50 protein-coding genes and 2 tRNA genes are annotated in these 56,740 nt (G+C 61.9%); 24 read left to right on the plus strand and 28 right to left on the minus strand.

Translation table 11 applies throughout. The annotated features are described in order from the left end of the window. Window positions 1–138: 138 nt before the first annotated feature. The 3 genes from PVZ80_RS28015 to uvrB all read right to left on the minus strand — a co-directional run bounded on the left by PVZ80_RS28015 (window position 139) and on the right by uvrB (window position 4,189). A tRNA-Ala gene (locus PVZ80_RS28015) sits at window positions 139–214 on the minus strand. A 237-nt stretch (window positions 215–451) separates the two neighbouring features. Next, window positions 452–1,933 (minus strand): glutamate--tRNA ligase, encoded by a 1,482-nt coding sequence (gltX, locus tag PVZ80_RS28020; RefSeq protein ID WP_007922014.1) that lies wholly within the window; start codon window positions 1,931–1,933, stop codon window positions 452–454. Between the two features lie 240 nt (window positions 1,934–2,173). Next, window positions 2,174–4,189 carry an excinuclease ABC subunit UvrB gene (uvrB, locus tag PVZ80_RS28025; protein WP_007923725.1) on the minus strand — a complete coding sequence of 672 codons (2,016 nt, stop codon included), beginning with the start codon at window positions 4,187–4,189 and terminating at the stop codon, window positions 2,174–2,176. Window positions 4,190–4,526: 337 nt separating this feature from the next. Here uvrB and PVZ80_RS28030 point away from each other — a divergent pair, with 337 nt between their 5' ends. Together PVZ80_RS28030 and PVZ80_RS28035 are read left to right on the plus strand one after the other, a co-directional pair. Continuing rightward, window positions 4,527–5,723, plus strand: coding sequence for an amino acid aminotransferase (locus PVZ80_RS28030; protein WP_038631265.1), 1,197 nt, complete (start codon window positions 4,527–4,529; stop codon window positions 5,721–5,723). Window positions 5,724–5,857: 134 nt separating this feature from the next. Then, window positions 5,858–6,052, plus strand: coding sequence for a hypothetical protein (locus tag PVZ80_RS28035; protein WP_023968605.1), 195 nt, complete (start codon window positions 5,858–5,860; stop codon window positions 6,050–6,052). Window positions 6,053–6,058: 6 nt separating this feature from the next. Here the strand turns inward: PVZ80_RS28035 and PVZ80_RS28040 are convergent, their stop codons facing one another. Then, entirely contained in the window at window positions 6,059–6,292 is a 234-nt protein-coding gene (locus PVZ80_RS28040) for a hypothetical protein (protein ID WP_053268595.1), read from the minus strand. 270 nt (window positions 6,293–6,562) lie between these two features. Here PVZ80_RS28040 and PVZ80_RS28045 point away from each other — a divergent pair. Both PVZ80_RS28045 and PVZ80_RS28050 read left to right on the plus strand, forming a co-directional pair. Further along, window positions 6,563–6,638 (plus strand) — tRNA-Asn (locus tag PVZ80_RS28045). Between the two features lie 562 nt (window positions 6,639–7,200). Continuing rightward, entirely contained in the window at window positions 7,201–8,358 is a 1,158-nt protein-coding gene (locus tag PVZ80_RS28050; RefSeq protein WP_198919990.1) for an MFS transporter, read from the plus strand. A gap of 54 nt (window positions 8,359–8,412) precedes the next feature. On the opposite strand, the gene PVZ80_RS28055 is transcribed toward PVZ80_RS28050, so the two are convergent. Continuing rightward, entirely contained in the window at window positions 8,413–9,951 is a 1,539-nt protein-coding gene (locus tag PVZ80_RS28055; protein ID WP_257374369.1) for a nucleobase:cation symporter-2 family protein, read from the minus strand. Window positions 9,952–10,190: 239 nt separating this feature from the next. Between PVZ80_RS28055 and PVZ80_RS28060 the strand changes: the two genes are divergently transcribed. Then, window positions 10,191–10,610 carry a hypothetical protein gene (locus tag PVZ80_RS28060; protein ID WP_041988511.1) on the plus strand — a complete coding sequence of 140 codons (420 nt, stop codon included), beginning with the start codon at window positions 10,191–10,193 and terminating at the stop codon, window positions 10,608–10,610. A gap of 61 nt (window positions 10,611–10,671) precedes the next feature. Then, window positions 10,672–11,088: a DUF4952 domain-containing protein gene (locus PVZ80_RS28065; RefSeq protein ID WP_273864858.1), complete on the plus strand. Its 417-nt coding sequence runs from the start codon at window positions 10,672–10,674 to the stop codon at window positions 11,086–11,088. A 12-nt stretch (window positions 11,089–11,100) separates the two neighbouring features. Here PVZ80_RS28065 and PVZ80_RS28070 read toward each other — a convergent pair whose 3' ends face one another. Continuing rightward, on the minus strand, window positions 11,101–11,937 hold the full coding sequence (locus tag PVZ80_RS28070) for an arylamine N-acetyltransferase family protein (RefSeq protein WP_124339846.1): 837 nt from the start codon (window positions 11,935–11,937) through the stop codon (window positions 11,101–11,103). A 187-nt stretch (window positions 11,938–12,124) separates the two neighbouring features. Between PVZ80_RS28070 and PVZ80_RS28075 the strand changes: the two genes are divergently transcribed. Then, a complete protein-coding gene (locus PVZ80_RS28075; RefSeq protein ID WP_016704926.1) occupies window positions 12,125–12,715 on the plus strand; it encodes a GNAT family N-acetyltransferase in 591 nt (196 codons plus the stop codon). A gap of 3 nt (window positions 12,716–12,718) precedes the next feature. Here the strand turns inward: PVZ80_RS28075 and PVZ80_RS28080 are convergent, their stop codons facing one another. Continuing rightward, window positions 12,719–14,281, minus strand: a complete 1,563-nt coding sequence (locus PVZ80_RS28080) for a sensor domain-containing diguanylate cyclase (RefSeq protein WP_009048079.1) — start codon at window positions 14,279–14,281, stop codon at window positions 12,719–12,721. Window positions 14,282–14,538: 257 nt separating this feature from the next. Here PVZ80_RS28080 and PVZ80_RS28085 point away from each other — a divergent pair, with 257 nt between their 5' ends. After that, a complete protein-coding gene (locus tag PVZ80_RS28085) occupies window positions 14,539–15,027 on the plus strand; it encodes a hypothetical protein (protein ID WP_038631255.1) in 489 nt (162 codons plus the stop codon). Between the two features lie 52 nt (window positions 15,028–15,079). On the opposite strand, the gene PVZ80_RS28090 is transcribed toward PVZ80_RS28085, so the two are convergent. Then, on the minus strand, window positions 15,080–15,934 hold the full coding sequence (locus tag PVZ80_RS28090) for a LysR substrate-binding domain-containing protein (RefSeq protein ID WP_273864859.1): 855 nt from the start codon (window positions 15,932–15,934) through the stop codon (window positions 15,080–15,082). Between the two features lie 94 nt (window positions 15,935–16,028). On the opposite strand from PVZ80_RS28090, the gene PVZ80_RS28095 reads away from it, so the two are divergent. The 3 genes from PVZ80_RS28095 to tal all read left to right on the plus strand — a co-directional run bounded on the left by PVZ80_RS28095 (window position 16,029) and on the right by tal (window position 19,010). Next, a complete protein-coding gene (locus tag PVZ80_RS28095; protein ID WP_028682984.1) occupies window positions 16,029–16,667 on the plus strand; it encodes an FMN-dependent NADH-azoreductase in 639 nt (212 codons plus the stop codon). 225 nt (window positions 16,668–16,892) lie between these two features. Next, window positions 16,893–17,894, plus strand: a complete 1,002-nt coding sequence (dusA, locus tag PVZ80_RS28100) for a tRNA dihydrouridine(20/20a) synthase DusA (protein WP_273864860.1) — start codon at window positions 16,893–16,895, stop codon at window positions 17,892–17,894. 189 nt (window positions 17,895–18,083) lie between these two features. After that, entirely contained in the window at window positions 18,084–19,010 is a 927-nt protein-coding gene (gene tal / locus PVZ80_RS28105) for a transaldolase (RefSeq protein ID WP_009043002.1), read from the plus strand. A gap of 74 nt (window positions 19,011–19,084) precedes the next feature. Here tal and rssC read toward each other — a convergent pair whose 3' ends face one another. Together rssC and rssB are read right to left on the minus strand one after the other, a co-directional pair. After that, window positions 19,085–19,567, minus strand: a complete 483-nt coding sequence (gene rssC, locus PVZ80_RS28110) for an anti-sigma factor antagonist RssC (RefSeq protein WP_007926970.1) — start codon at window positions 19,565–19,567, stop codon at window positions 19,085–19,087. Next, window positions 19,567–20,748, minus strand: a complete 1,182-nt coding sequence (gene rssB, locus PVZ80_RS28115) for a two-component system response regulator RssB (RefSeq protein ID WP_007926968.1) — start codon at window positions 20,746–20,748, stop codon at window positions 19,567–19,569. The genes rssC and rssB overlap by 1 nt, the downstream gene beginning before the upstream one ends. 277 nt (window positions 20,749–21,025) lie before the next feature. On the opposite strand from rssB, the gene PVZ80_RS28120 reads away from it, so the two are divergent. Continuing rightward, window positions 21,026–21,325 (plus strand): PilZ domain-containing protein, encoded by a 300-nt coding sequence (locus tag PVZ80_RS28120; protein ID WP_009047985.1) that lies wholly within the window; start codon window positions 21,026–21,028, stop codon window positions 21,323–21,325. 60 nt (window positions 21,326–21,385) lie between these two features. Here the strand turns inward: PVZ80_RS28120 and PVZ80_RS28125 are convergent, their stop codons facing one another. Then, window positions 21,386–22,069, minus strand: coding sequence for an MlaA family lipoprotein (locus PVZ80_RS28125; RefSeq protein WP_009047984.1), 684 nt, complete (start codon window positions 22,067–22,069; stop codon window positions 21,386–21,388). A gap of 202 nt (window positions 22,070–22,271) precedes the next feature. Between PVZ80_RS28125 and PVZ80_RS28130 the strand changes: the two genes are divergently transcribed. Together PVZ80_RS28130 and PVZ80_RS28135 are read left to right on the plus strand one after the other, a co-directional pair. After that, window positions 22,272–22,892, plus strand: coding sequence for a hypothetical protein (locus PVZ80_RS28130; RefSeq protein ID WP_009047983.1), 621 nt, complete (start codon window positions 22,272–22,274; stop codon window positions 22,890–22,892). A 113-nt stretch (window positions 22,893–23,005) separates the two neighbouring features. Beyond that, a complete protein-coding gene (locus PVZ80_RS28135; protein ID WP_007926964.1) occupies window positions 23,006–23,269 on the plus strand; it encodes a DUF4404 family protein in 264 nt (87 codons plus the stop codon). A 48-nt stretch (window positions 23,270–23,317) separates the two neighbouring features. Here PVZ80_RS28135 and queF read toward each other — a convergent pair whose 3' ends face one another. Both queF and copI read right to left on the minus strand, forming a co-directional pair. Next, window positions 23,318–24,148 carry an NADPH-dependent 7-cyano-7-deazaguanine reductase QueF gene (gene queF / locus PVZ80_RS28140; RefSeq protein WP_016704931.1) on the minus strand — a complete coding sequence of 277 codons (831 nt, stop codon included), beginning with the start codon at window positions 24,146–24,148 and terminating at the stop codon, window positions 23,318–23,320. 68 nt (window positions 24,149–24,216) lie between these two features. Continuing rightward, window positions 24,217–24,771: a copper-resistant cuproprotein CopI gene (gene copI, locus PVZ80_RS28145; protein WP_009047981.1), complete on the minus strand. Its 555-nt coding sequence runs from the start codon at window positions 24,769–24,771 to the stop codon at window positions 24,217–24,219. A gap of 155 nt (window positions 24,772–24,926) precedes the next feature. On the opposite strand from copI, the gene PVZ80_RS28150 reads away from it, so the two are divergent. Continuing rightward, window positions 24,927–25,607 carry a heavy metal response regulator transcription factor gene (locus tag PVZ80_RS28150; RefSeq protein WP_007926961.1) on the plus strand — a complete coding sequence of 227 codons (681 nt, stop codon included), beginning with the start codon at window positions 24,927–24,929 and terminating at the stop codon, window positions 25,605–25,607. Continuing rightward, complete coding sequence (locus PVZ80_RS28155) at window positions 25,607–26,968, plus strand: heavy metal sensor histidine kinase (RefSeq protein WP_135006370.1); 1,362 nt, start codon at window positions 25,607–25,609, stop codon at window positions 26,966–26,968. The genes PVZ80_RS28150 and PVZ80_RS28155 overlap by 1 nt, the downstream gene beginning before the upstream one ends. Before the next feature lie 62 nt (window positions 26,969–27,030). Here PVZ80_RS28155 and PVZ80_RS28160 read toward each other — a convergent pair whose 3' ends face one another. The 3 genes from PVZ80_RS28160 to PVZ80_RS28170 form a co-directional block, all read right to left on the minus strand. After that, complete coding sequence (locus PVZ80_RS28160; protein ID WP_009047979.1) at window positions 27,031–28,275, minus strand: lipoprotein-releasing ABC transporter permease subunit; 1,245 nt, start codon at window positions 28,273–28,275, stop codon at window positions 27,031–27,033. A 64-nt stretch (window positions 28,276–28,339) separates the two neighbouring features. Continuing rightward, a complete protein-coding gene (gene lolD, locus PVZ80_RS28165; RefSeq protein ID WP_164485193.1) occupies window positions 28,340–29,023 on the minus strand; it encodes a lipoprotein-releasing ABC transporter ATP-binding protein LolD in 684 nt (227 codons plus the stop codon). A 7-nt stretch (window positions 29,024–29,030) separates the two neighbouring features. Continuing rightward, window positions 29,031–30,281: a lipoprotein-releasing ABC transporter permease subunit gene (locus PVZ80_RS28170; RefSeq protein ID WP_016704934.1), complete on the minus strand. Its 1,251-nt coding sequence runs from the start codon at window positions 30,279–30,281 to the stop codon at window positions 29,031–29,033. 94 nt (window positions 30,282–30,375) lie between these two features. Here PVZ80_RS28170 and PVZ80_RS28175 point away from each other — a divergent pair, with 94 nt between their 5' ends. Further along, complete coding sequence (locus tag PVZ80_RS28175) at window positions 30,376–30,963, plus strand: PilZ domain-containing protein (protein ID WP_009047976.1); 588 nt, start codon at window positions 30,376–30,378, stop codon at window positions 30,961–30,963. 61 nt (window positions 30,964–31,024) lie between these two features. Further along, the gene (locus tag PVZ80_RS28180) at window positions 31,025–31,747 is read left to right on the plus strand and encodes a glycerophosphodiester phosphodiesterase (protein WP_016704935.1); all 723 of its coding nucleotides are present in this window, start codon (window positions 31,025–31,027) and stop codon (window positions 31,745–31,747) included. A 42-nt stretch (window positions 31,748–31,789) separates the two neighbouring features. On the opposite strand, the gene sthA is transcribed toward PVZ80_RS28180, so the two are convergent. Together sthA and PVZ80_RS28190 are read right to left on the minus strand one after the other, a co-directional pair. Then, window positions 31,790–33,184 carry a Si-specific NAD(P)(+) transhydrogenase gene (gene sthA, locus PVZ80_RS28185; protein ID WP_007926939.1) on the minus strand — a complete coding sequence of 465 codons (1,395 nt, stop codon included), beginning with the start codon at window positions 33,182–33,184 and terminating at the stop codon, window positions 31,790–31,792. Window positions 33,185–33,385: 201 nt separating this feature from the next. Then, a complete protein-coding gene (locus PVZ80_RS28190) occupies window positions 33,386–34,363 on the minus strand; it encodes an FAD:protein FMN transferase (RefSeq protein ID WP_103330845.1) in 978 nt (325 codons plus the stop codon). A gap of 373 nt (window positions 34,364–34,736) precedes the next feature. On the opposite strand from PVZ80_RS28190, the gene PVZ80_RS28195 reads away from it, so the two are divergent. Next, window positions 34,737–36,035 (plus strand): MFS transporter, encoded by a 1,299-nt coding sequence (locus PVZ80_RS28195; RefSeq protein WP_009047973.1) that lies wholly within the window; start codon window positions 34,737–34,739, stop codon window positions 36,033–36,035. A gap of 147 nt (window positions 36,036–36,182) precedes the next feature. Here the strand turns inward: PVZ80_RS28195 and PVZ80_RS28200 are convergent, their stop codons facing one another. Further along, window positions 36,183–37,646, minus strand: a complete 1,464-nt coding sequence (locus tag PVZ80_RS28200) for a glyceraldehyde-3-phosphate dehydrogenase (protein WP_016704937.1) — start codon at window positions 37,644–37,646, stop codon at window positions 36,183–36,185. Between the two features lie 350 nt (window positions 37,647–37,996). On the opposite strand from PVZ80_RS28200, the gene mfd reads away from it, so the two are divergent. From mfd to PVZ80_RS28215, 3 genes are read left to right on the plus strand one after another with little or no spacing between them, the layout of a single operon-like run. After that, the gene (gene mfd, locus PVZ80_RS28205) at window positions 37,997–41,446 is read left to right on the plus strand and encodes a transcription-repair coupling factor (protein WP_273864861.1); all 3,450 of its coding nucleotides are present in this window, start codon (window positions 37,997–37,999) and stop codon (window positions 41,444–41,446) included. Between the two features lie 10 nt (window positions 41,447–41,456). Continuing rightward, window positions 41,457–42,020, plus strand: coding sequence for a CsiV family protein (locus PVZ80_RS28210; RefSeq protein WP_273864862.1), 564 nt, complete (start codon window positions 41,457–41,459; stop codon window positions 42,018–42,020). Window positions 42,021–42,031: 11 nt separating this feature from the next. Continuing rightward, entirely contained in the window at window positions 42,032–44,725 is a 2,694-nt protein-coding gene (locus PVZ80_RS28215; RefSeq protein WP_016704940.1) for a DEAD/DEAH box helicase, read from the plus strand. Window positions 44,726–44,829: 104 nt separating this feature from the next. Here PVZ80_RS28215 and PVZ80_RS28220 read toward each other — a convergent pair whose 3' ends face one another. From PVZ80_RS28220 to PVZ80_RS28230, 3 genes are all read right to left on the minus strand, one after another. Continuing rightward, window positions 44,830–45,573 (minus strand): S-methyl-5'-thioinosine phosphorylase, encoded by a 744-nt coding sequence (locus PVZ80_RS28220; RefSeq protein WP_273864863.1) that lies wholly within the window; start codon window positions 45,571–45,573, stop codon window positions 44,830–44,832. 10 nt (window positions 45,574–45,583) lie between these two features. Beyond that, window positions 45,584–46,582, minus strand: coding sequence for a beta-N-acetylhexosaminidase (gene nagZ, locus PVZ80_RS28225; RefSeq protein ID WP_172834902.1), 999 nt, complete (start codon window positions 46,580–46,582; stop codon window positions 45,584–45,586). 204 nt (window positions 46,583–46,786) lie between these two features. Further along, on the minus strand, window positions 46,787–47,494 hold the full coding sequence (locus PVZ80_RS28230) for a TetR/AcrR family transcriptional regulator (protein WP_009042982.1): 708 nt from the start codon (window positions 47,492–47,494) through the stop codon (window positions 46,787–46,789). Window positions 47,495–47,746: 252 nt separating this feature from the next. On the opposite strand from PVZ80_RS28230, the gene lexA reads away from it, so the two are divergent. Together lexA and sulA are read left to right on the plus strand one after the other, a co-directional pair. Continuing rightward, window positions 47,747–48,355: a transcriptional repressor LexA gene (gene lexA, locus PVZ80_RS28235; RefSeq protein WP_007921301.1), complete on the plus strand. Its 609-nt coding sequence runs from the start codon at window positions 47,747–47,749 to the stop codon at window positions 48,353–48,355. Between the two features lie 10 nt (window positions 48,356–48,365). Beyond that, window positions 48,366–48,839 (plus strand): SOS-induced cell division inhibitor SulA, encoded by a 474-nt coding sequence (gene sulA / locus PVZ80_RS28240; RefSeq protein WP_273864864.1) that lies wholly within the window; start codon window positions 48,366–48,368, stop codon window positions 48,837–48,839. A gap of 104 nt (window positions 48,840–48,943) precedes the next feature. Here the strand turns inward: sulA and PVZ80_RS28245 are convergent, their stop codons facing one another. The 6 genes from PVZ80_RS28245 to fadB all read right to left on the minus strand — a co-directional run bounded on the left by PVZ80_RS28245 (window position 48,944) and on the right by fadB (window position 56,522). Continuing rightward, the gene (locus PVZ80_RS28245; protein ID WP_009042980.1) at window positions 48,944–49,177 is read right to left on the minus strand and encodes a hypothetical protein; all 234 of its coding nucleotides are present in this window, start codon (window positions 49,175–49,177) and stop codon (window positions 48,944–48,946) included. 273 nt (window positions 49,178–49,450) lie between these two features. After that, complete coding sequence (locus PVZ80_RS28250; RefSeq protein ID WP_198919982.1) at window positions 49,451–49,975, minus strand: DUF6586 family protein; 525 nt, start codon at window positions 49,973–49,975, stop codon at window positions 49,451–49,453. Between the two features lie 141 nt (window positions 49,976–50,116). Next, window positions 50,117–52,729, minus strand: coding sequence for a type I DNA topoisomerase (gene topA / locus PVZ80_RS28255; RefSeq protein WP_009047964.1), 2,613 nt, complete (start codon window positions 52,727–52,729; stop codon window positions 50,117–50,119). Window positions 52,730–52,843: 114 nt separating this feature from the next. Beyond that, window positions 52,844–53,080: a DUF1653 domain-containing protein gene (locus tag PVZ80_RS28260; RefSeq protein ID WP_023968538.1), complete on the minus strand. Its 237-nt coding sequence runs from the start codon at window positions 53,078–53,080 to the stop codon at window positions 52,844–52,846. A gap of 89 nt (window positions 53,081–53,169) precedes the next feature. Beyond that, window positions 53,170–54,345: an acetyl-CoA C-acyltransferase FadA gene (gene fadA / locus PVZ80_RS28265; protein WP_009047962.1), complete on the minus strand. Its 1,176-nt coding sequence runs from the start codon at window positions 54,343–54,345 to the stop codon at window positions 53,170–53,172. A gap of 29 nt (window positions 54,346–54,374) precedes the next feature. Next, window positions 54,375–56,522, minus strand: a complete 2,148-nt coding sequence (fadB, locus tag PVZ80_RS28270; RefSeq protein ID WP_009047961.1) for a fatty acid oxidation complex subunit alpha FadB — start codon at window positions 56,520–56,522, stop codon at window positions 54,375–54,377. Window positions 56,523–56,740: the final 218 nt, after the last annotated feature.

Below are 56,740 nucleotides of genomic sequence, written 5' to 3' on the forward strand. Positions count from 1 at the left end.
ACTCGAACCCCTGTTACCGCCGTGAAAGGGCGGTGTCCTAGGCCACTAGACGAAGGGGACGCAAACCCTTCTAACAACTGATCAGTGCTGAGAACTGATCGATTCAAGGCCGGTGTGGCCAAACCTTGAACTGTAAATTGGTGGAGCTAGACGGGATCGAACCGTCGACCTCTTGCATGCCATGCAAGCGCTCTCCCAGCTGAGCTATAGCCCCTCATCGTTGATGTCATCGCTGAGGACGGGGCGAATCTTAAGGGCGTATCGGAAGGCTGTCAAATTTTTTTTCAGCTTTTTTTAAAAAAATTTGCCGGCATAACAATCACTTACCGCCCTCCCCCGTAAATCCGGGGCTTTTGCGGACCGTTGTGCCCTCCACCAACGACCGCAATTTCACTTCTTGCACAGTTTCGCGGGAGCCAGCGTGCCGGCTCCCGCGAATCAGAGTGCTGAATCAGGCGATCGCGCCCAGCAGTTTTTCCCACTCTTTGTTTTCTTTCTTCGACACGCCACCCAGCAGGTCGATGGCCTGGCGCAGGCGGAAACGGGTCAGGTCCGGCCCCAGGATTTCCATGGCATCGAGCACCGAGACCGAGCTGGCCTGACCGGTGATCGCGGCGAACATCAGCGGCATGGCATCACGCAGCTTCAGCTCCAGGGATTCGACCACGGCCTGGATGGTCGCGGTGATGCTGTCCTTTTCCCACTGACGCAGGCTTTCCAGCTTCCACAGGATCAGTTGCATCAGCTGCCGTACCTGGTCGCCCGACAGTTTCTTCGACTCGAACAGCTTGGCATCCGGGGTCACGCCACCGGCGAAGAAGAACCCGGCCAGCGGTGCGATCTGGCTGAAGGTTTCCACCCGGCCTTGCACGTGCGGCGCGATCTTCATCAGGTATTCAGGGTTCAGCGCCCAGGTCTGCACGCGGCTGGCGAACTCTTCCACCGGCAGGTCGCGCAGCCACTGGCCATTGAGCCACGACAGCTTCTCGATATCGAAGATCGGCCCGCCCAGGGAGACGCGCGACAGGTCGAAGTTGTCGACCATTTCCTGCAGCGAGAACTTCTCGCGCTCGTCCGGCATCGACCAGCCCATGCGGCCCAGGTAGTTGAGCATGGCTTCCGGCATGAAGCCCATGCGCTCGTAGAAGGTCACCGAGGTCGGGTTCTTGCGCTTGGACAGCTTGCTCTTGTCCGGGTTGCGCAGCAGCGGCATGTAGCACAGCTGCGGCTGTTCCCAGCCGAAATACTCGTAGAGCAGAATCAGCTTCGGCGCCGAAGGCAGCCATTCTTCGCCACGCAACACGTGGGTGATGCCCATCAGGTGGTCGTCGACCACGTTGGCCAGGAAGTAGGTTGGCAGGCCATCGGTCTTCATCAGCACCTGCATGTCCATGCGATCCCACGGGATCTCGACATCGCCACGCAGCATGTCCGGCACCACGCAGACGCCTTCGCTCGGCACCTTCATGCGGATCACGTGCGGTTCGCCGGCGGCCAGGCGGCGGGCGACCTCTTCCTTGGACAGCAGCAGCGCGCGGCCGTCGTAGCGTGGCGTCTCGCCACGGGCCATCTGCTCGGCGCGCATCTGGTCCAGCTCTTCGGCGGTGCAGAAGCACGGGAAGGCATGGCCCATGTCGACCAGCTGCTGGGTGTACTTCTGGTAGATCTCGCTACGCTCGCTCTGCCGGTAAGGGCCGTGCGGGCCGCCCACGTCCGGGCCTTCGCTCCAGTTGATGCCCAACCAGCGCAAGGCGTCGAAAATCTGCTGCTCGGACTCGCGGGTCGAACGCAGTTGATCGGTGTCTTCGATGCGCAGGATGAACTCACCGCCGTGCTGCTTGGCGAAGCAGTAGTTGAACAAGGCGATGTAAGCGGTACCTACGTGGGGATCCCCGGTAGGCGATGGCGCGATGCGCGTGCGGACGGTGGTCATGGCATGTCTCGGAAAGAATATGAAAAGCGAAGATCAAACAAGAGGCGAATGGTAACAGGCGATGCCGGCCCCGCTCCAGTGAGCAGGGCATTTAAGCCAGGGTCGGGGCTAATCGAAACGAATCTGTAGCCGCTGCCGCAGGCTGCGATAGGTCCGCAGGACCTCCAGCGATTTCAAGAACGCCACGGCCGTAAGGGCCGATCGCAGCCTGCGGCAGCGGCTACAGGCAGCAATTGCAGATCAGACCGTCAGCAAACGCTCGCGCAGCTTGCCGATTTCGTCGCGCATCTGCGCCGCGGCTTCGAATTCCAGGTCGCGGGCCAGTTGGTACATCTTCTCTTCGAGCTGGCGAATGCGCTTGGTGATCTCGCTGGGCGAACGCAGTTCGTTTTCGTAGCGGGCATTTTCCTCGGCGGCCTTGGCCATGCCCTTGCGCTTCTTGCTGCGCGAACCGGGCACGGTGGCGCCTTCCATGATGTCGGCGACGTCCTTGAACACGCCTTTGGGGGTGATGCCATTGGCCAGGTTGAAGGCGATCTGCTTGTCGCGACGGCGCTCGGTCTCGCCGATCGCCCGCTCCATGGAGCCGGTGATGCGGTCGGCGTAGAGAATCGCCCGGCCGTTGAGGTTACGCGCGGCACGACCGATGGTCTGGATCAACGAGCGCTCGGAACGCAGGAAACCTTCCTTGTCCGCATCGAGAATCGCCACCAGCGACACTTCCGGCATGTCCAGGCCTTCGCGCAGCAGGTTGATCCCCACCAGCACATCGAAGGTGCCCAGGCGCAGGTCGCGAATGATCTCGACCCGCTCCACGGTGTCGATGTCCGAGTGCAGATAACGCACACGCACGCCGTGATCGGCGAGGTAATCGGTCAGGTCCTCGGCCATGCGCTTGGTCAGGGTGGTCACCAGGACCCGCTCTTCCACGGCCACGCGCTTGGTGATTTCCGACAGCAGGTCATCGACCTGGGTCAGCGCCGGACGCACTTCCACCTGCGGGTCGACCAGGCCGGTGGGGCGAACCACCTGCTCGACCACCCGGCCGGCATGTTCGGCTTCATAGTTGCCCGGCGTGGCCGAGACGAAAATGGTCTGCGGGCTGACCCCTTCCCATTCGTCGAAGCGCATCGGCCGGTTGTCCAGCGCCGAGGGCAGGCGGAAGCCGTACTCCACCAGGGTTTCCTTGCGCGAACGGTCGCCTTTGTACATGGCGCCGACCTGCGGCACGCTGACGTGGGACTCGTCGATCACCAGCAAGGCGTCCGCCGGCAGGTAGTCGTACAGGGTCGGTGGCGCCGCCCCGGCCGGCCGTCCGGACAGGTAGCGCGAGTAGTTTTCGATACCGTTGCAGTAACCCAGCTCGAGGATCATCTCCAGGTCGAAACGGGTGCGCTGCTCCAGGCGCTGGGCTTCCACCAGCTTGTTGTTGCTGCGCAGGTATTCCAGGCGCTCCTGCAACTCGACCTTGATCCCCTCGATGGCATCCAGCAGGGTTTCCCGCGGCGTCACGTAGTGGCTCTTGGGATAGAAGGTGAAACGCGGCAGCTTGCGGATCACCTCGCCGGTCAGCGGGTCGAAGGCGGAGATGCTTTCCACCTCGTCATCGAACAGCTCGATGCGGATCGCTTCCAGGTCGGATTCCGCCGGGTAGATATCGATCACATCACCACGCACGCGGAAGGTGGCGCGGGCAAAATCCATGTCGTTGCGGGTGTATTGCAGGTCGGCCAGGCGGCGCAGCAAGGCGCGCTGGTCGAGCTTGTCGCCGCGATCGACGTGCAACACCATCTTCAGATAGGTTTCCGGGCTGCCCAGGCCATAGATGCAGGACACCGTGGTGACGATGATCGCGTCCTTGCGCTCCAGCAGCGCCTTGGTCGCCGACAGACGCATCTGCTCGATATGGTCGTTGATCGAGGCGTCCTTCTCGATAAAGGTGTCGGAGGACGGCACATAGGCTTCCGGCTGGTAGTAGTCGTAGTAGGAAACGAAGTACTCCACCGCGTTGTTCGGGAAGAATGCCTTGAACTCGCCGTACAGCTGCGCGGCCAGGGTCTTGTTCGGCGCCAGCACCAGGGTCGGGCGCTGCACCTGGGCGATCACGTTGGCGATGCTGAAGGTCTTGCCCGAGCCGGTCACACCGAGCAGCGTCTGGTGCGCCAACCCGGCCTCGATGCCCTCGACCATCAGGCGGATGGCTTCCGGCTGATCGCCGGCGGGCTGGAAGCGGGTGACTAGCTGGAATTCAGACATAACGTACCTCTGGGTTCACTCCAGCACGACGCCGCCGCACAGGAACGAGAAAAAGACCGCAAACGACGAGTGTCGCAGGGAAAATACTGGATTGTGCTGGATGTGGAGGCAAATTCCACAGCTTTCAAGGTAAAGCTCCCAAGCCCCTCTACGACTTTGACGTTGCAATAAGACTAACGGTCGAAAAATAAACCGAAAAACTTGCCGGAAAAGCCCTTTCAGCTGTCGCCGCGCACAGTGATGGCCTCTATACTAGCTCCCCGTTTGTGCACCGCTCTAGTGCATTCGGCTGGAGCGCGACACGTCCCTCCACACTCCATTCAGAGCCGCCGTAATAATGAGCCTGTTCTCCGCTGTCGAAATGGCACCACGCGATCCTATCCTGGGCCTCAACGAAGCATTCAACGCCGATACCCGTACCAACAAGGTCAACCTGGGGGTCGGTGTTTACTGCAACGAGGAGGGGCGAATTCCACTCCTGCGCGCCGTTGTCGAAGCCGAGACGATCCGCGCCGCTCAACATGCTTCCCGTGGCTACCTGCCGATCGACGGTATCGCCGCCTACGACCAGGCCGTGCAGAAACTGCTGTTCGGCAACGATTCGCCACTGCTGGCCGCCGGTCGCGTGGTTACCACCCAGGCCGTCGGCGGTACCGGCGCACTGAAGATCGGTGCCGACTTCCTCAAGCAGCTGCTGCCTGACGCAGTCGTGGCCATCAGCGATCCAAGCTGGGAAAACCACCGCGCGCTGTTCGAAACCGCCGGCTTCCCGGTGCAGAACTACCGCTACTACGACGCCGCCACCCACGACGTGAACCGCGTCGGCCTGCTGGAAGACCTGAATGCCCTGCCAGCCCAGTCGATCGTGGTCCTGCACGCCTGCTGCCACAACCCGACCGGCGTCGACCTGAGCCCGGAAGACTGGAAAAACGTGCTGCAGGTGATCAAGACGAAAAACCTCGTGCCGTTCCTCGACATGGCCTACCAGGGCTTCGGTGACGGCATCGCCGAAGACGCCGCCGCCGTGCGCCTGTTCGCCGAATCGGGCCTGACCTTCTTCGTCTCCAGCTCGTTCTCCAAGTCGTTCTCGCTGTACGGCGAGCGCGTTGGCGCCCTGTCGATCGTCAGCGAGTCGAAAGAAGAAAGCGCGCGCGTGCTGTCGCAAGTCAAGCGCGTAATCCGCACCAACTACTCCAACCCGCCGACCCACGGTGCAAGCATCGTCGCCGCGGTGCTCAACAGCCCGGAACTGCGCGCCCAGTGGGAAGCCGAACTGGCCGAAATGCGCCTGCGCATCCGCGGCATGCGCCTGCAGATGGTCGACCTGCTGGCCAAGGGCGCGCCACAGCGCGACTTCAGCTTCGTCGCCCGTCAGCGCGGCATGTTCTCCTACTCCGGCCTGACCGTCGATCAAGTGACGCGCCTGCGCAACGAGTTCGGCATCTATGCCCTGGACACCGGCCGCATCTGTGTGGCCGCGCTGAACCAGAGCAACATCGACGTCGTGACCAAGGCCATCATCCAGGTGATCTGAGCCACGTGCGGTGAATGAAAAGGGGGAAGCTTTCAGGCTTCCCCCTTTTTTGTGAGCCGCCCTCGCCGGCCCGATGCCCACTAGACTGAATCCAGCTTTCCCTCTTCCCCATCGCTTCCCTATCGAGAATCCCCATGAGACACGACGACCTGCGAGCCGACCGCGACGAACTGGACCACTTCCCCCGCCCGCAGAAACGCGAAAAGAACCTGGTCCTGCAAATTGCCCTGGGGGTATTTTTCGGTGGCCTGGCGCTGTGGCTGGTGCAACTGGCCGCCACCTCGCTGGCCGCGAAGTTCATGCTGGGCACCTTTACCTTCGGCGGTTAAGAGCGCTCAACCGGCCAGTTCAGCGCTGCGCTGGCTGGCGGCATCATCGAAGGCCACATACAGCGACTCGGCGACCTGGCCCTTGATGGCCTTGGCGCTTTCCAGCCCCAGGACAAAACCCTCGGCCTTGCCACCTGCACGGTTCAATTCAGCGGCCGATCCGGCCTGGGTAATGGCGTCCCACAGTTTCATGGCCTGGGGACCGACGCCTTTGGGCAGGCTGATTTGCTCGATGCTCATAGGGCCTCCTCAGACAGAGGCGACAGGGCAAGCACTACGGCGGGTAAAAACTTGAACAGGGTCATGAGCGTTACCTTTTCGGCGAGAAGCCGGGAGCGCGTGAAACCACTGCCGGGGCGCCATGGTAGACCTGTGCCGCGGTTCCGGTAACCGCCAACGGGCAAATAGCCGCGGATTGGCGTCGTGACCAGGACCAAACAAGCCCACCCAAGCCAAACTTTGTTTTTGGATGCTTGACTTCTCCTTTTTAATCAGTAAGATACACCGCATTCCGCGATAGCTCAGTTGGTAGAGCAAGTGACTGTTAATCACTGGGTCCCTGGTTCGAGTCCAGGTCGTGGAGCCATATTCCTACACTGATTAGCCAGCAATACTTCCAGGAGCGCCCTGCTCCTACGGCGAATCAGCTCAGCGTCACCCTCCCCCAAGATCGATTCACCGCATGCCAGATCGGCATGCGGATAGGCGTTTGCGCTGCGCCCGATTCCGGCCTGTCTCCGATTGCCTGACGCCAGCGCCTGAAGTAGGCTGTGCCCCTTCTCACGCCAGCCGTCACGACTCATGTTTTTTCCCGCACAGTCCCATCACAGTTTTCTCTCGATGAGCCCATCGCAGACCTTCGCGATGTCGCAATCCGACTGCGCGATCAATCGACGCCGCCGCAGCGTGCTGTTCGCCTTCACCTTCTCCCCTCACGCCTGACGCCACCGTTGCGTCCGAACCCGGCGCGGAGCTGATGCCGCAGCGGCCCTTGCCCGCCGCGTACAGATCCATCCGCCGCTTTGCACCGCAGACTCCCGGCCCGGCCTACGCCTGCGTAAGTCGAACCGGAACCCTGCCCGAACCAAAGCGCCGCGCCACCGCAAACCGTCTTTGAGCGCCCGACTCGTCGGGCGCAGGTGTCTTCCATGAACAAAACCCTGTTGGCCGCGCTGATCCTCGGCATCTCGATTGTCGGCCTGAGCATCGGCTCCACCGTGCCGGTCATTGCCTTGCGCCTGTACCAGGCCGGCGCCTCGAACACCCAGATCGGCATCATGTCGGCCCTTCCCGCCGCCGGCATGATGCTGTCGGCGTTCCTGGTGAACGGCCTGTGCCAGAGACTCAGCCGCCGGCAGATCTACCTGCTGTGTTTCAGTCTGTGCGCCCTCAGCATCGGCGCCCTGGAAATCCCCGGGATCAGCCTCACCAGCCTGGGGCTGGCGCGGATCGTCATGGGCTTCGGCGCCGGGCTGATCATCATCCTGGGGGAAACCTGGGTCAACGAGATGGCCACGGACACCGTGCGCGGGCGGGTGATCGCGGTCTACACCACCTGCTTCACGGTGTTCCAAATGATTGGCCCGGGCCTGGTGGCCCTGCTCGGCACCGAAGGTCCAGCAGTGATCGCCAGCGTCAGCGCGGGTTACCTGCTGGCCATTGCGGTGATCTGGCTGACCCTGCCACGCCAGCGCCCTGTCGCCGCCCACGCCGAGAACAAGAGTTTCTCGGTACTGGGCTTTATCCGGGTGGCGCCGGCGCTGTGCGTGGGCATCCTGTTCTTCGCCTTCTTCGATACGGTGGTTCTCTCGCTGTTTCCGGTCTACGCCGCGACTCACGGCTACGCCATCAAACTCGCGGCGCTGATGGTCAGCATCATTCTGCTGGGGGATGCGGCGTTCCAGTTTCCCCTGGGCTGGCTGTCGGACAAGGCCGGACGCGCCGCCATCTACCTGGGTTGCGGCGTGGTCTCGTTGGTGATCGGCCTGGGGCTGCCATTGCTGATGAACTACCCGGCGCTGCTCTGGCCGAGCCTGGTGATACTCGGCGCGGCGGCTGGCGGGGTGTATACCCTGGCGATCATCCTGATCGGCCAGGAATTCAGCGGCCCCGACCTGGTCACGGCCAATGCCAGCGCGGGGTTGTTGTGGGGTATCGGCAGCCTGCTGGGGCCGCTGCTCAGCGGCGCCGCCATGAGCGGTAGCGCCCACGGCCTGCCCTTGGCGCTATCAGCGGCCGCCGCCGTGGTGGTGCTGTTCGCCTTGTCGCTGGTCCGGCAAGGACTGCCGGACCGGGTCGCGGAGTAACCAGCCGCCAGCCTGGACTGATTGCGGCCAGCCTGGCGACTCGATCAACCGGCCCTAGACCTTGCTGGCTTGGACCGCGCCCGAGACATGGGCCGAGGGCTGATGAGCAGCCGCAGAATGCTCGCCATGGGACGTATCCACCACCGGGATCTCGTTACCCTCGGCATCGTGCAGCTTGCCGCCGCTGAAATAATCGCCTTCACGCAGCGCCGCCAGGTCCTGGTAACGCAGGGTGCGCTCGGACGCCACGGCGAACACCGACTGCTGATCCGAGTTGCCCAGGGTGAAGTGGTTGAACGTCAGGTTCAGCGCGATGGCCATGATCGCCGACGAGCTGATGCCGGAATGGAAGATGGTGGCGAACCAGCTTGGGAAATGGTCGTAGAAATTCGGCGCAGCGATGGGAATCATGCCGAAGCCAATCGAGGTGGCGACGATGATCAGGTTGACGTTGTTGCGGTAGTCGACCTTGGACAGGGTCCGGATACCGCTGGCCGCCACGGTGCCGAACAGCACGATACCGGCACCGCCAAGCACCGAGGTCGGCACCGCGGCAATCACCCGCCCCATGAACGGCAGCAGGCCGAGGATCACCAGGAACACCCCGCCGGTGGCCACCACATAACGGCTCTTGATCCCGGTCACCGCCACCAGCCCGACATTCTGCGCGAAGGCGCTCTGGGTAAAGGAACCGAAGATCGGCGCGATCATGCTCGACAGCATGTCGGCGCGCAGGCCATTGCCCAGACGCTTGGAGTCAACCTTGGTGTCGATGATCTCACCCACCGCGAGGATGTCGGCCGAGGTCTCCACCAGGGTCACCATGACCACGATGCACATCGACAGGATGGCGGCGAAATGAAAGGTCGGCATGCCGAAATGAAACGGCGTCGGGAAGCCGAACATCGGCCCCTGGGTGACCATGGAGAAATCGGCCATGCCCAGGAACACCGCGATAATCGTCCCCACCACCATGGCCAGCAGGATCGACAGCCGCGAGATGGTCGCGCTGCCGATCTTGCTCAGCAGCAATACCAACACCAGGGTGATTGCTGCCAGGCCGATATTGGCCATGCTGCCGAAGTTTTCCGCATGGCTGTTGCCACCCATGGCCCAGCGCGCGGCCACCGGCATCAGGGTCAGGCCGATGGTGGTGATCACGATGCCCGTGACCAGCGGCGGAAAGAACTTGGTGATGCGTGAAAACACCGGAGTGATCAGCAGACCGATCAGCGAGGCGGCGATCACCGCCCCGAGAATCGACTGGAAGCCCCCTTCGCCACCGCTGCTGACAATCGCCACCATGGTCGCCACGCCCGAGAAGGACACGCCCTGGACCAGCGGCAACTGACAACCGAAAAACGGCAGGCCGAGGGTCTGCAGGAGTGTCGCCAGGCCGCCGGCAAACAACGACGCCGCGATCAGCAGACCGATGTCCGCCGGGGCCAGGCCAGCAGCCTGGCCGACGATCAAAGGCACCGCAACGATACCGCCGTACATGGTTAGAACATGTTGCAGGCCGTAAGCCATATTCGCGCCAAGACCGAGGTTTTCATCTTCAGGCCGTTGCGGTGAAACAGAGGGCGTTTTCATGGTTGGGGGGTTCCCTGGTTTTTGTTATGGGGCACACTGTATTCAACAGTAGAGACAAATGTCTATAGAGTTGTATACACTTTATTCGACACAGCCCAACCTCATAAAACCGCGATACCCGATAACCCGCCCCCGCCTTTCACCTGCCGAACACTGCGCCAGACACCCTGATAGAATCCCCCGCCTCCAAAGGGCGCCTACCCAGGCAACGCCCTTCGTCTACGCATGGAAGCGCTTGAATGAATCATCTATGGCAAACCTTTATCCTCGCCTATGGCAGCTTCCGCACGGTCGTGGCCTTACAGGGTTTTGTCCTGGCCATGTACAGCGCCAGCTTCACCGACAGCCTATGGCAAGGGTTCTGGGCTGGCCTGGGGACCTTTGCCCTGTTCGTCGCCGGCGGCGCGATATTCGGCTTTCTGCCCATGGCGCTGGTGTTTACCCCGCTGTACGCCCTGCTCTGCGCCAAGGGCCTGGCCAATTGGCTCAGCAGCCTGCTGCTGGGATTGACGATTGCCGGAGTGCTCTGCCTTCACCCAGCCTTGCGTTTGCTGATGCCGCTCTGGCTGCTGGACAGTGCATTGATTGCGCTGCTGACTCACTGGACGTATCGCCGGCAGTTGAAGGATGGTGATGAGCAGATGCCTTTATGGCGTTGACCCTGAGCTGCCCGGGGGCCTTGCTCAGCAAAAGACTGCTCAGCCTGGAAGGAATCGCCACATGAACAGATGCCTCTCGATCCTGATCAGCCCTGCATTGTTGATACTGGCGTCCAGCGCCGCGCCGGTCTGCGGCGATTTCCTGGTACAAATCGGCAACAAACCCGCCTATATCGAGTTCCTCGAATGTCACGCCGAACCCGAGTTGCAGACCAAGCCGCTGCGCGCCACCTATCGCCTGGCAGGGCGTGATGCCCAGGCTGCCGAACGCTACCTGGGCGAGCAGTTCCGGATGCCGCCCCTGCGGCGCTCCTGTTGTGTCTGGGATGCGCCGCCTGGCTTCTACCGCGACCCGCGCAACCAGTTGGGCTACAGCGTGTTCATGGGGTCGGCGGAAACCTTCGTCGATCGCCGCGAAGCCTGGGGGGATATCGACTATTTCTATCTGACTATCGACCTCGACACCGAGGAACCCTGAAGCCCGGACCGATCAGGCCGATTGCGGCACTGCCAGCAATTCGCCAAGGACCTCTCGCAGCCGCGGATGCTGCGGAACCCGAATGGCGAACTCGTTCTGCAACAGGGCAATCAACTCGTCGGGGTCGGTGATCTGCCGCCGCTCGCTGTCCTGGCCCAGGCGATGCACGGCGTAGCTGCCGTTATTCAGGGTCCGGCGCAGGCCTTCGCCCATCAGCGCGACTTTCAGCTGACCGAGAAACGGCGAGTTCTTGTGGGTCGAGACGAACCAGTTACCCATTTCGTAATCCACGGCTTCCTGCCGCTGCAGATCGAATACATACATCGCCCGCCACTCGCCGGCGACCTTGGCGCGCAGGGTGTAGCTGCCATCACGCTGGGTGATGCGATAGGGCTCGTGGGGCGTGGCCTGCTCGTCCTCGGTATCGAGCAGCAGCGGCGCGGTGGGCACCATGCCGCCAAAGCCGACATCCGAAACATAACGCACGCCATCCAGGGTCAGCAGCACCAGGCGGTGAGCGCGCGCGGACCAGGCATCTTCCGGCCCGCCCATCACCACCCGCCCGGTAATGCCGCGCGCCTCGTAACCCAGGTACTGCAACAGCACCTGGTACATCTGGTTGAGTTCGTAGCAGTAACCGCCACGGCCCTCATGCAGGACCTTGTGCTCCACCGAAGCCAGGTCGATCGGCACCGGCACGCGCAACAGGGTCGACAGGCTTTCAAAAGCGAAGGTGCTGGTGTGGCGCAACTGCAGCTCGCGCAAGGTCGCCAGGGTCGGTGGCGGTGCACTGTCATAGCCGAGCCGTTGCAGGTAAAGCGCGAAGTTCATCAGGTGGGGCTGACTCATGGGGTTGTCCTTATGCATGAGGTGTCGCATATCGGCGCTATGTATAAGCCATTAATGCCCCGAACCGACAATTGATTTGGCCAATATCCCTGCTCGAAACAGCCCATTAATGGACCTTGCCAAGGCTTGGGCGTGTGCCTGTAATAGGCGGCCGAAGCCCCCTCCATCACTGCCGGAAAAACCTGTCATGGAAACACTGGAAGGCCCGCGAATCCTCCTGCGACCGCTGCAACTCTCCGACGCCGACGCCCTGGTCAAGGCCGCCGAGGATGGCCAGTTGTGGAACCTGCCGTTCACCGTGGTGCCGTCCAGCGAGACTGTGAACGATTACTTGCAGATTGCCCTCGGCGGCCGCGATGCTGGCACAGTCCAGCCCTTCGCCACCGTCCTCAAGGCCAGCAACGAGGTGATCGGCTGCACCCGCTTCTGGAAGATCGACCGCAAGAACCGCAAGCTGGAAATCGGCAGCACCTGGATCGCCACGCGCTGGCAGAAAACCTTCGTCAACACCGAAGCCAAGTACCTGATGCTGCGCCATGCCTTCGAGGTGCTCGGCTGTGTGCGAGTGCAATTCACCACCGACGAAATCAATGAGAAATCGCGCAACGCCATCCTGCGCCTGGGAGCCAAGCAGGAAGGCATCGTGCGTCATGAACGGATCATGCCCGATGGGCGCAAGCGCAACTCGGTGCGCTTCAGCATCATCGACGATGAGTGGCCACAAGTGAGGCAACAGCTCGAACGCAAGCTGGGCTACCCGGATCAGGACCAAGCCTGACTGTCAGCGGTCCGAGCGCGCCAACGGCTGGTTGACGCTCTCGATCGCCACCTGATTGCGCCCGGATTTCTTGGCCTGATACAGCGCGGCATCGGCGTGTTCGAGGAACGCCTCGATGCTGTCGCGCCCGCTCGGCACGAAGCAGTAGCACCCCAGGCTGAGAGTGACCCGGCCAAAGGGCGAGCCGGTGTGCGGGATGTGTTTTTCCATGACGCTACGACGAATCTGCTCGGCCATGGCGAGGGCGCCCGGCATCTCGGTGTCAGGCAACAGCACCACGAATTCCTCCCCGCCATAACGCACCACCAGGTCGGCCTTGCGCTGACAGCAATCCCTCAGCACCTGCGCCACCTCGGCCAGGCACTGGTCTCCGGCGACATGGCCGTAGGTGTCGTTGTAGCGCTTGAAAAAATCGATATCGAGCATGATCAGGCTCAGCGGGCTCGCCTGCCGCCCTCCACGCCCGAACTCGGTCTCCAGCGCCCGCTCGAGCAGCCGGCGATTGGCCAGGCCGGTCAGGCTGTCATGGGTCGCGATCACCTCCAGCGCCGCCTGCGCGGCCCGCAGGTCCGCCTCGATGCGTTCGCCGTTGCGCAGCTGATGCACGAACACCCAGCCGAACAGGCCGATGCCCAGCACCACCAGGGCGACAATGGCGCTGGACTGGTAGGCGCTGGCATACCAGTCCTTGAGGACCGCATCCTTCGAGCTGGCCGCGCCTACCACCAGCGGGTAGGCCTCCAGCTGGCGATAGCCGTAGAGCCGCATCTTTTTGTCGACCAGCGAACGAATCATCGCAGTGCCCGAGGGCGCCTCGGGCAAGTACTTGCTGAAAATTTCCCCGCGCGCCAGGGACGCACCGATCTGCCGCTCCTCCAGCGGGCGCCGCGCCAGCAAGGTGCCATCGGACAGGGCGAGGAACATGGTGCCGCTGTCATCGATATCGAAGCTTTTGAAAAACTGGTCGAAATAGGCCAGCCTGATGCCGGCCAGCAATACGCCCTCGAAATTGCCCTGCCTGTCGTTCAGCCGCCGTGTCAGCGGAATGATCCACTCACCGTTTTCCCGGCTGCGGATCGCCGGCCCGACATGAGCCAGCAAGGAAGTGTTCTGCTGATGAAAGCGGAAGTAGTCCCGATTGGCCACGCCTTCGCCGCGTGGCAAGCGATCGAACGAGGTGACCACCCATTGCCCCGTCCGGTCGAACAGGAACAGCCCATGCATCTGTTTGAGCGCCTGCGCCCTCTGCGCAAAGATCTTCTGCAGGAAAGGCTTCTGCGCCGGGCCATAACCGTCCTTCTGAATCCAGTCGGCCAGGCTGGCCAGCACCAGGTCGGCCTCGATGAAGGTGTCCTCGGCCTGTTGCGCCATGGCCCGGGTCAGGTTCGACGAGGCGACCTGCGCCCGCGCCATATCGTAGTGATAGGACTGCGCCAGCTGCAGATAAAGCAGGCCGCACAGGCACAGGCAAACCATCGAAATGAATACCACCGCGGCCTTGAGCAGCGGCAGTCGCTTCAAGGTTCGATCGGAAGAATGGTGAGGATCGTGAATCGGGATAGGCAAAGCATCATCCTGGCAAGGTAAGGCATGCGATGCAGCCGGGCTGGCCAATCCTAAGAGGTAATAGCGGACAATTCAGGGTGGCACCGTCTGAAAATGTAGAGCATTTTTCTGATGCCCATCAGGGATATATAAAAAACACCTCGTCACAATACAAGCATCGTCATCCAGCAGAGGGTCATGAATCGCTGGTCACCGTCCGCCAAGGTAAAGTACCTTCAGAGACTACACTTACCCTCACATCACGATAGGAAATCGGAATGAGTAAGGTCGATGAACTCGCCGCAAGGCTGAAACAAAAACAGGACAGCTGGGCCAAGGAAGACATCTCGGCAGACAAGGCTATCGAGCTGTGGCCTGCACAGGTCTATGAGATGTACCACCAGGTCGAGACCTGGCTGACACCCTTGTCAGAGGTCGGCCTGAATATCCGGCGCGTCCCCACTCGCGTGTTCGAGAGCCACTCCTCTGGCGCCACCTTCAACTATGCCATCGATCAACTGCTGATCGAGGGCAACCATAAAAGCATCCTCCTCGACCCCATCGCCCGCTTCACCACCGGTGGCGCCGGGCGTGTCGAAATCCATGGCAAAGGCCCGGAGCGCTACATGCTGCGCAGCGGTAGCGAGCATGGCGAGGGGCACTGGCTGATCCAGACGGTTCCAGGTCCCGGTAAAACCAGGCCGGACCCGCTCGAACTCAATGAAGACACCCTGCTGTCGGTGATCCAGGAAGGTCTGGATCTCTGACCTTCGCTCAAGCGACTGCCCCTTCGGGCAGTCGCGCCGCTGAGGCCGACGGCTAGACCCGCCGCGCCGCACAATAGGCCACGATCACCCGGGACAACGCAGCCACTATGCCCTGATCGGCATCCTTGGCCGTGAACAACCGAAACTCCGCATCGGGCAATGCCGGCAAGCCATGCTCGGCCCCTAACACCGCAAGCCCCTGCCCCACCTGACTCGTCGCTATCGGCGCCACCGCAAACCCGGACAGGGCGGCCGTGCGCAACGCCGCGTTGCTGGGGCAAAGCATTGCCGTACGCTGGGCGATTCCCGCTTGCGCCAGACGCTGCAGGGCCACCGCCCGATAAGGGCATGGCTCGGGAAACAGCGCCAGCGGCAAAGGTGTCGGCAAGCGCCCGACCAGGTACGCGGAACTGGCCCATACCAGCGGTTCCTGCCACAGCAGCAGGCCCGACTCACGGGTTTCACACAGCGAACCGATGACCACCTCAAGACCGCCCTGCTGCATGCGCTCCAGCAGCGTGCCGGGAATATTCACTTGTATATCGATTTCCATGCCCGGGTACTGCGCCGCGAACTCCTGCAAAAGGCGCAGCAGGCGGGGCTCGACAAAGTCCTCGGACATGCCTATCCGCACCCGGCCGTGAAACGGCGAACGCGTCAGCTCGGCCCAGGCATCGCGGTTCAAGGCGAGGATGGCGCGGGCATAGGCCATCAGGCGCTCGCCATCGGCGGTCAAATGCTGGGAACGCGTGGTACGGGTCAGCAACGGCTTGCCGACCTGCTCTTCCAGGCGCCGCAGATGCCCGCTGACCGCCGACTGCGTCAGGTGCAGCCGCTCGGCGGCACGGCTGAAGCCTTCCTCGTCCACCACCGTCACAAAAGTCTTGAGCAACAGAATATCGAACATATAAAGATACGTGATCAATCAGCCATTTATTTACAATTTATATTCCGCGAAGCGCTATGTTGCAATGCCGGCATTCCTCCTCCGAGATGCCGTCATGACCCGCCTGTTGCATATCCAATGCTCCCCCCGCAAAGAGCGCTCCGCCTCGCAACAAATCGCCCGCGGTTTTATCGACCGCTACCAGACCCACCATCCCCACACCGAAGTCAGCACCCTGGACCTGTGGAGCCTGGACCTGCCGGAATTCGACCAGCACGCCATGGACGCCAAATACGCCGGCCTGCAAGGCATAGCCCTGTCCCCCGACCAGCAAGACGCCTGGAGTACCCTCGAAACCCTCGCCGCCCACCTGCACAACGCCGACCTGCTGGTACTTTCCGTACCCCTGTGGAACTACAGCATTCCCTATAAGCTCAAGCACTTCATCGACCTGGTCACGCAGAAAGACATCCTCTTCAGCTTCACCGCCGAACACGGCCTGCGCGGCCTGCTGCACAACAAAACCGCGGTCGTCGCCTACGCCCGCGGCCTCGACTTCTCGCCGCAATCCGACACACCAGCAGAGCGCTTCGACTTCCAGAAGCCCTACGTCGAGGCCTGGCTGAAGTTCGTCGGAGTCACCCAGGTGCACGCGTTGATCGTGGAAAAGACCATCCTGGGATATGAGGTGGATCAGGCGGCGCGGCAAGAGGCTGGGAATCGCGCCAGGGAGTTGGCAGATTGCTTCAAGTGATTCAAATGCAGCGAAAATTCGCCTAACCAAGCAGCTATCGGACCAAACAAAAAAGCGGGCGATCTTAAGGCTGCCCGCTTTTTATTACCCTGCTGCTATTCATACAACCGACCGGAACATAAGAAACGAAGACCATTCATCCTCCTGATACACGCGCCCTCCCAACCCCGGAACGCCATTCCTGATAAACTTCCCCTCCTTCGCCTCACCCATCCAGATTGCCCAATGCTCTTATCTCCTGCTCCAACTGCTTCGCCAGTCCTTTCTCGCCGCTTCTCTGTGGCGCCGATGATGGATTGGACTGACCGCCATTGCCGCTTCTTCCTGCGCCTGCTGTCCAAGCACGCCCTGCTCTACACCGAGATGGTCACCACCGGTGCGTTGCTCAATGGCGATCATGAGCGTTTTCTGCGTCATGACGAGTCCGAGCATCCCCTGGCGTTGCAGTTGGGTGGCAGTACGCCGGCGGATCTGGCGGCTTGTGCGCGGATGGCGCAGGAGCATGGTTACGACGAGGTGAACCTCAACGTCGGCTGCCCGAGCGATCGGGTGCAGAACAATATGATCGGTGCCTGCCTGATGAGGCATCCAGGCCTGGTGGCCGATTGCGTGAAGGCGATGCGCGATGCGGTGAGCATTCCGGTGACGGTCAAGCATCGAATCGGCATCAATGGCCGCGACAGTTATGAAGAGTTGTGCGACTTCGTCGGCCAGGTGCGCGAGGCCGGCTGCACCAGCTTTACCGTGCATGCGCGGATCGCGATTCTTGAGGGGCTGTCGCCGAAGGAAAACCGCGATATTCCTCCGCTGCGTTATGACGTGGCGGCACGGCTGAAGGCGGATTTCCCCGAGCTGGAGATCATCCTCAACGGCGGCATCAAGACCCTGGAAGCCTGCCATGAGCACTTGCAGACTTTCGACGGGGTGATGCTGGGCCGCGAGGCTTATCACAACCCTTACCTGCTGGCGGAGGTGGATCAACAGTTGTTCGCCAGCACGGCGCCGGTGATTTCCCGGGCCGAAGCGCTGGCACAGTTGCGGCCCTATATCGCCAGGCACCTGGCCACGGGTGGCGCCATGCACCACATCACTCGCCATGTACTGGGGCTGGGCACCGGTTTTCCGGGGGCGCGCAAGTTCCGCCAACTGCTCTCGGTGGACATCCACAAGGCCAAGGATCCGCTGGCGCTGCTGGATCAGGCGGGGCAGTTGCTCGAAGGTCGCTAACGGTCGCGCGGGTTGAACCTGACGGGTGTTTTGGCATCGTAGTAAACGGATAGCGCCCCAGCATTCAAACACCTGTTTTTCAGGTTGTTGCCCTTGGGGCTTGTTTAGGCCTCCGCTTACCTCTTCACGCCCTTGAGCGGCTGTCAGCGCTCGGGTAATGTCAACAGACCCACAGGACAGAGCACACTCATGACTTCCAAGCTGGAACAACTCAAGCAGTTCACCACCGTGGTTGCCGACACCGGCGACTTCGACGCTATCGCCCGGGTCAAACCGGTAGACGCCACCACCAACCCTTCCCTGCTGCTCAAGGCCGCGGCCATTCCGGGTTACGCCGAGCTGCTGAATGCCTGCGTCAGCGACGTCAAGGGCGATGTCGGCCTGGCCAGCGACCGCTTTGGCGTCGCGGTGGGTAAAGAAATCCTCAAACTGATCCCGGGCCGTATTTCCACCGAAGTGGATGCACGCCTGTCGTTCGACACCGACGCCATGCTCAAGCGCGCCCATCGCCTGATCGAGCTGTACGACAAGGCTGGCATCGGCCGTGATCGTGTACTGATCAAGATCGCCTCCACCTGGGAAGGCATCCGCGCTGCCGAGCAACTGGAACGCGAAGGCATCCAGACCAACCTGACCCTGCTGTTCTCCTTCGCCCAGGCGATCGCCTGCGCCGAGGCCGGCGTGTTCCTGATCTCGCCGTTCGTGGGCCGTATCTACGACTGGTACAAAAAGGCCAGCGGCAACGACTACACCGGCGCCGACGATCCGGGCGTGCAATCGGTGACCCGCATCTACAACTACTACAAGGCCAATGACTACAAGACCGTGGTCATGGGTGCAAGCTTCCGTAACCTGAACCAGATCGAGCAACTGGCCGGCTGCGACCGCCTGACCATCAGCCCCGACCTGATCGAGAAGCTGGCCGCCGATACCGGCAAGCTGGAGCGCAAACTGGCGCCGGGCCATGCTGGCGAAGCCCGCCAGAGCCTGAACGAAGCGCAGTTCCGCTGGGCCTCCAATGAAGACGCGATGGCCACCGAGAAACTGGCCGAAGGTATCCGTCAGTTCGCCCGCGACCAGGAAAAACTCGAGGCGCTGTTGGCCGCCAAGCTCTGATCGAGCGAGCGCCAACGCAAAAGGGCGAACCCTCGTGGGTTCGCCCTTTTTTATGCGCTTCCGCTTTTATCGGATCAGTTACGTTCCAGGGCATTCACCAGATCGTGGAACGCCTCGCGGTTGGAGTCGTTCAAGCCCATGAGGATCTTGTGCGCTTCCAGCACCTTGAGCCGCACCACCTCTTCCGACTGGTCCTGGGATGGCAGGTCGGTCAGGCATTCCGGGCATGGGATCGGACGGTCAACGATGTTGAACACCTGATCGAAGCCCATGGACTGCAGCAGCCGAGTGATGTCTTCGTGGGTGGTGACGACGGTCGGCAACAGGCCGACCTTTTGCCGCGACAGGATCGACAGCTTGGCCAGCAGGCCCAGGGTGGTGCTGTCGATGCTACGGGTTTCGGTCAGGTCGATCACGATCGCCGAGAAATTCAGCGCCGTGAAGATCCGCTCAATAGTCGCATCCAGCGCCGAACACAGGGTCAGGCGCACTTCACCGATAAACTTCAGGACAAAGGTGCCGTCCTGCTCGGCGAACTGGATTCTACCGGTACTCATTAAAGATTCCTGCTCAACACCAACAGGGCGATATCATCCGGCATCTCCCCTAGCGTGGCCAATCCAAAAACTTGCCGCAGACCATCCAGGCTGCCGCCTGCCGTTCTCACCCGTTCAGGTAAGGCGGCCTCTTTCTCTTTGAGTGTGGGTTCCGGCAAAAGGTCCAGAATGCCATCAGACATCAGCGTCAAGCTGAAGCTCGGAGGCAGTTCCAGAATGTGATCTTCATAGGTGGCTTCATTGAACAAGCCTACCGGCAGACCGCGCCCTTCCAGGTAACGCACACTGTCTGGCGTGTACAACACAGGCAATGGCAGGTGTCCGCCAATGCTATAGGTCAACAAGCCCGTCTCCTCGTCGATGACGCCACCGACCATTGTCACGTGTTTGCCCAGCTTACAGCTGATCAGACCACGGTTGATATGGCCAAGAACTTCCGACGGCTTGAATTCCGGCAAAGTGCCATTGCGCTTGGACTCGAACAGCAAGCGCGTGGTCATGAACTTGAGCAGCACCGTGACAAAGGCCGATGACGCGCCATGTCCGGAAACATCCGCCAGGTAAAAGGCTACGCGGCGCTCGTCGACACGAAAGTAATCGACGAAATCACCGGACAGGTACAACGACGGGATGATCTGGTGCGCGAACTTGAACTCATCGATGGTCCAGGGGCTCACCGGCAGCATGTTCATCTGCACCTGGCGCCCGGCGTTCTGATCTTCCTGCAACAGGCTCAGGCTGGCTTCGAGCTCACGGTTGGCGGCTTCCAGCTTCTCCCGGTAGCGCTGGTTTTCCAGCAGCAGGCGCGCACGATCCAGTGCCCGGCGCACCGAGTGCTCCAGCACCGCGAGGTCTTCCAGCGGCTTGATCAGATAGTCCGCTGCGCCCAGGCGCAGGGCCTCGACGGCATCGTTCATCACACCGGCACCGGAAACCACGATGACCGGGGTTTGCGGCTCGATGTCGGTTACCTGACGGATTAGTTCGAGGCCGCCCATCTGCGGCATGCGCAGATCGCAGATCACCAAGTCGGGCTTTTCCTGCTCGAACACCTGAAGTCCCTGCTGGCCGTTACTGGCCTGCAGGACGCTGAAGCCACTGTCTTCCAAATAGGCCGCGAGGCTCGCGCGCACTACTTCGTCGTCATCGATTATCAGCAGCGTGGCACTGGTTTTTGGCATGTGGGCAAACGGCGCCAGAATTAGGTTGGCGTAGGTGGCTGGGCACGAGGCCTGGACACACACTACTGGATTCGCTTTCTAGCCACTCTGGAAACGGAGCCAGGGCCCGTAGCCCTGCACGCTCGACCATCAGAGGTGCCCTTCTAAGGCGCAGACGGTACTCCCATCCGCGGGGCGTTTCAAGCTCATGCCGATGGTCGCTGGACGTCTTTACACCTCAAATCACCGGGAGTTATAAGAACAGACAAATCCGCAACTTAAACGCAGGATGGAGCCTATGAGCCCAAACGATCGTGACTACAGTGAAAAGCGCGATTACATCCGCATGCGGGTGGATGCAGAGGTCACGCTGATCCATCAGGGCCAGGTGATTTCAGCCGTCTGTATCGACCTTTCCAGCAGTGGCATGCAGGTCCGGGCACCACGCTCATTCAAGGTTGGCGACCAGCTCAGCGTGCGTATCGATTCCGACCATGCTGCCCTCAGGGGACTGGAAGCGGACACCGAAGTGGTCTGGGTCACCGAACTGGAAGGCAACGGCCAGAAACTTGGCCTTACAATCCTGAAGATGAACTGATTCTGAAACCCATGAAAAAAGGCGGCCTCGAGGCCGCCTTTTTCATGACTGGGTCAAAGCTTAAAAATCGTCTTCGACCTTGCCGTCCTTGACCTTGAACTCGCGGTTCTGCAGGTAGGCATTGCGAATGAAGGTGTACTTGTCGCCACTGATCAGCTTCTCGCTCGACAGCAGACTGGCGCGAGTGTCGACGACCTCCAGGGCAAACACGCTGTTACGCACCGGCACGTCGTTCACATAACGGTAACCGTCGGTAAAGCTGTCCACATACTTGGCCGGCGCGTCGCGCAGGGTGCTCGGACCGAAGAACGGCAGCATCACGTAAGGACCGCTGCCGACCCCCCAGTAACCCAGGGTCTGGCCGAAGTCTTCATCGTTACGCTGCAAACCCATCTTGGTGCTCACATCGAAAAAGCCCGCTACGCCGATGGTGGTGTTCATCAACAGCCGCGCAGTGTCGACGGCAGCGGCATGGGGCTTGGCCTGCAGGATATCGTTGGCCAGGTTGCCGACATCACCGATGTTACGGAAGAAGTTGTGAATGCCGTCTTCGAGAAATTGCGGCGTTACGGCCTGATAACCTTTTGCCAAGGGTTTCAGCGCATAGGTATCGATGGTGTCGTTGAAGGTGAAGATCGGACGGTTGATGCTTTCCCACGGATCGTCTTCCGCAGCGTGGGCCAAAACCGGCACCAGCAGCATGCCGGCACACATAAGCTGAGCGAGACGATTGCTCCAGCGCATAGCAGAAACTCCTTGGATTGTACTGTCGCGGGCGCTATGCCCTGGCGGTAAGCGCGCTAGTATAAGTCGGATATATCCATTTATGCAGCACTGGCGCAGCGCTTAGCCCTCTCCCCCCTCGTTTGCATGGCCTGTTCACGAGGCTGTCACCCAACGGTCATCTGCCGTCGATACGCTTGCAAGGTATTTCAGGGACGTCACGATGCCTCACGCCGAAGCCTTGCCTGTATCCGCCCCCACCTTGACCGCCGTGCTCTTTGGCCTCAGCGGTTGCCTGGTGGATTTCGGCGCGCGGATGCGCCTGCACAGCGCCGATCACCCGGTCCTGGAACAGGCCCACGCCACCCACGGCGCCCTGGACATCCTGCACAGCCTGCAACAACAAGGCGTACCTTGCGCCTGGCTCGACGAATTGCCCGACAGTCTCAGCCAGCGCCTGGCGAGTTCACTACCCGACTGGGTCATCGCCTCCCCCAACACAGGCTCCCGCTGGCCTGCTCCCGATGCCTGCTGGCAGGCGCTGATGGCCCTGAATGCCAGCCGGCTGGACGGCTGCGTGCTGGTCAGCGGCGAACCGCGCCTGCTGCAATCGGGCCTCAACGCCGGCCTGTGGACCATCGGCCTGGCGTCCTGCGGTTCGCTCTGTGGCATGAGCCCGGCGCAATGGCAGGCGCTGAGTCAGCAGGAACGCGAGCTCAAGCGTGGCAAGGCGACCCTGCATCTATTCAGCCTCGGCGTGCACTCGGTGATCGACCATCTGGGAGAGCTGCCGACCTGCCTCGCCGACATCGGCCAGCGTCGCCTGAAGGGTGAAAAACCCTGACTTGATCAAGATCATGCACATTGCCCGCGAGTGGATTACGCTAAGGTTCAGACATGGACCTTTAGCGAATCGGCGCGGTCCATGGCTGTGCCTATCAATGAAGGGAGAACGCCATGCCTGCCCGCGAACTGCAAGAACAGCTCAATACCCTGCGCGAGCAATTGGAGCAGAACCCACCGCTTTCGGAAGCAGAACGCGCCAATCTGCAGGAATTGATGCAACAGATCGAGCTCGAGCTCAAACTGGAAAACGCCACCCAGGACACCAGCCTGGCCGACGGGGTCAACCTCGCCGTCGAACGCTTCGAGCTTGAGCACCCCGCCATTGCCGGCACCTTGCGCAACATCGTGCAAACCCTCGGCAACATGGGGATTTAACCCCCTTACAAACAAAAAAAGCCCCGCTACCAGAGCGGGGCTTTTTCATTACTGGCGAACCAGTCGGAAGTTGGCGAAACTCGCGGTTTCGGTGCTGCGATACGGGTTGATGTCCAGGCCGCCACGACGCACATAACGCGCATACACCGTGAGCTTCTCCGGCTGCAGCAAACGCTGCAGGTCGAGGAAAATCCGCTCCACGCATTGCTCATGGAAGTCCGAGTGCTGGCGGAAGCTCACCAGGTAGGCCAGCAGGCTGGCGTGGTCCAGCGCCGGGCCACGGTACTCCACCACCACGCTGCCCCAGTCCGGCTGGCTGGTGACCGGGCAATTGGATTTGAGCAGATGACTGTGCACGCTCTCCTCGACAATCCGCGACCTGTCGCACTGCAGCAGCTCCGGACGTGGATGTTCATAGCTGCTGACGTTGATATCCAGCTCGTCGATGCAGGTCCCCGGCAAGGCCACCACACCTTCCGCCTCCACTTCGCCCAGGCTGCGGATCCGCACGCCCACCGGCTTGCCGGCCGCCGCCGAGAGGTCGGCACGCAAGGTTTCTTCCAGGCTCTGGCGATCCGCGAAAGGGGTCTGGTTCAGCGAGTTGAGGTACAGCTTGAACGACTTCGACTCGATGATGTTCGGTGAGTCCGCCGGAATGCTGAACTCGGCGATGGCCACCACCGGCTTGCCGGAAGGCAGCAGCCAGGACAGCTCGAAGCAGTTCCAGAAGTCCACGCCTTTATAAGGCAGGGTGTCGGCGCTCAGGCCCAGCTCGGCCCATTTCGCCGCCCGCGGGATCGGGAACAGCAAGGACGGTGTGTAGGTGGAGACGTATTCACTGGACTTGCCCAGCGGCGAATGTTCGGCTGCGGGATGCATGGCGGAAACCTGACTGAAGAATCAGGCGATTCTATCAGTCTTTGCCTCCGCCTTTGAGCCCCAGGCGCTTACTGGCTGACGGTCAGCTTGCCGACCATGCCCGCCTGATAGTGCCCCGGGATATTGCAGGCGAACTCCAGGCTGCCGGCCTTGCTGAAGGTCCAGGTCAGCTCAGCGGTCTTGCCCGGCTCCACCAGCACGCTGTTCGGATCGTCGTGCTTCATGCCGGGCATCGCGCCATGCCCCATGGCGGCGTGATCCATGGCCCCGGCGGGCATACTCTTCATCGCGGTAGGTGTCAGCATGCCGCTCTGCTGCATCTTCAGCATTTCCTGCTGGTGCTCGGCATGCATGGCCGCGGTACCGAGATTGAGCTCATGCAGCAACTGGCCCTTGTTGATCAAGACGAAACGCACGGTCTCGCCAGCCTTGATGTCCAGGCTCTTGGGGGTGTAGGACATGTCGTTCATGACCACTTCCACCGTACGCGTGGCCTTGGCCGCCGAGGCCGCCTGACCGAAATCGTAGGTCTGCGCCGGCGATGCCCAGGCCGGCGCACCCAATGCCAGCAAACACGCGGCCAGCGTCAACGAACGAGGTAAAACACTCTTGGGTAAAAACATAGTCGTACTCCAATAAGATGAGGTTCAGCGTGTGTGAAACTCTAAGGCCGCACCGCTGCCAGCTGGCTGACTGCTAAATTACAACTTTGTCAGCTTGTGCCATGCGGCCGTTGCCCACGGTATAAAGCCCGCGTTCCATTTGCCATGAGTCGCCCATGAAATTGCTGATCGTCGAAGACCAACCGAAAACCGGCCACTACCTGCGCCAGGGCCTGAGCGAGGCCGGCTTCAATGCCGAGCTGGTGGCCGATGGCACCACCGGCCAACACCTGGCGCTGACCGGCGACTATTCCCTGTTGATTCTCGACGTGATGCTGCCGGGCCGCGATGGCTGGCAGATCCTGCAAGCCGTGCGCGGCGCCGGGCTGGAGATACCGGTACTGTTCCTGACCGCGCGCGATGCGGTGGAAGACCGGGTTCACGGCCTGGAGCTGGGCGCCGACGATTACCTGGTCAAGCCTTTCGCCTTCTCCGAACTCCTAGCCCGGGTTCGCAGCCTGCTGCGCCGCGGCAGCTCCACGCCCCAGGAAACCACCCTGCAACTGGCGGACCTGCGCCTGGACCTGATTCGCCGACGGGTCGAACGCAACGGCCAACGCATCGACCTCACCGCCAAGGAGTTCTCGCTGCTGGAAATGCTCCTGCGGCGCCAGGGCGAAGTGCTGCCCAAGACGCTGATCGCCTCTCAGGTCTGGGACATGAACTTCGACAGCGACACCAATGTCATCGAAGTGGCGATCCGCCGCCTGCGCCTGAAGATCGATGACGATTACCCCAACAAGCTGATCCACACCGTGCGCGGCATGGGCTACGTGCTCGAAGAGCGCCAGGCCTGATGCGCCGCTTGACCCTGAGTGGGCGCCTGGCCCTGTTGTTCGCCGGCTGCACCGCGGTGGTTTCGCTGCTCGCCGGGGTGCTGTTCAGCCGCGCCAGCGAGGCGCACTTCATCGAACTCGACCAGCAACTGCTGGAAGGCAAGCTGATCGCCATGCGCAGCGCGCTACAGGGCGCCGACGACCCGCAACGCTTTGCCGAACGCAAGGCACAGTTGCAGGATGAACTCAGCCATCAACCGGACCTGACGCTGCGGGTCACAGGCGCAGATGGCGCCGTCTGGTTCGACAGCGCCAAGGGGTTGCCGGCCACTGCGGCCCAGCCGACCGGACTGCACAGTCTGCAACACGACGGTACCGCCTACCGCATCTACAGTGCAGCCCTGGAGCCCGGCCAGGCCGGCTCGCCAGAGCTGACCCTGATGCTCGATATCACCCACCACCAGCACTTCCTGCAACGCATGCAGCACCTGATCTGGCTGACCGTCGGCCTTTCGGCACTGGCCACTGCGCTGCTCGGGGCCTGGGCGGCGCGCAGCGGCCTGCGTCCGTTACGGCGGATGAGCGAGGTCGCCGCGGGTGTTTCAGCCAGCTCGCTGACCCAGCGCTTGCCGGAGCAGCAGATGCCCGGCGAACTGGCCGAACTGGCCCAGGCCTTCAATGCCATGCTCGGGCGCCTGGACGACTCCTTCCAGCGTCTCTCCGCGTTCTCGGCGGACATCGCCCATGAACTGCGCACCCCGCTGTCGAACCTGCTGACCCACACCCAGGTCACCCTCACCCGCCCACGGGCGCTGGAAGACTATCGCGAAGCGCTGCACAGCAACCTCGAAGAGCTGCAGTGGATGGCCCAACTGGTCAACGACATGCTCTACCTGGCCAAGGCCGACCATGGCCTGCTGACGCCAAAGCGCGAAGCCCTGGAGCTGGGTGACGAAACCGACATGCTGCTGGAGTTCTATTCGCCGCTGGCCGAAGACGCCGGCATCGCCCTGGGGCGCGAAGGCAGTGCGAAGATCCAGGGCGACCGCAGCATGTTGCGTCGCGCCCTTTCCAACCTGCTGGACAACGCCCTGCGCTTCACCCCGGCTGGCGGTGAAGTGCGGGTGCGGCTTGGCGAGACCGCCAAGGCTTCATACCTGCGAGTGGAAAACACCGGCGAAGGTATTCCGCCTGAACGCTTGCCACGGCTGTTCGACCGCTTCTACCGCGCCGACCCGGCGCGCCATGAAGGCAGCAGTGAACATGCAGGCTTGGGGCTGGCCATCACTCAATCGATCATCCGCGCCCATGGCGGGCAGATTCGTTGCGAATCGGCGCAGGGCCGGACGAGCTTTGTGATTGAGTTGCCGAGGCAGGACTAGCGCAGGGGTTACGAGCAAGCTCCCCGGAGGAGTGAGCTTGCTCGCGATAGCGGGCTTGGGCCTTAGGAGTAACGCAACGCCGTCGCCGGCTCGACCTTCGCCGCGCGCCAGGCTGGATACAGGGTCGCCAGGAAACTCAGGACAAAACCCGCGGTGCAGATCAGGGCCACGTCGCCGCCCTGCAGCTCGGAAGGCAGGTTGCTGACGAAGTACACGTCGGAACTGAAGATGTGCTGGCCGCTGACCCGTTCCAGCCAACCCACCAGCGCACTGACGTTCAACGCCGCGATCACCCCCAGCACGCCACCGATCAAGGTGCCGACGATGCCGATCACCGTGCCCTGGACCATGAAGATCGCCATGATCTGCCGTGGCGTGGCGCCGATGGTGCGCAGGATCGCGATGTCCGCGCCCTTGTCGTTCACCACCATGATCAGCGTGGCGATGATGTTGAACGCGGCCACGGCGACGATCATCAGCAGCAACAGGCCGATCATGGTCTTTTCCATCTTCATCGCGCTGAACAGGCTGCCCTGGGTGTGGGTCCAGTCATCGGCCTTGAAGCCAGCGCCCAGGCTGGCCGCGATGTCGCTGGAAACCTTGGGCGCGGCGTACAGGTCCTTGACCGCCAGGCGCACGCTCTGCACCTGGTTCGGCTGCCAATGCTGCATCTCGGCGGCATCGGCCACATGGATCAAGCCCATGGAACCGTCGAGTTCGGCCCCGACCTTGAACACCCCGACCACGTTCAAACGCTGCATGCGCGGGGTGATGCCGCCCGGCGCAGAGCTGATTTCCGGCACGATCAGGGTCAGCTTGTCGCCGACATTCAGGCGGAAGCGGCGTGCCGTGATCTCACCGATCACCACCCCGAACTCGCCCGGTTTCAAGGCATCCAGACGGCCCTGCACGATGTGCTGGGCAACGATGGAGACCTTGCCTTCCTGGGCCGGGTCGATGCCGCTGATCTGAATCGGCTGCATCGAGCCCTTGTAGGAGAGCATGCCCTCCATCTCGGTGAACGGCACCGCGGCCGTCACCTCGGGATTTTTCATCGCCGCGGCGGCCACCGGCTGCCAGTCGTCGATCGGCTTGACGCCGACGATGGTGGCGTGGGGCACCATGCCGAGGATGCGCGAGCTCATTTCGCGCTGGAAACCGTTCATCACCGACAACACCACGATCATCGCCAGCACGCCCAGGGCGAGGCCGATCATCGAGGTCATGGAGATGAAGGAAACAAAGCGATTGCGGCGCTTGGCGCGGGTATAGCGCGTGCCGATAAAGATCGATAACGGTCTGAACATTCGCTGGGGCACCGTATGGAAATTAAAGACCCGGCGCCTGTTTCAGGCGCCGGGTTGCAGCCAGTCAGATGGGCGTCAGGCAACCTTCCTGCAGGTGCAGAACGCGATCCATCTGGCGAGCCAGGTTCATGTCGTGGGTCACCACCAGGAACGCGGTACGCATCGAGGTGCTGAGTTCCAGCATCAAGTCCTGAATGCCTTGCGCGGTGTGGGAATCGAGGTTGCCGGTCGGCTCGTCGAGCATCACCAGCCCTGGCTTGTTGACCAGGGCGCGAGCGATGGCCACACGCTGGCGTTCGCCACCGGACAGCTCGGCCGGCTTGTGCTCCAGGCGATGGGCCAGCCCGACCCGCTCCAGCAAGGCCGTGGCCCGCTGACGGGCTTCCGGGATCGCGGTCTTGCCGATCAGCAGCGGCATGCAGACGTTTTCCAGGGCGGTGAATTCCGGCAGCAAATGGTGGAACTGGTAGACGAAACCGAGGGAGCGGTTGCGCAACAGGCCGCGGCCCTTCTCGCTCAGTGCCGAAAGCTCTTCACCGTCGAGCCAGACGCTGCCCTTGGTTGGCGTGTCGAGGCCGCCCAGCAGGTTGAGCAAGGTACTTTTGCCCGAACCGGAGGTACCGACGATCGCCACGCGCTCGCCCGGGTGCAACTCCAGTTGCAGGCCGGACAACACCACCACCGACTCCGGACCTTCCTCGTAGGACTTGCCCAGGTCGCGGCAGCTCAGAATTGCTTTTTCACTCATGCCCAACTCACTCATAACGTAGCGCCTCCGCAGGCTGGGTGCGCGCGGCACGCCAGGCTGGATACAGGGTGGCGAGGAAACTCAGGACCAGTGCCGCACCGCAGACCATCAACACGTCTTCGGCCATCAGTTGCGATGGCAGGTAGTCGATGAAGTACACGTCGGCATTGAGGAATTTGTGCCCGATCAGGCCTTCGAGGGCCGAGATCGCCGCGCTGACGTTCAACGCCGCGAACATCCCGACCACGGCGCCGATCAAGGTACCGATCACACCGATCACCGTGCCCTGGACCATGAAGGTCGCCATGATGCTGGCCGGCGTCGCCCCCAGGGTGCGCAGGATCGCGATATCGCCCTTCTTGTCGTTCACCACCATCACCAGGGTGGAAATGATGTTGAAGGCGGCAACAGCGACGATCAGCAGCAACAGCAGGCCGATCATGGCTTTTTCCATGCGGATGGCCTGGTACAGGTTGCCGTGGGTACGGGTCCAGTCACGGGCGTAGTACTGGTTCTCGCCCAGATGCTCGGCAATTTCCCAGGCGGTGCGTGGCGCCTGGAACAGGTCGTCGAACTTCAGGCGCAGGCCCTGGACCTGATCCGGCTTCCAGCGGTGCAGGCGGCCCAGGTCGTCGAGGTTGGTCAGGCCCAGATAGCCGTCCAGCTCACCGGCGCCGACATGGAAGATGCCGACCACGGTAAAACGCTTCATGCGCGGGAACATCCCGGCCGGGGTCACCGTGACCTCGGGCGCGACGAAAGTCAGCTTGTCGCCCAGGCCAACCCCCAGCTTGGTCGCTGCCTTGTCGCCGATCACGATGCCGAAGCTGCCGGGCGCCAGGTCGTCCAGCTTGCCCTGCTTCATGAAGTTATCGATGATCGAAACCTGGCGTTCCTTGGCCGGATCGATGGCGTTGAGCAGGACTTTCTGCACCTGGCCGTTATTGGTCAGCAACCCCTGCATCTGGGTGAAGGGCGCAACCGCCAGCACCTTGGGGTTCTGCTGGACCTTGTCGGCCAGGCCTTGCCAGTCGCTGATCGGCTCACCGGACTCGATGGTCGCGTGGGGCACCATGCCCAGCACGCGGGTGCGCATCTCATGGTCGAAGCCATTCATCACCGACAGCACGACGATCATCACGACCACGCCCAGGGCGAGTCCGATCATCGAGGTCAGGGAAATGAATGACACGAAATGATTGCGACGCTTTGCACGGGTATAACGCGTGCCAATAAATACGAAGAGAGGTCTGAACATGTCGGGGCTTGTTCGGAGGAAAAGAAGACGTCCTTGTGGCGGGTCCAGGTAAGCAGCTTTACACTCAGACCACCGCCGCTACCATGGGTTCGCCATGTCGACATTAGATGAAGAAGATCGCCGCGAATACTACCGTATCGAGGACACGATCGCACTGGAAATTAGCCCCTTGTCCGCCCACGAAGCGGCGAGCAAGGAAGTGTTGCAGGATGCGTCACCGCTGTTCAACCTGCTCAGCGAGCTGCATCTGAGCGAATTCGAATCGCAGCACCTGCTGCGCCAGGTCAGCGAGCGCGACCGGACCCTGGCCAACTACCTCAAGACCATGAACAAGCGCATCGACCTGCTCAGCCAGGTGGTGGCGCAGACCGTGCTCGGCAAGTTCGGCGAACCGCAGCGGGTGATTCTCTCCGAAGGCGGCATCGAGTTCGAACATCACCTGTCCTACCCGGCCGGCACCCACCTGGCGGTCAAGCTGCTGCTGATGCCCCAGGCCTTGGGCCTGTTGTTGCGGGCCAAGGTCACCCACTGTGAAACCCGCAGTTTCGGCACGTTCGAAATCGGTACCGAGTTCGAATCATTGACCGACGCCCAACGCCAGTTGCTGGCGCGCTATATCCTGCAGAAGCAAGCCCAGGAACGTCGCCAGGCCCGAGAGCAGAACGACCCGGCCGCCGACTGACCTGTGGCCCCATCGCGCAGCACTGACCATCTAATGGAAAAATTTCCGTGAAGGAGCAATCGTGACCCTGATTTATGGCCACCGCGGCGCTAAAGGCGAAGCACCGGAAAACACCCTGACCAGCTTCCAGCAGTGCCTCAAGCATGGCGTACGCCGTTGCGAGCTGGACCTGCACCTGTCCATGGACGGCGAGCTGATGGTGATCCACGACCCCACCCTCAAGCGCACCACCGACCGCCGCGGCAAGGTGGTCGAACACAGCGCCGAAGAACTGGTGACCTACGACGCCCGCAAGGGTGGCCCGGGCTGGGTCACGCCCTGCCCGATCCCGCGCCTGGAAGAGCTGTTCGAAAAGTGCGACTTCGAGCACTGGCAGCTGGAGGTCAAGAGCGCCTCGCGCACCCGTGCCGCCACCACGGTGTTGGCGATTCGCGAAATGGCCCAGCGTTTCGGCCTGCTGGACAAGGTCACCGTCACCTCCAGTTCACGGGAAGTGCTCAAGGCGGCTGTCGAATTGACCCCGGATCTGTCGCGCGGGCTGGTCGCCGAATACGCCTGGCTCGACCCGTTGAAGGTCGCGCAAAGCTACGGCTGCGAGATTCTGGCGTTGAACTGGACACTCTGCACCCCGGAGCGGCTGCAACGGGCGCAGCGTCAGGGTTTGCATGTGTCGGTGTGGACAGTCAACGAGCCTGCACTGATGCGCAGGCTCGCCGACTTCGGCGTAGACAGCCTGATTACAGACTTTCCCGGTTTGGCCAGCGCCACGCTCGAGAGTTACTGAAATCGGTCTCCCCGGCCGGCTCAGGCCACCGGCCGGAGTCGCTCAAAAAAGCCGGTTGAGGCCGTCGTAAGCTGCGACCCGATAGGCTTCGGCCATGGTCGGGTAGTTGAACGTGGTGTTGACGAAGTACTTCAGGGTATTGAGCTCGCCCGGCTGGTTCATGATCGCCTGGCCGATGTGCACGATCTCCGAAGCCTGGTAGCCGAAGCAGTGCACGCCCAGGACTTCCAGGGTTTCGCGGTGGAACAGGATCTTCAGCATGCCTTGCGGCTCACCGGCGATCTGCGCGCGGGCCATGCTCTTGAAGAAGGCCTTGCCCACTTCGTACGGCACCTTGGCCTGGGTCAGTTCCTGCTCGTTCTTGCCGATCGAGCTGATCTCCGGAATGGTGTAGATCCCGGTCGGTACATCGTTGACGAAGCGCCAGCTGCCGTTGTCGACGATGCTGCCGGCGGCCGAACGACCCTGGTCATGGGCGGCACTGGCCAGGCTCGGCCAGCCGATCACGTCACCGGCGCCGTAGATGTTCGGCACGCAGGTGCGGTAGTTCTCGTCCACTTCGATCTGGCCACGGCTGTTGACCTTGACCCCGATGTTTTCCATGCCCAGCCGGTCGGTGTTGCCGGTCCGGCCATTGCACCAGAGCAAGGCGTCGGCCTTGATCTTCTTGCCCGACTTGAGGTGCAGGATCACGCCGTTGTCGAGGCCTTCGACGCGGTCGTATTCCTCGTTGTGGCGCACGGTGATGTTGTTGTTACTGAAGTGGTAGCTCAGCGCCTGGGAGATCTCGGAGTCCAGGAAGCTCAGCAACTGGCCGCGGTTGTCCACCAGCTCGACCAGTACCCCCAGGCCACTGAAGATCGACGCATATTCACAACCGATCACACCGGCGCCGTAAACGATGAGTTTGCGCGGGGTGTGGCCGAGGCTGAGGATGGTGTCGCTATCGTAGATGCGCGGGTGGTGAAAATCGATATCGGCCGGGCGATACGGACGCGAGCCGGTGGCGATGATGATGTGCTTGGCCACCAGCTTCTCGACCACACCGTTGGCGCAGACCACTTCGATGGTCTGCTCGTCGGCGAAGCTGCCGGTGCCGAAGAACACGTCGACCCGGTTACGCGCGTAGTAGCCGGTGCGCGAGGCGACCTGCTTGGAGATGACCTTCTCGGCGCTTTTCAGTACGTCGGGGAACGAGAACCAGCGCGGCTCGCCAATGGCCCGGAACATCGGGTTGGTGTTGAACTGCATGATCTGCCGGACCGAGTGACGCAAGGCCTTGGACGGGATGGTGCCCAGGTGGGTGCAGTTACCGCCGACCTGGCGACGGCTATCGACCATCGCTACCTTGCGTCCTGCTTTCGCGGCGTTCATTGCCGCACCTTCTCCAGCGGGGCCTGAACCCAGCACCACTACGTCGTAGTTGTAGACAGCCATGCGTACTCCTCAGAACAGGCCGCGGCACCCGATGTGGCACCTGCGGCTAAATCATGTCGCGGCCAGCGGCATGAAGGATCAATTTGGCTCGGTTACGAACCCGGGCACAGTCTATAGAAGCGTCAACGCCGCGCACATTAACCCTTGGTCGCGTCGCCGGCTACTTTTGCCTGCGACATCGCGCCGCGGCGCTGCGCAAGATTACTGCTTTTGTCCGGCAAACAGGCGATCAAACGCGCGGTTGCTGCGTGTGACGAAGCCTGTATCGGCGCGAATCACAAAAAATGCGGCGATATCGTGTTTTTCTGCGTAATCCCAGCCGCGCTCGGGACCGAGGATCAGCAACAGGGTCGATAACCCATCGGCCATCACGGCCGCGGGATGGATCACCGTGACCGAGGCCAGCCCATGCTCGACAGGTCTGCCGGTGCGGGCGTCGAAGGTGTGGGAGTAACGCTGCCCGTCGCGCTGGAAATAATTGCGGTAGTCGCCGGAAGTCGAAACCCCATAACCATCGACGGCTATGACCCGCTCGGCCACCTGTCGATCGTCCCGAGGTTCCTCCAAAGCAATGCGCCACGCCGAACCGTCGGGTTTCCTGCCGACCGCCTTGAGTTCGCCCGTGGCTTCGACCAGGTAACTGTCGATGCCCATTTCCGCGAGCCTGGCGGCAATCCGGTCCACCGCATAACCGGCGGCGATGCTGTTGAAATCCACCTCGACCGCGGCGTCCTTGCACAGCCGGTCGCCCTCGATACGCAGATGGGTATAGCCGACCCGCTGCCGCGCTTGCGCCAGCGCCTCATCACTGGGCACCGCCTCTCCGCGCCCCTGCGGGCCGAAGCCCCAGAGGTTGAGCAACGGCTCGACCGTCAGATCGAAGGAGCCCTGGCTGTCCCGCGATAACTGCTGGCCCACCTCGACCAAGCGCAGGACCGCCGCCGGCATCGCCTGGCAGCTGTTGGCCGGCAGATCGTTGAAGCGTTCGATGTCCGAGTCGCTGCGATAGGTCGACATCTGCCGGTCGATCTGCGCGAGTATCTGCTCGACCTGGGCCTGCACCTCATTCGGCGCGGCCAGGCCTGCCCGCCTCACGTACTTGATCGAGTAGGTACTGCCCATGGTCGGGCCGCCGAAGCTTTCCAGCGAATCGCCCCGATCACATCCAGCCAGGGCCATGAGCAAAACGACAGGAAGCCATCCTCGCACCCAAGATCCAACCAACAAGACTTCGCCTCCCGACACTCGATTTCCCTCTCGGCAGTCGCCGATCAGGGCGGGCCATTATGCGGCAGCCAGCGCGGATTTGATCCAGGCCGAACCCAGCTCATCGCAAGCTCGCTCTTGCGGGTTTATTCAGCGAGTTGGCTGGCAATAAATCCCAAGCCTTCCATCTACTTAGCAAGCAAGCTAAGAGTTTTTGTTGCCTCGGCAGACTCATACACATATTGTTACAAACTGTCTGACCTGCGGCTTAGCCGCCCCAGACCGTGCAACCAGGACGGGTAACGACCAGGGATCGCTAACAAAATAGCCAAAGTGAGTGAATAAAATGTCCACGACCACGGGCAAAGGCAAGGCGATCTTTCGCGTTGTCAGCGGCAACTTTCTGGAGATGTTCGACTTCATGGTCTACGGCTTCTACGCCACGGCCATCGCCAAGACCTTCTTCCCTGCCGACAGTGCTTTCGCGTCACTGATGCTGTCGCTGGCGACCTTCGGCGCCGGCTTCCTGATGCGCCCGCTGGGCGCGATCTTTCTCGGTGCCTATATCGACCGCCATGGCCGCCGCCGGGGCCTGATCATCACCCTGCTGCTCATGGCCGCGGGCACAGTACTGATCGCCTGCGTCCCGGGTTATGCCACCCTCGGCGTCGCTGCGCCGTTGCTGGTGCTGCTCGGCCGCTTGCTGCAGGGTTTCTCTGCCGGGGTGGAGCTGGGTGGCGTCTCGGTTTACCTGGCGGAAATCTCCACCCCGGGTCGCAAGGGCTTCTTCGTCAGCTGGCAATCGGCGAGCCAACAGGCCGCCGTGGTATTCGCCGGCCTGCTGGGTGTGGGCCTGAATCACTGGCTGAGCCCGGAGCAAATGGGCGACTGGGGCTGGCGCGTGCCGTTCCTGGTGGGCTGCATGATAGTGCCGGCGATCTTCATGATCCGTCGCTCGCTGGAAGAAACCCCGGAGTTCCAGGCACGCAAGCACCGCCCTACCCTGCAGGAAATCATCCGCTCCATTGGCCAGAACTTCGGCATCGTCCTGGCCGGCATGGCGCTGGTGGTGATGACCACCGTGTCCTTCTACCTGATCACCGCCTACACCCCGACCTTCGGCAAGGCCGAGCTGCAGCTGTCGGACCTGGACGCGCTGCTGGTCACCGTGTGCATCGGCCTGTCGAACTTCTTCTGGCTGCCGGTGATGGGCGCCGTCTCGGACAAGGTCGGGCGCAAGCCGCTGCTGCTGGCGGCGACCGTCCTGGCAATCCTGACGGCGTACCCGGCACTGTCCTGGCTGGTGGCCAACCCGAGTTTCAGCCACCTGCTGATCGTCGAGTTGTGGCTGTCCTTCCTCTATGGCTCGTACAACGGCGCCATGGTGGTAGCCCTCACCGAGATCATGCCGGTTGAAGTACGCACCACCGGCTTCTCCCTGGCCTACAGCCTGGCGACCGCCACCTTTGGCGGCTTCACGCCGGCAGCCTGCACCTACCTGATCCATGTGCTGGACAACAAGGCGGCGCCGGGTATCTGGCTCAGCGGCGCGGCGGTGTTGGGCCTGATCGCGACCCTGGTGCTGTTCCGCGGCAATCGTCATGAACTGCGCAGCGCACAGGCAGCGATAGCCGATGGCGCCTGACAGGACGCTATCGCGAGCAAGCCCAACGCTTCTGTAGGAGCGAGGCTTGCCCGCGATAACGCCCGAGCAGATACAAGCGCATCGCAAGCAAACGCCACAAACAAAAACGCCCCGACAAGTCGGGGCGTTTTCATGTGCGGCTAAGGTTTAGCGCGGGAACGCAGGCGGGTTCACACCAGCCATGTCTTCCATCACACGAACCACCTGGCAGCTGTAACCGAATTCGTTGTCGTACCAGACGTACAGCACAACGCGGTTGTCCTGGGTGATGGTCGCTTCAGCGTCCACCACACCGGCGTGGCGCGAGCCAACGAAGTCGGTGGAAACCACTTCCTGGGAATTGACGAAGTCGATTTGCTTGTGCAGATCGGAGTGCAGCGCCATGTAGCGCAGGTACTCGTTCATCTCTTCACGGGTAGCGGCTTTCTCGAGGTTCAGGTTGAGAATGGCCATCGACACGTTTGGCGTCGGAACGCGGATCGCGTTACCGGTCAGCTTGCCGGCCAGCTCAGGCAGGGCCTTGGCAGCAGCGGTGGCAGCACCGGTTTCGGTGATCACCATGTTCAACGCGGCGCTACGGCCACGACGATCGCCCTTGTGGAAGTTGTCGATCAGGTTCTGGTCGTTGGTGTACGAGTGAACGGTTTCGACGTGCCCGTTGACGATGCCGAACTTGTCGTTCACGGCCTTGAGCACCGGCACGATGGCGTTGGTGGTGCAGGAAGCGGCGGAAACAATCTTGTCGTCAGCGGTGATGTCGGTGTGGTTGATACCGTGAACGATGTTCTTCAGCTTGCCTTTGCCAGGCGCGGTCAGAACGACGCGGTCGATACCCGGACAGGCCAGGTGCTGGCCCAGGCCATCGGCGTCACGCCATACACCGGTGTTGTCCACCAGCAGCGCGTCTTTGATGCCGTACTGGGTGTAGTCCACCTCGGTCGGGTTCTTCGCGTAGATAACCTGGATCAGGTTGCCGTTGGCGGTGATGGTGTTGTTGGCTTCGTCGATGGTGATGGTGCCGTTGAACGAACCGTGTACCGAGTCGCGACGCAGCAGGCTGGCGCGCTTGGTCAGGTCGTTTTCGGCGCCTTTGCGCACCACGATGGCGCGCAGGCGCAGGCCGTCGCCACCACCGGTTTTCTCGATCAGGATGCGCGCCAGCAGACGGCCGATACGACCGAAGCCGTACAGGACCACGTCGGTGCCTTTGCGGGGCGAAGCGTTTTGCTGGCCAACCACGTCAGCCAGCTCTTCGCGAACGAATTGCTCGGCGGTGCGGCCATTGCCTTCGTTGCGGAATTTGAACGCCAACTTGCCCAGGTCCACCGAGGCAGCGCCGAGCTTGAGCTCGCTCATGGCCTTGAGCAGTGGGAATGTTTCGTGGACGGAGAGTTCGCTATCGTCGGAAGAACGATGGCGAGCAAAGCGGTGAGCTTTGAGAATCGCGATGACAGACTGGTTGATCAGGCTGCGGCCATAGATCGAACTCACCACATTGTTATTGCGGTAGAGCTGACCGATAAGCGGAATCATCGCTTCTGCGAGCGCTTCACGGTCGATCCATTCACCAAGACACTGGTCGGGCTTCTGAGTCACGGGAACCTTCCACATGTAGGGGCTGAAAAAAGGGGCTACATTATGCAGCCGAGTCCCCTGCGTAGCAATGCGCGCCTGTCGCGCAGAACGTAACAAAACCTCATCCGGAAAAATCACGCCCCGCTCCAGCCCAGTAAATACGCGGGTTTCAGAAAGGCCTCATTTTGCGCGGCAACCCAGCGTTGTCTGTAACCCTCCGTAACACCGCCCCAATTCGGCACTACATTTCCTGCCAAAAAACGCGTTTTTTTGTCATAACCACTACATTTTCCGCAACCGCGTAATAGACACATCAGCAACTGACAGCCGGTATGCCGGACCGCTACAATTACCGACTTTGTCGCAACGCTGGAGCTCAACCTTCCGTGCCCGTTCTGCGTCTACCGCAACTCCCTGCCGCCGCCGGCAAACAGCACTGGGGCAATCTGCCCGGTGCCGCCCTCAGCCTGGCCATTGCCGAGGCTGCCAGCGCCGCCAAGCGCTTCACCCTGCTGCTGACCGCCGACAGCCAAAGTGCCGAACGGCTGGAGCAGGAGCTGAGTTTCTTCGCCCCGGATTTGCCCGTGCTGCATTTCCCGGACTGGGAAACCCTGCCCTACGACCTGTTCTCGCCGCACCAGGACATCATCTCCCAGCGGATCGCCAGCCTGTACCGGCTGCCGGAGCTGGAGCACGGTGTGCTGGTGGTGCCGATCACCACGGCCTTGCATCGCCTGGCGCCGACCAAGTTCCTGCTCGGCAGCAGCCTGGTGCTGGACATCGGCCAGAAGCTGGATGTCGAACAGATGCGTACCCGCCTGGAAGCCAGCGGCTATCGCTGTGTCGATACGGTGTACGAGCACGGCGAGTTCGCGGTGCGCGGCGCCTTGATCGACCTGTTCCCGATGGGCAGCAAACTGCCTTATCGCATCGACCTGTTCGACGATGAAATCGAGACCCTGCGCACCTTCGATCCGGAAAACCAGCGCTCCATCGACAAGGTCGATTCGGTACGCCTGCTGCCGGCGAAGGAATTCCCGCTGCAGAAAGAAGCCGTCACCCGCTTCAAGGCCCGTTTCCGCGAGCGCTTCGACGTCGACTTCCGCCGCTGCCCGATCTTCCAGGACCTGAGCAGCGGAATCACCCCGGCCGGCATCGAGTATTACCTGCCACTGTTCTTCGAAGACACCTCGACCCTGTTCGACTACCTGCCCCAGGACACCCAGGTGTTCTCCCTGCCAGGCATCGAACAGGCGGCCGAGAACTTCTGGAACGACGTGCGCAACCGTTACGAAGAACGCCGCGTCGATCCGTCCCGTCCTTTATTGCCGCCCGCCGAGTTGTTCCTGCCGGTGGAGGACTGCTTCGCCCGCCTGAAAAGCTGGCCGCGGGTAGTCGCCAGCCAGCAGGAGATCGAGGCCGGTGGCGGTCGCGAGCGCTTCCCGGCACAGACCCTGCCCAACCTCGCCATCGAAGCCAAGGCCAACCAGCCGCTGGCGGCCCTGGCGAATTTCCTCGACGAGTTCACCGGACGCGTGCTGTTCACCGCCGAATCCGCCGGGCGCCGCGAGGTGCTGCTGGAGTTGCTGGAACGCCTGAAGCTGCGGCCGAAGACCGTCGACAGCTGGCCGGATTTCGTCGCTGGCAAGGATCGCCTGGCGATCACCATCGCGCCGCTGGACGAAGGCTTGCTGCTGGACGATCCAGCCCTGGCGCTGGTGGCCGAAAGCCCGCTGTTCGGCCAGCGCGTGATGCAGCGCCGGCGCCGGGAAAAACGCGCCGATGCCAACAACGATGCGGTGATCAAGAACCTCACCGAGCTGCGCGAAGGCGCGCCGGTGGTGCATATCGATCATGGCGTGGGCCGCTACCTGGGCCTGGCCACCCTGGAAATCGACAACCAGGCCGCCGAATTCCTCACCCTCGAATACGCCGAGGGCGCCAAGCTCTATGTGCCGGTGGCCAACCTGCACCTGATCGCCCGCTACACCGGTAGCGATGACGCCCTGGCGCCGCTGCACCGCCTGGGTTCGGAAACCTGGCAGAAGGCCAAGCGCAAGGCCGCCGAGCAGGTGCGCGATGTCGCCGCCGAGCTGCTGGACATCTACGCCCGCCGCGCCGCCCGCGAAGGTTATGCCTTCGCCGACCCGAAAGCCGACTACGCCACTTTCAGCGCCGGCTTCCCGTTCGAAGAAACCCCCGACCAGCAAACCACCATCGAAGCGGTGCGCGAGGACATGCTCGCGGCCAAGCCGATGGATCGCCTGGTCTGCGGCGACGTTGGCTTCGGCAAGACCGAAGTGGCGATGCGCGCGGCCTTCATCGCCGTGCACGGTGGCAAGCAAGTGGCGATCCTGGTGCCCACCACCCTGCTCGCCCAGCAGCACTACAACAGCTTCCGCGATCGCTTCGCCGACTGGCCGGTGACCGTGGAAGTGATGAGCCGCTTCAAGTCCGCCAAGGAAGTGAATGCCGCGGTGGCCGACCTGGCCGAAGGCAAGATCGACATCGTCATTGGCACCCACAAGCTGTTGCAGGACGATGTGAAGATCAAGAACCTCGGGCTGGTGATCATCGACGAAGAACACCGTTTCGGCGTGCGCCAGAAAGAGCAGCTCAAGGCCCTGCGCAGCGAGGTCGACATCCTGACCCTGACCGCCACGCCGATTCCGCGCACGCTGAACATGGCGGTCTCGGGCATGCGCGACCTGTCGATCATCGCCACGCCGCCAGCCCGACGCCTGTCGGTGCGCACTTTCGTCATGGAGCAGAACAAGAGCACGGTCAAAGAGGCCCTGCTGCGCGAGCTGCTGCGCGGCGGCCAGGTCTACTACCTGCACAACGATGTGAAGACCATCGAGAAATGCGCCGCCGACCTCGCCGAACTGGTGCCGGAAGCGCGCATCGGCATCGGCCACGGGCAGATGCGCGAACGCGAACTCGAACAGGTGATGAGCGACTTCTACCACAAGCGCTTCAACGTGCTGATCGCCTCGACCATCATCGAGACCGGCATCGACGTACCGAGCGCCAACACCATCATCATCGAGCGCGCCGACAAGTTCGGCCTGGCCCAGCTGCACCAGTTGCGCGGCCGGGTCGGTCGCAGCCACCACCAGGCCTACGCCTACCTGCTGACGCCAGCGCGCCAGCAGATCACCCCGGACGCGGAAAAGCGCCTGGAGGCGATCGCCAATACCCAGGACCTGGGGGCCGGCTTCGTGCTCGCCACCAACGACCTGGAAATCCGCGGCGCCGGCGAACTGCTGGGCGATGGCCAAAGCGGCCAGATCCAAGCGGTGGGCTTCACCCTTTATATGGAAATGCTCGAGCGCGCGGTGAAAGCCATCCGCAAGGGCGAGCAGCCGAACCTCGACCAGCCGCTGGGTGGCGGTCCGGAAATCAACCTGCGCCTGCCGGCGCTGATTCCCGAAGACTACCTGCCGGATGTGCATGCGCGGCTGATCCTCTACAAGCGCATTGCCTCGGCCACCGACGAGGACGGCCTGAAAGACCTGCAAGTGGAGATGATCGACCGCTTCGGCCTGTTGCCGGAACCGACCAAGAACCTGGTGCGCCTGACCCTGCTGAAACTGCAGGCCGAGCAACTGGGCATCAAGAAGGTCGACGGCGGCCCGCAGGGCGGTCGTCTCGAGTTCGCCGCCGATACCCCGGTGGATCCGCTGGCATTGATCAAACTCATCCAGGGCCAACCCAATCGCTACAAATTTGAAGGCGCCACGCTGTTCAAATTCATGGTGCCAATGGAACGCCCGGAAGAACGCTTCAACACATTGGAGGCGCTGTTCGAGCGCCTCACCCCGAAAACTGCTTGAAGGACGCCCCATGCGCCTGTTTCGCTCACTGACCTTGCTCCTGACCCTGGTCGCTCCCTCGGCGTTTGCCGACATGTATCAGGTCGAAATGATTCTGGTCCGGCAGAACGCGGTTCCCGCCATCGTCAGCCGCGCCGCCCCCGAAGACTGGGCCGCCAGCGCCCAACACCTGGGCGCCGACAGCCAGCGCACCCCGGCGCTGGGCAGCGTGGTCGAGAAACTCACCGCCAGCGGCGACTACAGCGTGCTGATGCACAAGGCCTGGCAGCAGGCGCTGGACGAAAACCCGGTGAAAATCGCCGTCAGCGAGGGCCGGGAACAGTTCGGCCAGTTCCCGATCGAGGGCACCCTCACCCTCAAGCTCGGGCGCTTCACCGATGTGGATGCGCAGTTCTGGGTCAACCAGATCGACAGCAATGGCCTGGTGACCGCCAGCGAACGCCTGAAGCAGGAAAGCCACACCAAGAACGGCCAGCTCAACTACCTCGACAACGGTCACCTGGCCCTGCTGATCAAGATCACCTCGCTGTCGGCCCCCGCGCCGCGCGAGGCGCCTCCTGAAATCGTGGACTGACAGAAGTCCCTATGCCCCCGACCCTGACCAAACCCCTGGCGCCTTCCTGGGTCAGCCGATTCAAGGAACAAGCCCTGGAGCGTGGCCGCCGCTACGCCCTGGAGAACCGCGTCAGGATCGTCCAGGCCGGCGACAGCGTCATCACCGCCAGTTGCGAAGGTTCGGGGGGCAACGTCTATCGACAGACCATCAGCCTGCGCGAGTCGGCCAAGAACACCTTGCTGATGGTCGAAGCCTCCTGCACCTGCCCGGTGCGCAGCAATTGCAAACACATCGCCGCGGTGCTGCTGAAAATCGAGGAAACCCTGGCCTACCCGGCAGCAGCGAAAGACGCCGAGCTGCTGGAAAAACTCCAGGCCGTGCTGGAAAACCGCAGCCCCGCCCCGCTGCCGCAACAGATCGTCGACAACGTGCAGCCAATACCCCGGCTGTGGCTGGCCAGCATCGAGTTCAGCGCCTTCGAACCGCGCAACGGCAAGATGCAGCGCTACATCCAGCACCGTGCCGCGCTGTCGTTCAGCTACCTGGAGGAATACGTCAGCGGGCAGAAAAACGCCGACGTGCTGATTCGCCAGGAACACCAGACCCTGCGCATCAAGCGCCAGCCGGAAGTCGAACAACGCTATCGCGAACAGTTGCGGGCCTTGGGTTTCAAGATCGCCACCCGGCAGAGCAAGGCCCTGCCGGAAAGCGCTGGCGAGCTGTATGAAATGGTCAACGACAGCGCCTGGCTGACCTTCACCCTCAACGAATTGCCCAAGCTGCGCACCCAGGGCTGGGAGCTGCAGATCGACGACGACTTCGGCTTCGACCTGACCGCCGTGGACGACTGGTACGCCACGGTGGACGAAGCGCCGGGGCGCGACTGGTTCGACCTGGAACTGGGCATCATCGTCAACGGCGAGCGCCTGAGCCTGCTGCCGATCCTGCTCAACCTGATGCGCTCCCACACCGAAATCCTCAACCCGGAACGCCTGGCCAAACGCCGGGATGACGAACTGATCCTGGTAAATATTCCCGGGCGTCCCAACTCGCCCAACGGTCCCCTGCAAGTGGCGCTACCCTACGGCCGGCTGAAGCCGGTGCTGGCCACCCTCGGTGAGTTCTATCTGCAGGAGCCCGGCGAAACTACATTGCGCCTGAGCAGTGCCGACGCGACCCGCCTCAATCCGTTGGAAGACCTGCCCCTGCTCTGGGAGGGCGGCGAACATATCCGCTCCTTCGCCCAACGGCTGCGGGATATCAAGGATTACTCGGCCCCCGCGCCAGAAGGCCTGAACGCCACCCTGCGCCCCTATCAACTCGAAGGCCTGAGCTGGATGCAGTCCCTGCGCCAGCTGGAAGTCGGCGGCATCCTGGCCGACGACATGGGCCTGGGCAAAACCCTGCAGACCCTGGCCCACGTGCTCAGCGAAAAAAACGCCGGGCGCCTGGACCGGCCGTGCATGGTGGTGATGCCCACCAGCCTGATCCCCAACTGGCTCGACGAGGCGGCGCACTTCACGCCGCAGCTCAGGGTCCTGGCCCTGTATGGCGCTGGCCGCAAGAAGCACTTCGCCCGACTGGCCGACTACGACCTGATCCTCACCACCTACGCGCTGCTGCCCAAGGATGTCGAGCAGCTCGCCGCCCTGCCCCTGCATGTCCTGGTGCTGGATGAGGCGCAATACATCAAGAACCCGTCGAGCAAGGCGGCCCAGGCCGCGCGCGCGCTCAACGCCCGGCAGCGCCTGTGCCTGAGCGGCACGCCCCTGGAGAATCACCTGGGCGAGCTGTGGTCGCTGTTCCACTTCCTGCTGCCCGGCTGGCTGGGAGACGTGAAGAGCTTCAATCGCGACTACCGCGTGCCGATCGAAAAGCACGCCAGCGAAGTGCGCCTGCAGCACCTCAACGGGCGGATCAAGCCCTTCCTGCTGCGCCGCACCAAGGAACAGGTGGCCACCGAGCTGCCACCCAAGACCGAGATCATCCACTGGGTGGAGCTCAATGAAGCCCAGCGCGATGTGTACGAAACCATGCGCCTGGCCATGGACAAGAAAGTCCGCGACGAGATCACCCGCAAGGGCGTGGCCCGCAGCCAGATCATCATTCTTGAGGCGCTACTGAAACTGCGCCAGGTGTGTTGCGACCTACGCCTGGTCAACGAAGACGCGGTGCCGACGCGAGGCAGCTCCTCCGGCAAGCTCGACAGCCTGATGGAGATGCTCGAGGAGCTGTTCGACGAGGGCCGGCGCATCCTGCTGTTCTCGCAATTCACCTCGATGCTGAGCCTGATCGAGGCCGAGCTGAAGCGGCGCAACGTCGCCTATGCCCTGCTGACCGGGCAGACCCGCGACCGCCGCACGCCGGTCAGGGACTTCCAGAGCGGCAAGCTGCAGATCTTCCTGATCAGCCTGAAAGCTGGCGGCGTCGGCCTCAACCTGACCGAAGCCGATACCGTGATCCACTACGACCCCTGGTGGAACCCGGCCACGGAAAACCAGGCCACCGACCGCGCCTATCGGATCGGCCAGGAGAAGCCGGTGTTCGTCTACAAGTTGATTGCCCGCGGCACGGTGGAAGAGAAAATCCAGCACCTGCAACAGGAGAAGTCCGACCTGGCGGCGGGCGTGCTGGATGGGCGCAAGGCCGGGGACTGGAAGCTGCAGAGCGAAGACATCGAAGCCCTCTTCGCCCCGCTGCCCGACAAGAAAGGCGGACGCTGATCTGTAGCCGCTGGCGCAGCCTGTGATCGGCTGCGCAGCAGGCGTGAATACGCGGATTCAGGTTTTGCGAGCGCTACGCGCTCGATCGCAGCCTTTACCAGCGGCTACAGGTTTGCCGCGAGGACCCGCGCCAGCGTCGACTTCACCTTGCCCATGCCGTCCTGCAACGCCTGTTCGATCTCGGCCATGGTAATCACCGCAGCGGACTTGCCCGCCGCCGGGTTCACCACCAGCGCCAGGCAGGCGTAGTCCAGCTCCAGCTCACGGGCCAGCGCCGCTTCCGGCATGCCGGTCATGCCGACGATGTCGCAGCCGTCACGCTCCAGGCGGGCGATCTCCGCCACGGTCTCCAGGCGCGGGCCCTGGGTGCAGGCGTACACACCCTGGCTGCTGAATTCACAGCCCTCGACCTCCAGCGCGACAATCAACTGCTGGCGCAGCGACTCGCTGTAGGGATAGCTGAAGTCGATGTGGGTGACCTGCTCCAGGTCGTCGGCAAAGTAGGTGTGCTCGCGACCGCTGGTGTAGTCGATCAGTTGATGCGGCACGCAGAAATGCCCGGAGCCCATCGCCGGATGAATGCCACCCACCGCGTTGACCGCCAGGACCGCCTCGGCGCCAGCCTGCTTCAACGCCCAGAGGTTGGCCCGATAGTTCACCTGATGCGGCGGCAAGCGATGCGGATGACCGTGGCGCGCCAGAAACAACACCTCGCGCCCGGCGTATTCACCCTTCTGGATATCCGCCGACGGAGCGCCATAAGGCGTGTCCAGGGGCAAGGATTGGTGAATGCTCAAGCCTTCGAGCCGGGTCAGGCCGGTACCGCCGATAATCGCGTAAACCGTCATCGCAAAGTCCTTAATCGATCAGCTGGGCATCCTTGAGTGCGCCGAGCGCCGCCAGCCAGCGCGGATCCTGGCGATAGTCGGTGCAAGCGAACGCCTGGCCGCGCATCCGCGCGATACGCGCCGATGGTTTCACCTTCAGTCGCTGGGCCGCGCTCAAGGCCAGCTCGGCCGCTGCCCGGTCGTTACACACCAGGCCCATGTCGCAACCGGCCGACAGCGCCGCTTCGATCCGGCTCGCGGCATCGCCCACCACATGCGCACCGGCCATCGACAGGTCGTCACTGAAAATGACGCCGTCGAACTGCAATTCACCGCGCAGGATCTCTTGCAGCCAACGGCGGGAGAACCCGGCCGGCTGGGCATCGACCTGAGGGTAGATGACGTGAGCCGGCATCACCGCCGCCAATTGCTTGCTCAGGCGCGCAAAAGGCACCAGGTCCTTGGCGCGAATCTCGTCGAGGCTGCGCTCGTCGTTGGGGATCGCCACGTGGGAGTCCGCCTCGGCCCAGCCGTGCCCGGGGAAATGCTTGCCCGTGGCCGCCATGCCGGCGCTGTTCATGCCACGGATAAAGGCACCTGCCAGCAACGCGGCGCGCTCGGGGTCGCCCTCGAAGGAACGGGTGCCCACCACGGCGCTGCGCTGATGATCGAGGTCCAGCACCGGCGCGAAGCTCAGGTCCAAGCCGACTGCCAACACTTCGGTGGCCATGATCCAGCCGCACTGCTCGGCCAGGTACTCGGCATTCGGGTTGTCGGCGATGGCGCGCATGGCTGGCAGCCGCACGAAGCCTTGGCGCAGGCGTTGCACGCGGCCGCCCTCCTGATCCACCGCCAGCAGCAGGTCCGGGCGAATCGCCCGAATCGACGCACTCAGCTCACGCACCTGTCGCGGGTGCTCGATATTGCGGGCAAAGATGATCAGCCCACCCACTTCGGGCTGGCGCAGGAGCTGGCGATCTTCGGCCGTCAGCCAGGTACCGGCGACATCCACCATCAAGGAGCCTTGCAGGCCTGTGGTCATAGCAATTCCTTAGTAACGAAGTGCGCGCACGGCATCGCAAAGGGTGCTGGCGTGGCGCGGACGCACGAGTCCATTGCCGGCGGCAAAGCCCGGCAAGCGACGATCGGCGAAAGGTGTGAAGATAGGTAGGAAACGAGAGTCGACATGGGCGGCTAGCTTAGCGGATGTAAGCTGCCGCGCCCACCCGGACGGTCAGGCCTTGGCGACCGCCGGAGTCGATTTGCTGCGCGGCTTGAGCTGCGCAGTGGCCATGGCATCGTCGGTGACCCCGGTTTCGGCGCGCATGCCGGCCGCGAGGAACGGCACCATCAGGCGCATCACCTGCTCGATCGAGGTATTGACCCCGAAGTCGGTCTCGGCAATCGCACGCAAGGCCTTGATCCCCGACATGCTGAACGCCGCGGCACCCAGCATGAAGTGCACACGCCAGAACAGTTCGATCGGTGGAATGCGTGGCGCGGCTTCGTTGACCAGCAGCATGTAGCGGCGGAATACCTTGCCGTACATGTCTTCCAGATAACGCCGCAGGTGCCCCTGACTCTGGCTGAAGGCCAGGCCCAGAAGGCGCATGAAGATGGACAGATCGTTGCCGCTGCGAGGCTGGACCACCAGGGCCTGCTCGACGAGGATTTCCAGCAGCTCTTCGAGGCTTGGCTTGCTGTCCGGCTTGGCCGAACGCCGCTCCAGCTCACGGTCGAGGCTGATGCAGAACGGCCCGAGGAAGCGCGAGAACACTGCCTGGATCAGGGCCTTCTTGGAACCGAAATGATAATTCACCGCCGCCAGGTTGACCCCGGCCTTGCTGGTGATCAGCCGCAATGAGGTTTCGGCAAAACCTTTTTCCGCGAACAACTGCTCGGCAGCATCGAGAATGCGTTCAACGGTTTCCGACTGGGCCATGGCTACTCCGCCTGACAAACACTTGTTTGAAACATACGTTTCAGCCCCAGTCTTGTCAAGCCTGCCTGTCCGTTTTGCGGCCGGTCAGTCAGCTATTTAACCATACCTGCCGCTTCCTGTAGCCAGCCACGCGACACCAGGCATGCGCAGCGGCGACCCGACCGTCCAGCGGCGACTGGAAAAAGGAGGATTGCCAAGCGCCATTCACTGTATATAATTCCAGTCACTGTATAAAAAGACAGAGCGATCGACATGCTAAAACTGACGCCACGCCAAGCTGAGATTCTGGCTTTTATCAAACGTTGCCTCGAAGACAACGGCTACCCACCGACCCGCGCGGAAATCGCCCAGGAACTGGGTTTCAAGTCGCCCAACGCCGCCGAAGAACACCTCAAGGCGCTGGCCCGCAAGGGTGCGATCGAAATGACTCCAGGCGCCTCCCGCGGCATTCGCATCCCGGGGTTCGAAGCCAAGCCCGACGACTCCAGCCTGCCCATCATCGGCCGGGTTGCCGCCGGCGCGCCGATCCTCGCCGAGCAGCACATCGAAGAGTCCTGCAATATCAACCCGGCCTTCTTCCATCCACGCGCGGACTACCTGCTGCGGGTTCACGGCATGAGCATGAAGGACATCGGCATCTTCGATGGCGACCTGCTGGCGGTGCACACCACTCGCGAGGCCCGCAATGGCCAGGTCGTCGTCGCCCGCATTGGCGACGAAGTCACCGTGAAACGCTTCAAGCGCGAAGGCAGCAAAGTCTGGCTGATTGCCGAAAACCCTGAGTTCGCCCCTATCGAAGTCAACCTGAAAGATCAGGACCTGGTGATCGAAGGCTTGAGTGTCGGCGTCATTCGCCGCTAAAGGAGGCTCTATGCAGTTCCCTCACACACCACAGCATGCACAACTGCCACTGTTCGAAGCGTTCATGGCTCAACCCCTGGCGCCCATCCTCAAAGAGGTAGTCGAATCGCCCTGGAGCAACGAACCGGAAGCCTTCAGTGAACTGTCGTTACGCGGTGCCGCCGGGAACTGCCTGAGCCTGCTCGCGCCTATCCTCAGGGAACTGAGCCAGGACCAGGACGCGCGCTGGCTGACATTGATTGCCCCGCCGGCAAGCCTGACCCAGGCCTGGTTGCGAGATGCCGGCCTGAACCGCGAACGGATCCTGCTGCTGCACCCGCGCGGCGCCCAAAGCGCGCAACAACTGGCTTGCGAGGCTCTGCGCCTGGGACGCAGCCACACCGTCGTCAGCTGGCTCAATCCATTGAACAGCAGCGTCCGTCAGCAACTTATCAGCGCAGCCCGCACGGGCGACGCACAAAGCCTGAATATTCGTCTGGGCTGACCGCTAGAAGCGTCGATGGACACGCTTGAATGACACAAGGCTTCTCCAGGATTGAGAAGCCGAAAGGAGGCGACGAACGACAGCAAAAAAACCGACAAACGGACTCAGTGAAGAATCCGTGGTCCCTCTTCTTTCTCCAATTCGCCTTCAACCAGGCGACCCGCCATCTGCACACCCACGCTCAACATGGCCTTGGCCACCTCGACATGCTGGCCTTGCAAAAAGGCTTTGGCATCCTCTGAAAAGTCCAGAGTGACCAGAGAACCCTCGTCCTCAGCCCTGCGCAGCTCGATACGACCGTCTGGCAATTCGACAATTTCTAGAAAGGACGTTGGCATAAAGGTCTGTTCTCCACGAAAGGCCGGGATTATATCAGTCATCACCCCGACCTCGCGCGGGCCCAAGCGGTTTTCTTTATTTGCCCGGGGTTACGTGCAGGCATTTGTCACAGAAATTCGATTTGCAATCAGAACTGGCAACGGCTTCCTAAGCGGAAAAACCGCGTAATGACCTGTTTCTTGTTAATGGCGCGCTGACCATCGAGCTTGGGAGCATCTGGACGCCGTTGTTGAACGCCTACTCATCCTTGAATGATGGGTCGTACCAGCAACTCAACACTCATTCAGACCGTCACGGAAGCGTATAGCCAAAGCCTTGAGGTTCTGACGCCATTGCTCCAGCTCTTCCCGGCTCAGCTCCGGCGCCTGCTCTTCTTCATCGAGGTTCACTGCGACGATCAGCGGCTGGGTGACATCGCCCTTGGGTTTATGCGGTACCCGCGGTGGCTGGAACATCGCCGAATGGGCAGCCAGCAGCTTCGCCAGCCAGGTTTCCGGGTTATGGGCCAGCTCCACCAACTCGGCCAGCTCGGGGATGGCGATGCTTTCCAGCACCTCGCAGGTCAGCAGCAGCTCCGCGCGAGGCGCATTGGCCTGCGGGAGGCGATAGAAGCCAGCGATTTCATGGCACAAGCCAAGCAGCGCGCCGTATAGATGAAACAGCACCGACTCTCGCCCTGCCTGTACCAGCGCCTGAGCATTCATTGCCCCGCCCGCTTCGGCTCGCGCCAAGGCTTCCAGCGACAGGCCGGCGAAGTAAATTTTCTGGTTTGTACGGGTATAGAGTTCGTGGGCCATGACGGCAATCTCCACAACGAATAGATAACAGCGGGCTGGCCGTACAGTGTCGTGGAACACTCCAGCCCACCGCAAGCCCAAAAGAAAGGCCGCGTACCCTTAGAAGTTTACGCGGCCTGTCAGAAGCGTCCGATGCGGACCTTAACGCTTGTCTTCGACTTTCCAGCTACCACCGTCGTAGAACGCACGCCAGCCGGTCGGCTTGCCGTCGACTTCGGTCTGCACGTACTGCTCCTTGGTCTTGCGGCTGTAGCGAATCACCGCCGGACGACCCTCCGGGTCCTTCTTCGGCGCTTCGCAGAGGAAGTGATACTTCGGATCGATCTCGTCCTTGTGCGGGATCAGCTCGAGCACCAGCGGTGCGCGGGTCTCACGGTTTTTCGGGAACTGGCTGGCCGCCAGGAACAGACCCGAAGCCCCGTCGCGCAGGATATAGGTGTCGTTGACCTTCTCGCATTTCAGCTCGGGCATCTTCACCGGGTCCATCTTCGGCGGCGCCGCGTCACCGCTCTTGAGCAGCTTGCGGGTGTTCTTGCAGGTCGGGTTGGTACACCCGAAGAACTTGCCGAAACGACCGGTCTTGAGCTGCATCTCGCTGCCGCACTTGTCGCACTCCAGGCTCGGACCTTCGTAGCCCTTGATACGATAGCTGCCCTCTTCGATCTCGTAGCCCGCGCAATCCGGGTTGTTACCGCAGATGTGCAGCTTGCGTTTCTCGTCCAGCAGATAGGCGTCCATCGCCGTGCTGCAGATCGGGCAACGGTGCTTGCCGCGCAGTACCAGCGACTCGGATTCACCCTCGTCGTCTGCGGCGATCTCGTCGCCCGGTACCAGGTTGACCGTCGCCTTGCAGCGTTCTTTCGGTGGCAGGCTGTAACCCGAACAACCGAGGAACACACCAGTGGACGCCGTACGAATCTGCATCGGACGACCACAGGTGAGGCACGGGATATCGGTCATCACCGGCTGGTTGGCGCGCATGCCGCTGTCGCTGCCTTCGGCCACTTCGAGCTTCTTCTTGAAGTCGCCGTAGAACTCGTCGAGGACGTTTTTCCAGTCGCGCTCGCCCTGGGCCACGTCATCGAGGTGCTCTTCCATGCCGGCAGTGAAGCCGTAGTCCATCAGGTTGGAGAAACTCTCGGACAGACGCTCGGTGACGATGTCGCCCATCTTTTCCGAATAGAAACGACGGTTGTGCAGCGCCACGTAGCCACGGTCCTGGATGGTGGAAATGATCGCCGCGTAGGTCGAAGGACGACCGATGCCACGCTTTTCCATTTCCTTGACCAGGCTGGCTTCGGAGTAACGCGCCGGCGGCTTGGTGAAGTGCTGGCTCGGGTCGAGCTTGATCAGCTTCAGCACATCGCCCTGCGCCATGTCCGGCAGGACATCGTCGTCGCCCGGCTTGCTCATCTGCGGCATGACCCGGGTGTAACCGTCGAACTTGAGGATACGGCCCTTGGCACGCAGCTCGAAGCCACCAGCGGCGACGCTGACGGTGGTCGACAGGTATTGCGCCGGCAGCATCTGGCAGGCCACGAACTGGCGCCAGATCAGCTCGTAGAGGCGCTCGGCGTCACGTTCCATGCCCGACAGCTTGCTTGGGTGGGTATTCACATCGGACGGCCGAATCGCTTCGTGCGCCTCCTGGGCCCCTTCCTTGCTGCTGTAGAAGTTCGGCGAGGACGGCAGGTACTTGTTGCCGAACTCTTCTTCGATATAGGTCCGCGCCATCGTCAGGGCATCAGCCGAGAGATTGGTCGAGTCGGTACGCATATAAGTGATGTAACCGGCTTCATACAGACGCTGGGCCATCATCATGGTTTTCTTCACCCCGAAGCCCAGGCGGTTGCTCGCGGCCTGCTGCAGGGTAGAAGTAATGAACGGGGCCGACGGCTTGCTGCTGGTCGGTTTGTCTTCGCGCTTGGCGATGGTGTAGGTCGAAGCCTTGAGCTTCTCCAGCGCCGCCATGGCCTGGGCTTCGTTCAGCGGCTTGAAGGCCTCGCCGTTTTCACGGGCCACTTCGAAGCGCACATTGGCGCCCTTGGCGGTGCCGAGGTCGGCATGAACTTCCCAGTACTCTTCAGGGATGAAGGCACGGATTTCGCGCTCGCGCTCCACCACCAGCTTCACCGCCACCGATTGCACACGACCGGCAGACAGGCCACGGGCAATTTTGGCCCACAGCAGCGGCGAAACCATGTAACCCACCACGCGGTCGAGGAAGCGACGCGCCTGCTGGGCGTTGACCCGATCGATATCCAGCTCGCCCGGCTGGGAGAAGGCTTCCTGGATCGCCTTCTTGGTGATTTCGTTGAACACCACGCGCTTGTAGCGGCTGTCATCCCCACCAATGGCTTCCCGCAGGTGCCAGGCAATGGCCTCCCCTTCGCGGTCCAAGTCCGTTGCGAGATAGATGGTGTCGGCATCCTTGGCGAGCCGGCGCAGCTCTTCGATGACTTTTTCCTTGCCTGGAAGGATCTCGTACTTGGCTTTCCAGCCGTGGTCCGGATCGACTCCCATGCGCGAGACCAGTTGCTTGCGCGCCTTCTCCTTGGCCGACAGCGCCGGTGCTTCACCAGCAGCCGCCTTGCCACGCTTGGCGGCAGGCTCTTTGGCGGCGCTCGCCGAACCACTGGTGGGCAGGTCTCGGATATGGCCGATACTCGACTTCACCACGTATTGGTTACCCAAGTACTTGTTGATGGTCTTGGCCTTAGCCGGGGATTCCACAATGACCAGCGATTTGCCCATGGATCGGAAAATTCCTGAATTCGAGAAGTGAGAGGCGGTTGGCGCCTGACGCGGCACCGCTATATATAGTGGCAACAAGGTGAGGTCAAGCGCAGGGTTCTGCGCGACCTCGGCTCATGGCCGTGAAAAAAGACTGGGTTCGGCCTGCACCAAAGCAAAGCGTGGCACCTGCTCGCCGTCAACTTCGACCGACTCCAGGAACATGCTCAAGGGGCGCACCCAAAAGCCGTAATCGCCATACAGGGCTTGATAGAACACCACTTCCTCTTCCGTCTCGGAATGCCGCGCCACGCTGAAAACGCGGTACTGCGGTCCCTTGTAATGCTGATAGAGCCCGGGTTGTAATTGCATGTTCTGGCCCTCGCGCAAAATAAAAAATAATAAATCTTCAGAAAAACAAAAACCGGGGCACTGGGCCCCGGCTTCCATCAACGCAACGCTTAAACGCGTTCGAAGACGGTGGCAATACCCTGACCGAGGCCAATGCACATGGTGGACACGCCAAAGGTGCCGCCATTCTGCTTCATGACATTGAGCAAGGTGCCGGAGATACGCGCACCGGAACAACCGAACGGGTGACCCAGGGCGATCGCGCCGCCGTGCAGGTTAACCTTCTCGTCCATCTTGTCGAGCACTTTCAAATCTTTCAGCACTGGCAGAGCCTGCGCCGCGAAAGCTTCGTTGAGCTCGAAGAAGTCGATATCGGCAATTCCCAGGCCCGCGCGCTTCAGTGCTTTCTGCGTGGCCGGTACTGGACCATAGCCCATGATCGCCGGATCCACACCCGCCACCGCCATCGAGCGGATCACCGCCAGCGGCTGGATGCCCAGGTCCTGGGCGCGCTGCGCCGACATCACGATCATGCACGAAGCACCATCGGTGATCTGCGACGAAGTACCGGCAGTCACGGTACCGCCCTTCGGATTGAAGGCCGGCTTGAGGGCCGCCAGGCTTTCCAGGGTGGTCTCGGGACGAATGGTTTCGTCGTAGTCGAACAGCTTCAGGAAACCGTTCTCGTCGTAACCCTGCATCGGGATGATCTCGTCCTTGAACTTGCCTTCCACCGTCGCCTTGTGGGCGAGCTGATGGGAACGCACGCCAAAGGCGTCCTGCTGTTCACGAGTGATGCCGTGCATCTTGCCGAGCATCTCGGCGGTCAGGCCCATCATGCCCGAGGCTTTCGCCGCGTACAGGGACATGTGCGGGTTCGGGTCGACGCCATGCATCATGCTCACGTGGCCCATATGCTCGACGCCGCCAACCACGAATACGTCACCGTTGCCGGTCATGATTGCCTGGGCGGCGGTGTGCAGCGCGCTCATCGACGAGCCACACAGGCGGCTGACGGTCTGGCCGGCCGAGGTGTGCGGGATCTGGGTCATCAGCGACGCCATGCGCGCGATGTTCCAGCCCTGCTCCAGGGTCTGGTTCACACAGCCCCAGATCACGTCCTCGACTTCCGCCGGATCGACCTTGGAGTTGCGTTCCAGCAATTTGCTGATCAGGTGCGCCGACATGTCTTCGGCGCGGGTGTTGCGGTGCATGCCGCCCTTGGAGCGGCCCATCGGAGTACGACCGAAGTCGACAATCACGACGTCTCTAGGATTCAAGCTCATATATTCACTCTCGCTCTAGTAGGGGGCGCTTAACCGAAGAAGCTCTGGCCGTTCTTGGCCATCTCGCGCAGCTTCGCGGTCGGGTGGTACAGCGCGCCCAGATCGGCGTACTGGTCGGCCAGGGCAACGAACTCGGCAACACCGATCGAGTCGATGTAGCGCAGCGCACCGCCACGGAATGGAGGGAAACCAATACCGTACACCAGGCCCATATCGGCTTCGGCCGCGGTCTCGACGATGCCGTCTTCCAGGCAACGAACGGTTTCCAGGCACAGCGGGATCATCATCCAGTTGACGATGTCCTCGTCAGTGACTTCACGCTGCTCGTACACGATAGGCTTGAGCACTTCCAGCACCGACGGGTCGGCCACTTTCTTCTGCTTGCCTTTCTTGTCGGCCTCGTAGGCGTAGAAACCCTTGCCGTTCTTCTGGCCCAGACGCTTGGCTTCGTAGAGCACATCGATAGCCGAACGGCGATCGTCTTTCATGCGATCCGGGAAACCTTCGGCCATCACGTCACGACCGTGGTGGCCGGTGTCGATGCCGACCACGTCCATCAGGTAGGCCGGGCCCATCGGCCAGCCGAATTTTTCCATGACCTTGTCGATGCGCACGAAGTCCACACCGGCGCTGACCAGCTTGGCGAAACCGCCGAAGTACGGGAACAGCACGCGGTTGACCAGGAAGCCCGGGCAGTCGTTGACCACGATCGGGTTCTTGCCCATTTTCTTGGCGTAGGCAACGGTGGTGGCCACGGCCAGCTCGCTGGACTTCTCGCCACGGATGACTTCGACCAGCGGCATCATGTGCACCGGGTTGAAGAAGTGCATGCCGACGAAGTTTTCCGGACGCTTGAGGGCCTTGGCCAGCAGGCTGATGGAAATGGTCGAGGTGTTCGAAGCGAGGATGGTGTCCTCTTTGACCTGGTCTTCGACTTCGGCCAGAACCGCTTGCTTGACCTTAGGGTTCTCGACGACCGCTTCGACCACCAGGTCGACGTGGCCGAAGTCACCGTAGGACAGCGTAGGACGAATGCCGTTGAGCACCTCGGCCATCTTCGCCGCGGTCATGCGACCTTTATCGACACGGCCGACCAGCAGCTTGGCGGCTTCCGCCAGGCCTTGCTCGATACCGTGTTCGTTGATGTCTTTCATCAGGATCGGCGTGCCTTTGGACGCCGACTGATAGGCGATACCGCCACCCATGATGCCGGCACCCAGTACGGCGGCCTGCTTCACATCGTGGGCGATTTCGTCATAGGCCTTGGCCTTTTTCTTCAGCTCCTGATCATTCAGGAACAGACCGATCAGGCTCTGCGCGGCAGAAGTCTTGGCCAATTTGACGAAGCCCGCGGCCTCGACTTCCAGCGCCTTGTCTCGACCGAAGTTGGCGGCTTTCTGGATGGTCTTGATGGCTTCGACCGGCGCCGGGTAGTTCGGGCCAGCCTGGCCGGCGACAAAACCCTTGGCGGTTTCGAAGGACATCATCTGTTCGATGGCGTTGAGCTTGAGCTTTTCTAGCTTCGGCTGACGCTTGGCCTTGTAGTCGAACTCGCCGGAGATGGCGCGCTTGACGGTGGCCAGAGCCGCTTCATGCAGTTTTTCCGGGGCAACGACAGCGTCGACGGCGCCGACTTTCAGTGCGTCTTCAGCACGGTTTTCCTTGCCGGCGGCAATCCATTCGATGGCGTTGTCGGCACCGATGATGCGTGGCAGGCGAACGGTACCGCCGAAGCCCGGGTAGATACCCAGCTTGACTTCCGGCAGGCCGATCTTGGCGCTGGAGGACATGACGCGATAGTCAGCTGCCAGGCACATTTCCAGACCACCGCCCAGCGCGATGCCATTGATCGCGGCAACGGTCGGAACGTTGAGGTCTTCGAAATCGCTGAAAATCTTGTTGGCTTCGAGGTTGCCTGCGACAAGCTCTGCATCCGGCAGCTTGAAGTTGTCGACAAATTCGGTGATGTCGGCGCCGACGATGAAGACGTCCTTGCCACTGCTGACGATCACACCCTTGACCGACGCATCTGCCTTGATGGCGTCTACGGCCGAACGCAATTCGTTCAGGGTAAGACGGTTGAACTTGTTGACGGACTCACCCTTGAGGTCGAAATTCAATTCGACGATGCCACTTTCAAGAGCCTTAACCGTGATGGCTTTACCTTCGTAAATCATCAACTGATCTCCACGATATGGAAGCTGAACAGTACACGTCGGACGCTAACTTCTGACTCGGCAACGACGTTTCCATCGATGCTACGCCAATCCGCCAGGCACACCCGCCAACGCGATAGTCGGGATTCTGGAAGAGCCGTCTGGTAATACAAACGCTCAATTCATACGCCCGTTTGATTTGGGTACGCCACATTCAGGCAAAATCCGACAATTGTCAA

Origin of the sequence: Pseudomonas sp. B3G-3 (assembly GCF_028640915.1) — a bacterium.
GTDB classification, from domain to species: domain Bacteria; phylum Pseudomonadota; class Gammaproteobacteria; order Pseudomonadales; family Pseudomonadaceae; genus Aquipseudomonas; species Aquipseudomonas chlororaphis_I.

Coding starts and splice junctions, on each gene's coding strand:
- gltX (WP_007922014.1), bottom strand. CDS start 1,933: ATGACCACCGTCCGCACGCGCATCGCGCCATCGCCTACCGGGGATCCC.
- uvrB (WP_007923725.1), bottom strand. CDS start 4,189: ATGTCTGAATTCCAGCTAGTCACCCGCTTCCAGCCCGCCGGCGATCAG.
- PVZ80_RS28030 (WP_038631265.1), top strand. CDS start 4,527: ATGAGCCTGTTCTCCGCTGTCGAAATGGCACCACGCGATCCTATCCTG.
- PVZ80_RS28035 (WP_023968605.1), top strand. CDS start 5,858: ATGAGACACGACGACCTGCGAGCCGACCGCGACGAACTGGACCACTTC.
- PVZ80_RS28040 (WP_053268595.1), bottom strand. CDS start 6,292: ATGAGCATCGAGCAAATCAGCCTGCCCAAAGGCGTCGGTCCCCAGGCC.
- PVZ80_RS28050 (WP_198919990.1), top strand. CDS start 7,201: ATGAACAAAACCCTGTTGGCCGCGCTGATCCTCGGCATCTCGATTGTC.
- PVZ80_RS28055 (WP_257374369.1), bottom strand. CDS start 9,951: ATGAAAACGCCCTCTGTTTCACCGCAACGGCCTGAAGATGAAAACCTC.
- PVZ80_RS28060 (WP_041988511.1), top strand. CDS start 10,191: ATGAATCATCTATGGCAAACCTTTATCCTCGCCTATGGCAGCTTCCGC.
- PVZ80_RS28065 (WP_273864858.1), top strand. CDS start 10,672: ATGAACAGATGCCTCTCGATCCTGATCAGCCCTGCATTGTTGATACTG.
- PVZ80_RS28070 (WP_124339846.1), bottom strand. CDS start 11,937: ATGAGTCAGCCCCACCTGATGAACTTCGCGCTTTACCTGCAACGGCTC.
- PVZ80_RS28075 (WP_016704926.1), top strand. CDS start 12,125: ATGGAAACACTGGAAGGCCCGCGAATCCTCCTGCGACCGCTGCAACTC.
- PVZ80_RS28085 (WP_038631255.1), top strand. CDS start 14,539: ATGAGTAAGGTCGATGAACTCGCCGCAAGGCTGAAACAAAAACAGGAC.
- PVZ80_RS28090 (WP_273864859.1), bottom strand. CDS start 15,934: ATGTTCGATATTCTGTTGCTCAAGACTTTTGTGACGGTGGTGGACGAG.
- PVZ80_RS28095 (WP_028682984.1), top strand. CDS start 16,029: ATGACCCGCCTGTTGCATATCCAATGCTCCCCCCGCAAAGAGCGCTCC.
- dusA (WP_273864860.1), top strand. CDS start 16,893: ATGCTCTTATCTCCTGCTCCAACTGCTTCGCCAGTCCTTTCTCGCCGC.
- tal (WP_009043002.1), top strand. CDS start 18,084: ATGACTTCCAAGCTGGAACAACTCAAGCAGTTCACCACCGTGGTTGCC.
- rssC (WP_007926970.1), bottom strand. CDS start 19,567: ATGAGTACCGGTAGAATCCAGTTCGCCGAGCAGGACGGCACCTTTGTC.
- rssB (WP_007926968.1), bottom strand. CDS start 20,748: ATGCCAAAAACCAGTGCCACGCTGCTGATAATCGATGACGACGAAGTA.
- PVZ80_RS28120 (WP_009047985.1), top strand. CDS start 21,026: ATGAGCCCAAACGATCGTGACTACAGTGAAAAGCGCGATTACATCCGC.
- PVZ80_RS28125 (WP_009047984.1), bottom strand. CDS start 22,069: ATGCGCTGGAGCAATCGTCTCGCTCAGCTTATGTGTGCCGGCATGCTG.
- PVZ80_RS28130 (WP_009047983.1), top strand. CDS start 22,272: ATGCCTCACGCCGAAGCCTTGCCTGTATCCGCCCCCACCTTGACCGCC.
- PVZ80_RS28135 (WP_007926964.1), top strand. CDS start 23,006: ATGCCTGCCCGCGAACTGCAAGAACAGCTCAATACCCTGCGCGAGCAA.
- queF (WP_016704931.1), bottom strand. CDS start 24,148: ATGCATCCCGCAGCCGAACATTCGCCGCTGGGCAAGTCCAGTGAATAC.
- copI (WP_009047981.1), bottom strand. CDS start 24,771: ATGTTTTTACCCAAGAGTGTTTTACCTCGTTCGTTGACGCTGGCCGCG.
- PVZ80_RS28150 (WP_007926961.1), top strand. CDS start 24,927: ATGAAATTGCTGATCGTCGAAGACCAACCGAAAACCGGCCACTACCTG.
- PVZ80_RS28155 (WP_135006370.1), top strand. CDS start 25,607: ATGCGCCGCTTGACCCTGAGTGGGCGCCTGGCCCTGTTGTTCGCCGGC.
- PVZ80_RS28160 (WP_009047979.1), bottom strand. CDS start 28,275: ATGTTCAGACCGTTATCGATCTTTATCGGCACGCGCTATACCCGCGCC.
- lolD (WP_164485193.1), bottom strand. CDS start 29,023: ATGAGTGAAAAAGCAATTCTGAGCTGCCGCGACCTGGGCAAGTCCTAC.
- PVZ80_RS28170 (WP_016704934.1), bottom strand. CDS start 30,281: ATGTTCAGACCTCTCTTCGTATTTATTGGCACGCGTTATACCCGTGCA.
- PVZ80_RS28175 (WP_009047976.1), top strand. CDS start 30,376: ATGTCGACATTAGATGAAGAAGATCGCCGCGAATACTACCGTATCGAG.
- sthA (WP_007926939.1), bottom strand. CDS start 33,184: ATGGCTGTCTACAACTACGACGTAGTGGTGCTGGGTTCAGGCCCCGCT.
- PVZ80_RS28190 (WP_103330845.1), bottom strand. CDS start 34,363: ATGGCCCTGGCTGGATGTGATCGGGGCGATTCGCTGGAAAGCTTCGGC.
- PVZ80_RS28195 (WP_009047973.1), top strand. CDS start 34,737: ATGTCCACGACCACGGGCAAAGGCAAGGCGATCTTTCGCGTTGTCAGC.
- PVZ80_RS28200 (WP_016704937.1), bottom strand. CDS start 37,646: ATGTGGAAGGTTCCCGTGACTCAGAAGCCCGACCAGTGTCTTGGTGAA.
- PVZ80_RS28210 (WP_273864862.1), top strand. CDS start 41,457: ATGCGCCTGTTTCGCTCACTGACCTTGCTCCTGACCCTGGTCGCTCCC.
- PVZ80_RS28215 (WP_016704940.1), top strand. CDS start 42,032: ATGCCCCCGACCCTGACCAAACCCCTGGCGCCTTCCTGGGTCAGCCGA.
- PVZ80_RS28220 (WP_273864863.1), bottom strand. CDS start 45,573: ATGACGGTTTACGCGATTATCGGCGGTACCGGCCTGACCCGGCTCGAA.
- PVZ80_RS28230 (WP_009042982.1), bottom strand. CDS start 47,494: ATGGCCCAGTCGGAAACCGTTGAACGCATTCTCGATGCTGCCGAGCAG.
- lexA (WP_007921301.1), top strand. CDS start 47,747: ATGCTAAAACTGACGCCACGCCAAGCTGAGATTCTGGCTTTTATCAAA.
- sulA (WP_273864864.1), top strand. CDS start 48,366: ATGCAGTTCCCTCACACACCACAGCATGCACAACTGCCACTGTTCGAA.
- PVZ80_RS28245 (WP_009042980.1), bottom strand. CDS start 49,177: ATGCCAACGTCCTTTCTAGAAATTGTCGAATTGCCAGACGGTCGTATC.
- PVZ80_RS28250 (WP_198919982.1), bottom strand. CDS start 49,975: ATGGCCCACGAACTCTATACCCGTACAAACCAGAAAATTTACTTCGCC.
- topA (WP_009047964.1), bottom strand. CDS start 52,729: ATGGGCAAATCGCTGGTCATTGTGGAATCCCCGGCTAAGGCCAAGACC.
- PVZ80_RS28260 (WP_023968538.1), bottom strand. CDS start 53,080: ATGCAATTACAACCCGGGCTCTATCAGCATTACAAGGGACCGCAGTAC.
- fadA (WP_009047962.1), bottom strand. CDS start 54,345: ATGAGCTTGAATCCTAGAGACGTCGTGATTGTCGACTTCGGTCGTACT.
- fadB (WP_009047961.1), bottom strand. CDS start 56,522: ATGATTTACGAAGGTAAAGCCATCACGGTTAAGGCTCTTGAAAGTGGC.